The sequence below is a fragment of the Borrelia puertoricensis genome (assembly GCF_023035875.1).
In the GTDB taxonomy this organism is placed as follows: domain Bacteria; phylum Spirochaetota; class Spirochaetia; order Borreliales; family Borreliaceae; genus Borrelia; species Borrelia puertoricensis.
The window spans coordinates 692,056-749,726 of record NZ_CP075379.1 but is presented as its reverse complement, the minus strand read 5'-3'; the positions used below and the strand labels follow the sequence as shown (position 1 = coordinate 749,726).

The 57,671-nt window shown below is 29.0% G+C and carries 58 protein-coding genes, 1 tRNA gene and 1 pseudogene (2 of these 60 only partly in view); 14 read left to right on the top strand and 46 right to left on the bottom strand.

Translation table 11 applies throughout. From position 1 onward, the window contains the following. Positions 1-1,190: the 5' portion of a DUF5312 domain-containing protein gene (locus tag bpuSUM_RS03565; protein ID WP_247065893.1), read on the bottom strand. Its footprint begins 577 nt before the window's first position; 1,190 of the gene's 1,767 nt are visible here — the first part of the coding sequence; the start codon lies at positions 1,188-1,190; its stop codon lies off the left edge, out of view. Between the two features lie 125 nt (positions 1,191-1,315). Here bpuSUM_RS03565 and bpuSUM_RS03560 point away from each other — a divergent pair, with 125 nt between their 5' ends. Beyond that, positions 1,316-2,539, top strand: a complete 1,224-nt coding sequence (locus tag bpuSUM_RS03560; protein WP_247065892.1) for a CCA tRNA nucleotidyltransferase — start codon at positions 1,316-1,318, stop codon at positions 2,537-2,539. On the opposite strand, the gene rnc is transcribed toward bpuSUM_RS03560, so the two are convergent. The 15 genes from rnc to bpuSUM_RS03485 form a co-directional block, all read right to left on the bottom strand. Continuing rightward, a complete protein-coding gene (gene rnc / locus bpuSUM_RS03555) occupies positions 2,511-3,242 on the bottom strand; it encodes a ribonuclease III (RefSeq protein WP_247065890.1) in 732 nt (243 codons plus the stop codon). The genes bpuSUM_RS03560 and rnc overlap by 29 nt on opposite strands. Before the next feature lie 5 nt (positions 3,243-3,247). Beyond that, a complete protein-coding gene (acpP, locus tag bpuSUM_RS03550) occupies positions 3,248-3,490 on the bottom strand; it encodes an acyl carrier protein (protein WP_247066327.1) in 243 nt (80 codons plus the stop codon). 22 nt (positions 3,491-3,512) lie between these two features. Further along, on the bottom strand, positions 3,513-3,695 hold the full coding sequence (gene rpmF / locus bpuSUM_RS03545) for a 50S ribosomal protein L32 (protein ID WP_247065888.1): 183 nt from the start codon (positions 3,693-3,695) through the stop codon (positions 3,513-3,515). A 51-nt stretch (positions 3,696-3,746) separates the two neighbouring features. Then, on the bottom strand, positions 3,747-4,244 hold the full coding sequence (coaD, locus tag bpuSUM_RS03540) for a pantetheine-phosphate adenylyltransferase (protein WP_247065885.1): 498 nt from the start codon (positions 4,242-4,244) through the stop codon (positions 3,747-3,749). Between the two features lie 2 nt (positions 4,245-4,246). Further along, positions 4,247-4,786, bottom strand: coding sequence for a hypothetical protein (locus bpuSUM_RS03535; protein WP_247065883.1), 540 nt, complete (start codon positions 4,784-4,786; stop codon positions 4,247-4,249). A 525-nt stretch (positions 4,787-5,311) separates the two neighbouring features. Next, on the bottom strand, positions 5,312-6,142 hold the full coding sequence (locus tag bpuSUM_RS03530; RefSeq protein ID WP_247065881.1) for a hypothetical protein: 831 nt from the start codon (positions 6,140-6,142) through the stop codon (positions 5,312-5,314). Next, positions 6,120-6,482, bottom strand: a complete 363-nt coding sequence (gene rplS, locus bpuSUM_RS03525) for a 50S ribosomal protein L19 (RefSeq protein ID WP_247065879.1) — start codon at positions 6,480-6,482, stop codon at positions 6,120-6,122. Before rplS ends, bpuSUM_RS03530 begins: the two co-directional genes overlap by 23 nt. Continuing rightward, a complete protein-coding gene (gene trmD / locus bpuSUM_RS03520; RefSeq protein ID WP_247065878.1) occupies positions 6,460-7,179 on the bottom strand; it encodes a tRNA (guanosine(37)-N1)-methyltransferase TrmD in 720 nt (239 codons plus the stop codon). The genes rplS and trmD overlap by 23 nt, the downstream gene beginning before the upstream one ends. Beyond that, a complete protein-coding gene (gene rimM, locus bpuSUM_RS03515; RefSeq protein ID WP_247065875.1) occupies positions 7,176-7,676 on the bottom strand; it encodes a ribosome maturation factor RimM in 501 nt (166 codons plus the stop codon). The genes trmD and rimM overlap by 4 nt, the downstream gene beginning before the upstream one ends. A gap of 3 nt (positions 7,677-7,679) precedes the next feature. Further along, positions 7,680-7,928 (bottom strand): KH domain-containing protein, encoded by a 249-nt coding sequence (locus tag bpuSUM_RS03510; RefSeq protein WP_247065873.1) that lies wholly within the window; start codon positions 7,926-7,928, stop codon positions 7,680-7,682. A gap of 9 nt (positions 7,929-7,937) precedes the next feature. Next, on the bottom strand, positions 7,938-8,189 hold the full coding sequence (rpsP, locus tag bpuSUM_RS03505; protein ID WP_247065871.1) for a 30S ribosomal protein S16: 252 nt from the start codon (positions 8,187-8,189) through the stop codon (positions 7,938-7,940). Further along, positions 8,186-9,535 carry a signal recognition particle protein gene (ffh, locus tag bpuSUM_RS03500; protein ID WP_247065869.1) on the bottom strand — a complete coding sequence of 450 codons (1,350 nt, stop codon included), beginning with the start codon at positions 9,533-9,535 and terminating at the stop codon, positions 8,186-8,188. Before ffh ends, rpsP begins: the two co-directional genes overlap by 4 nt. 60 nt (positions 9,536-9,595) lie before the next feature. Continuing rightward, positions 9,596-10,804, bottom strand: a complete 1,209-nt coding sequence (gene badR, locus bpuSUM_RS03495; protein ID WP_247065867.1) for a host adaptation transcriptional regulator BadR — start codon at positions 10,802-10,804, stop codon at positions 9,596-9,598. A 292-nt stretch (positions 10,805-11,096) separates the two neighbouring features. Next, a complete protein-coding gene (gene fusA / locus bpuSUM_RS03490) occupies positions 11,097-13,106 on the bottom strand; it encodes an elongation factor G (protein ID WP_247065865.1) in 2,010 nt (669 codons plus the stop codon). Positions 13,107-13,245: 139 nt separating this feature from the next. Beyond that, positions 13,246-13,758: a Dps family protein gene (locus tag bpuSUM_RS03485; RefSeq protein WP_247065863.1), complete on the bottom strand. Its 513-nt coding sequence runs from the start codon at positions 13,756-13,758 to the stop codon at positions 13,246-13,248. A 69-nt stretch (positions 13,759-13,827) separates the two neighbouring features. On the opposite strand from bpuSUM_RS03485, the gene bpuSUM_RS03480 reads away from it, so the two are divergent. Continuing rightward, positions 13,828-14,271, top strand: coding sequence for a CAP domain-containing protein (locus tag bpuSUM_RS03480; RefSeq protein ID WP_247065861.1), 444 nt, complete (start codon positions 13,828-13,830; stop codon positions 14,269-14,271). A 52-nt stretch (positions 14,272-14,323) separates the two neighbouring features. Beyond that, positions 14,324-14,397: transfer RNA gene (locus tag bpuSUM_RS03475), tRNA-Val, on the top strand. Positions 14,398-14,517: 120 nt separating this feature from the next. Here the strand turns inward: bpuSUM_RS03475 and mvk are convergent. From mvk to bpuSUM_RS03445, 6 genes are read right to left on the bottom strand one after another with little or no spacing between them, the layout of a single operon-like run. Next, on the bottom strand, positions 14,518-15,411 hold the full coding sequence (gene mvk, locus bpuSUM_RS03470; RefSeq protein WP_247065859.1) for a mevalonate kinase: 894 nt from the start codon (positions 15,409-15,411) through the stop codon (positions 14,518-14,520). Next, positions 15,412-16,353 (bottom strand): phosphomevalonate kinase, encoded by a 942-nt coding sequence (locus bpuSUM_RS03465; RefSeq protein ID WP_247065856.1) that lies wholly within the window; start codon positions 16,351-16,353, stop codon positions 15,412-15,414. After that, a complete protein-coding gene (gene mvaD / locus bpuSUM_RS03460; RefSeq protein WP_247065855.1) occupies positions 16,344-17,282 on the bottom strand; it encodes a diphosphomevalonate decarboxylase in 939 nt (312 codons plus the stop codon). Before mvaD ends, bpuSUM_RS03465 begins: the two co-directional genes overlap by 10 nt. 1 nt (position 17,283) lies before the next feature. Further along, the gene (locus tag bpuSUM_RS03455; protein ID WP_247065853.1) at positions 17,284-18,534 is read right to left on the bottom strand and encodes a hydroxymethylglutaryl-CoA reductase, degradative; all 1,251 of its coding nucleotides are present in this window, start codon (positions 18,532-18,534) and stop codon (positions 17,284-17,286) included. Then, positions 18,524-19,588, bottom strand: coding sequence for a type 2 isopentenyl-diphosphate Delta-isomerase (gene fni, locus bpuSUM_RS03450; RefSeq protein WP_247066318.1), 1,065 nt, complete (start codon positions 19,586-19,588; stop codon positions 18,524-18,526). The genes bpuSUM_RS03455 and fni overlap by 11 nt, the downstream gene beginning before the upstream one ends. Beyond that, positions 19,572-20,795: a hydroxymethylglutaryl-CoA synthase gene (locus bpuSUM_RS03445; protein WP_247065851.1), complete on the bottom strand. Its 1,224-nt coding sequence runs from the start codon at positions 20,793-20,795 to the stop codon at positions 19,572-19,574. Before bpuSUM_RS03445 ends, fni begins: the two co-directional genes overlap by 17 nt. A 97-nt stretch (positions 20,796-20,892) precedes the next feature. On the opposite strand from bpuSUM_RS03445, the gene mnmA reads away from it, so the two are divergent. Continuing rightward, on the top strand, positions 20,893-21,957 hold the full coding sequence (gene mnmA / locus bpuSUM_RS03440) for a tRNA 2-thiouridine(34) synthase MnmA (RefSeq protein ID WP_247065849.1): 1,065 nt from the start codon (positions 20,893-20,895) through the stop codon (positions 21,955-21,957). Positions 21,958-22,008: 51 nt separating this feature from the next. On the opposite strand, the gene bpuSUM_RS03435 is transcribed toward mnmA, so the two are convergent. The 5 genes and pseudogenes from bpuSUM_RS03435 to bpuSUM_RS03415 all read right to left on the bottom strand — a co-directional run bounded on the left by bpuSUM_RS03435 (position 22,009) and on the right by bpuSUM_RS03415 (position 29,953). Beyond that, complete coding sequence (locus bpuSUM_RS03435) at positions 22,009-23,910, bottom strand: methyl-accepting chemotaxis protein (protein WP_247066316.1); 1,902 nt, start codon at positions 23,908-23,910, stop codon at positions 22,009-22,011. Positions 23,911-23,945: 35 nt separating this feature from the next. Then, a pseudogene (locus tag bpuSUM_RS10065) lies at positions 23,946-25,235 on the bottom strand (methyl-accepting chemotaxis protein); the annotation flags it as partial. Between the two features lie 1,087 nt (positions 25,236-26,322). Then, entirely contained in the window at positions 26,323-27,249 is a 927-nt protein-coding gene (locus bpuSUM_RS03425; protein ID WP_247065846.1) for an ABC transporter permease, read from the bottom strand. Further along, positions 27,221-28,372, bottom strand: a complete 1,152-nt coding sequence (locus bpuSUM_RS03420; protein ID WP_247065844.1) for an ABC transporter permease — start codon at positions 28,370-28,372, stop codon at positions 27,221-27,223. Before bpuSUM_RS03420 ends, bpuSUM_RS03425 begins: the two co-directional genes overlap by 29 nt. After that, the gene (locus bpuSUM_RS03415) at positions 28,373-29,953 is read right to left on the bottom strand and encodes an ABC transporter ATP-binding protein (protein ID WP_247065842.1); all 1,581 of its coding nucleotides are present in this window, start codon (positions 29,951-29,953) and stop codon (positions 28,373-28,375) included. Between the two features lie 211 nt (positions 29,954-30,164). Between bpuSUM_RS03415 and bpuSUM_RS03410 the strand changes: the two genes are divergently transcribed. Genes bpuSUM_RS03410 through bpuSUM_RS03395 form a run of 4 tightly spaced genes read left to right on the top strand, consistent with a single transcriptional unit; the run spans position 30,165 to position 33,236 of the window. After that, positions 30,165-30,827 carry an HAD family hydrolase gene (locus bpuSUM_RS03410; protein WP_247065840.1) on the top strand — a complete coding sequence of 221 codons (663 nt, stop codon included), beginning with the start codon at positions 30,165-30,167 and terminating at the stop codon, positions 30,825-30,827. Then, positions 30,824-31,687, top strand: coding sequence for a hypothetical protein (locus bpuSUM_RS03405; protein WP_247065838.1), 864 nt, complete (start codon positions 30,824-30,826; stop codon positions 31,685-31,687). The genes bpuSUM_RS03410 and bpuSUM_RS03405 overlap by 4 nt, the downstream gene beginning before the upstream one ends. Continuing rightward, a complete protein-coding gene (locus bpuSUM_RS03400) occupies positions 31,681-32,727 on the top strand; it encodes a hypothetical protein (RefSeq protein ID WP_247065837.1) in 1,047 nt (348 codons plus the stop codon). Before bpuSUM_RS03405 ends, bpuSUM_RS03400 begins: the two co-directional genes overlap by 7 nt. Next, positions 32,724-33,236 carry a hypothetical protein gene (locus bpuSUM_RS03395; protein WP_247065834.1) on the top strand — a complete coding sequence of 171 codons (513 nt, stop codon included), beginning with the start codon at positions 32,724-32,726 and terminating at the stop codon, positions 33,234-33,236. The genes bpuSUM_RS03400 and bpuSUM_RS03395 overlap by 4 nt, the downstream gene beginning before the upstream one ends. Positions 33,237-33,256: 20 nt before the next feature. On the opposite strand, the gene bpuSUM_RS03390 is transcribed toward bpuSUM_RS03395, so the two are convergent. The 8 genes from bpuSUM_RS03390 to bpuSUM_RS03355 form a co-directional block, all read right to left on the bottom strand. Continuing rightward, positions 33,257-33,697: a response regulator gene (locus tag bpuSUM_RS03390; RefSeq protein ID WP_247065833.1), complete on the bottom strand. Its 441-nt coding sequence runs from the start codon at positions 33,695-33,697 to the stop codon at positions 33,257-33,259. A gap of 48 nt (positions 33,698-33,745) precedes the next feature. After that, positions 33,746-34,231 carry a chemotaxis protein CheX gene (locus bpuSUM_RS03385; RefSeq protein WP_247065831.1) on the bottom strand — a complete coding sequence of 162 codons (486 nt, stop codon included), beginning with the start codon at positions 34,229-34,231 and terminating at the stop codon, positions 33,746-33,748. Positions 34,232-34,242: 11 nt separating this feature from the next. Beyond that, a complete protein-coding gene (locus bpuSUM_RS03380) occupies positions 34,243-35,625 on the bottom strand; it encodes a CheR family methyltransferase (protein WP_247066314.1) in 1,383 nt (460 codons plus the stop codon). A 7-nt stretch (positions 35,626-35,632) separates the two neighbouring features. Beyond that, complete coding sequence (locus bpuSUM_RS03375) at positions 35,633-38,194, bottom strand: chemotaxis protein CheA (protein WP_247065829.1); 2,562 nt, start codon at positions 38,192-38,194, stop codon at positions 35,633-35,635. Positions 38,195-38,265: 71 nt separating this feature from the next. Beyond that, complete coding sequence (locus bpuSUM_RS03370; RefSeq protein ID WP_247065827.1) at positions 38,266-39,309, bottom strand: flagellar filament outer layer protein FlaA; 1,044 nt, start codon at positions 39,307-39,309, stop codon at positions 38,266-38,268. A gap of 85 nt (positions 39,310-39,394) precedes the next feature. Then, entirely contained in the window at positions 39,395-39,907 is a 513-nt protein-coding gene (locus bpuSUM_RS03365) for a flagellar filament outsheath protein (RefSeq protein ID WP_247065825.1), read from the bottom strand. Continuing rightward, complete coding sequence (locus tag bpuSUM_RS03360) at positions 39,897-40,892, bottom strand: N-acetylmuramoyl-L-alanine amidase family protein (RefSeq protein WP_247066312.1); 996 nt, start codon at positions 40,890-40,892, stop codon at positions 39,897-39,899. Before bpuSUM_RS03360 ends, bpuSUM_RS03365 begins: the two co-directional genes overlap by 11 nt. Next, the gene (locus tag bpuSUM_RS03355; protein ID WP_247065824.1) at positions 40,885-41,844 is read right to left on the bottom strand and encodes a glycosyltransferase family protein; all 960 of its coding nucleotides are present in this window, start codon (positions 41,842-41,844) and stop codon (positions 40,885-40,887) included. The genes bpuSUM_RS03360 and bpuSUM_RS03355 overlap by 8 nt, the downstream gene beginning before the upstream one ends. Positions 41,845-41,887: 43 nt before the next feature. On the opposite strand from bpuSUM_RS03355, the gene bpuSUM_RS03350 reads away from it, so the two are divergent. Continuing rightward, positions 41,888-42,532 (top strand): hypothetical protein, encoded by a 645-nt coding sequence (locus tag bpuSUM_RS03350; RefSeq protein ID WP_247065822.1) that lies wholly within the window; start codon positions 41,888-41,890, stop codon positions 42,530-42,532. Here the strand turns inward: bpuSUM_RS03350 and bpuSUM_RS03345 are convergent, their stop codons facing one another. Genes bpuSUM_RS03345 through bpuSUM_RS03335 form a run of 3 tightly spaced genes read right to left on the bottom strand, consistent with a single transcriptional unit; the run spans position 42,533 to position 43,743 of the window. Continuing rightward, complete coding sequence (locus bpuSUM_RS03345) at positions 42,533-42,967, bottom strand: DUF192 domain-containing protein (protein ID WP_247065820.1); 435 nt, start codon at positions 42,965-42,967, stop codon at positions 42,533-42,535. Next, positions 42,964-43,371, bottom strand: a complete 408-nt coding sequence (locus bpuSUM_RS03340; RefSeq protein ID WP_247065818.1) for a hypothetical protein — start codon at positions 43,369-43,371, stop codon at positions 42,964-42,966. Before bpuSUM_RS03340 ends, bpuSUM_RS03345 begins: the two co-directional genes overlap by 4 nt. Positions 43,372-43,383: 12 nt before the next feature. Next, entirely contained in the window at positions 43,384-43,743 is a 360-nt protein-coding gene (locus bpuSUM_RS03335; protein WP_247065816.1) for a hypothetical protein, read from the bottom strand. An 88-nt stretch (positions 43,744-43,831) separates the two neighbouring features. Here bpuSUM_RS03335 and era point away from each other — a divergent pair, with 88 nt between their 5' ends. After that, on the top strand, positions 43,832-44,704 hold the full coding sequence (gene era / locus bpuSUM_RS03330) for a GTPase Era (protein ID WP_247065814.1): 873 nt from the start codon (positions 43,832-43,834) through the stop codon (positions 44,702-44,704). 87 nt (positions 44,705-44,791) lie between these two features. Beyond that, a complete protein-coding gene (gene lysS, locus bpuSUM_RS03325; protein ID WP_247065812.1) occupies positions 44,792-46,357 on the top strand; it encodes a lysine--tRNA ligase in 1,566 nt (521 codons plus the stop codon). Positions 46,358-46,444: 87 nt separating this feature from the next. Here lysS and gpmA read toward each other — a convergent pair whose 3' ends face one another. Further along, complete coding sequence (gene gpmA / locus bpuSUM_RS03320; protein WP_247065810.1) at positions 46,445-47,191, bottom strand: 2,3-diphosphoglycerate-dependent phosphoglycerate mutase; 747 nt, start codon at positions 47,189-47,191, stop codon at positions 46,445-46,447. A gap of 215 nt (positions 47,192-47,406) precedes the next feature. Between gpmA and rpiA the strand changes: the two genes are divergently transcribed. Then, a complete protein-coding gene (gene rpiA, locus bpuSUM_RS03315; protein ID WP_247065808.1) occupies positions 47,407-48,093 on the top strand; it encodes a ribose 5-phosphate isomerase A in 687 nt (228 codons plus the stop codon). Here rpiA and psgB read toward each other — a convergent pair. Further along, a complete protein-coding gene (gene psgB / locus bpuSUM_RS03310) occupies positions 48,080-49,219 on the bottom strand; it encodes a HemN-related non-iron pseudo-SAM protein PsgB (protein ID WP_247065806.1) in 1,140 nt (379 codons plus the stop codon). The two genes, rpiA and psgB, sit on opposite strands and share 14 nt — an antisense overlap. A 120-nt stretch (positions 49,220-49,339) precedes the next feature. On the opposite strand from psgB, the gene bpuSUM_RS03305 reads away from it, so the two are divergent. After that, on the top strand, positions 49,340-50,179 hold the full coding sequence (locus bpuSUM_RS03305; RefSeq protein ID WP_247065804.1) for a DnaJ domain-containing protein: 840 nt from the start codon (positions 49,340-49,342) through the stop codon (positions 50,177-50,179). 5 nt (positions 50,180-50,184) lie between these two features. On the opposite strand, the gene bpuSUM_RS03300 is transcribed toward bpuSUM_RS03305, so the two are convergent. The 6 genes from bpuSUM_RS03300 to groL all read right to left on the bottom strand — a co-directional run bounded on the left by bpuSUM_RS03300 (position 50,185) and on the right by groL (position 56,410). Further along, positions 50,185-51,336, bottom strand: a complete 1,152-nt coding sequence (locus bpuSUM_RS03300; protein ID WP_247065802.1) for a hypothetical protein — start codon at positions 51,334-51,336, stop codon at positions 50,185-50,187. A gap of 23 nt (positions 51,337-51,359) precedes the next feature. Then, positions 51,360-52,259, bottom strand: coding sequence for a protein translocase subunit SecF (gene secF / locus bpuSUM_RS03295; RefSeq protein WP_247065800.1), 900 nt, complete (start codon positions 52,257-52,259; stop codon positions 51,360-51,362). Beyond that, positions 52,243-54,006 (bottom strand): protein translocase subunit SecD, encoded by a 1,764-nt coding sequence (gene secD, locus bpuSUM_RS03290; RefSeq protein WP_247065798.1) that lies wholly within the window; start codon positions 54,004-54,006, stop codon positions 52,243-52,245. The genes secF and secD overlap by 17 nt, the downstream gene beginning before the upstream one ends. Before the next feature lie 90 nt (positions 54,007-54,096). Continuing rightward, positions 54,097-54,405, bottom strand: coding sequence for a preprotein translocase subunit YajC (yajC, locus tag bpuSUM_RS03285; protein ID WP_247065796.1), 309 nt, complete (start codon positions 54,403-54,405; stop codon positions 54,097-54,099). A 15-nt stretch (positions 54,406-54,420) separates the two neighbouring features. Further along, complete coding sequence (locus bpuSUM_RS03280; protein ID WP_247065794.1) at positions 54,421-54,717, bottom strand: hypothetical protein; 297 nt, start codon at positions 54,715-54,717, stop codon at positions 54,421-54,423. Between the two features lie 58 nt (positions 54,718-54,775). Further along, positions 54,776-56,410, bottom strand: coding sequence for a chaperonin GroEL (gene groL, locus bpuSUM_RS03275; protein ID WP_247065792.1), 1,635 nt, complete (start codon positions 56,408-56,410; stop codon positions 54,776-54,778). Positions 56,411-56,626: 216 nt separating this feature from the next. Here groL and bpuSUM_RS03270 point away from each other — a divergent pair, with 216 nt between their 5' ends. After that, on the top strand, positions 56,627-57,671 hold the 5' portion of the coding sequence (locus tag bpuSUM_RS03270; protein WP_247065790.1) for a histidine kinase. 644 nt of this gene lie beyond the right edge of the window; 1,045 of the gene's 1,689 nt are visible here — the first part of the coding sequence; the start codon lies at positions 56,627-56,629; its stop codon lies beyond the right edge, outside the window.

Genomic DNA, 57,671 nt, shown 5'->3' with positions numbered 1-57,671 from the left:
AAATTTTTAAGTTCTCTATTCACAAGTATTGTTAAAGACTTAGCATAGTTTTTAACAAGCTGCTCAGTAACATTTAAAAATAAAATATTTTCATAAAAACTTTTTACATCAAAACAAGGAACATAATTTTTAGGCTTTAAAACAGGATTTTCATAATAAATTTTAAAAACATCTAAATAAGGCAAAGTTTTTGATAAGCTAATGATTTTTGTCATAATATCCAAAATATCTTTAAACATAGAATCAATTCCTAAAAGACTCTCTTCACTTAAAATACTATTCTCATTTGATTTTATTATTAAAAAATAATTTTTAACAATAATTTTCAGAACATCTTCATTTACTTCAATATCTTTTAATGTATGCAAAATCTCAAAGAAACATTTAAAATACTTACTCACACTCTCAAAACTGGTACTAACTGTCTTATCAAGATCGAAAACATCAAAATTACCCATATCGTCTAAAGGCTCAACATTAAAAAAAGAAAAAAAAGATCTATAAGGGAAAAACGCAATACTATTTAGAACATAAAAAAATTCAAACATATCCTCTACAACTGCATAAATTTGTAGAGGAATTGAAGCAACATAATTACCAATTTTTATTTTAATAATCTCTTCTAATTCATCTTGGGTTTTATCTTTTTTCAAGAATTGTTCATACTCCTCAGGTTCCAAAAAATCTTCTACCTTACACTGAGAACTAGGAATTTTACTGTGAATAACTTCAAACATTGCTTGTTCAACAATATTTCCTTTCTCTAACATCTTAAAATACCCTTTAAGCTTAACTAAATAGCAATAAAGTTCAAAAAACATTTCTACAAACCCTATACGTAGATATCCTTTTTTAAAATCTATCACAGTATTTTTATACATATTATTAACATGATCTTCTAATCTTTTTAGAAGATACATTTTATAAATATCCTCTTTAGTCTTATCTTTTTGAAAAAATTTTAAGATATATACCCATATTTTCACCCAAAATGACTCTTCCATGAATTTTTCAGACAAAAAATCATCAATTCGCATAGCAACATCTGAATATAAATAATTAGAATTGTTTTCAGACAACACTGAAGAATTTAGGCTTAGATTCTTTTTAATCTCTCTTATCAATTTAGCCCTTGAATCCTTTGAAAGCTTATCAATAGAATCATATATACTAACATTACTCTTGTTCATAAAACCCCATTTATAAATATTTAAATGTACATCAAATAAATATTATTTTATGATATTTTAAGAATAAACTAAAATTATATTTTCACCTTAGAAAAAATAATATTTCAACTATAATATATTTCTATATGAATCTAGGAATTAATACTAAAGACATAATAAAAATTAGTAAAATCTTCAATAATCATAATTATGAATTCTTCCTAGTAGGAGGTGCTTTAAGGGATTTAATTCTTAAAAAAATACCTTATGATTTTGACTTTGCAACAAATGCAACTCCAGAAGAAATAATGCAACTATTTCCAAACAATCTGCAAACAGGAATAAAACATGGTACAATAAGCATAATTTTTAATAAAAAAATTTTTGAAGTCACAACTTACAGAATAGACATAGACTATGAAAACAAAAGAGCCCCTAAAAACATAAAATTTACAAAAAACTTAAATGAAGATCTTCAAAGAAGAGATTTTACAATAAACTCAATCGCAATGAATATACTTAACTATGCAATAATAGATTGTTATAACGGAAAACAAGACCTTAACAAAAAAATAATAAGATGCATAGGGGACCCAAACAAAAGATTTGAAGAAGATGCTCTCAGAATACTCAGAGCTGCAAGATTTGCATCCACACTTGATTTCACAATCGATAAAAATACATTAATTTCCATGAAATATAAAAAAGCAAACATCCTATTCCTATCAAAAGAAAGAATAAACAATGAACTTATTAAACTTCTAAAAGGAAAAAATCCAATAAAAGGAATCAATTATCTACAAAAAATAGATTTCTTCAAATACTTTTTTAACATAGAAGTGAACAAAAAATTAAAAAATAAAATTACTCTTTTAAACAAAAATAAATTTTATTTAAAAGCAATGGTTATTCTTACAATAAAAAAAGATATATCATCTTTAATAAAAAATTTAAAATCACTTCGATTTTCAAATAAAGACATTAAATTAATACTAATATATAAAACCGTCATTAATGAAATCAACACTCTAAAAATTAAAAAATTACATGATATAAGAACCTTTTTAAGCAAAGCTACCAGAGAAAATTATAAGGAAATACTCGACATATATAAAGCTCTTAAAGGAAAAGATCAAAAAATTAAATTTATAATAAATAAAATAAGAAGCAAAAAACTACTAAAAGATCCCTTATCCTTAAAAGAACTAAAAATAAATGGTAACGATATCAAAAACCTTAAATTAACAGAAAACAAAAATATTGGAAAAATTCTTGACTACCTATTAAGAGAAGTATTAACCAATCCCAAATTAAACAAAAAAGAGATTTTAATCAAAAAAATTACAGAGCAATATTTGCAATATTTTTAAGTGCCATCTCAGCTGCTATCATCTCAGCCTCTTTTTTAGACTTTCCCTTACCATTAGATATAAATTTATCATTAACATAAAGTTCAACACAAAAAATCTTATTATGATCAGGACCTAATTCTTTAGCCAACTTATAAGTGGGAGAAATTTTATATTTCTTTTGAACATATTCTTGCAAAAGACTTTTATAATCTTTAAAATCACCACGATTAAACATCAACCTTATGTGAACCTCAAAAAGCTCTATAACAAAATTCAAAGCCTTTAAAAACCCACCATCAAGATAAAGTGCACCAACAAAAGCCTCAATAGCATCTGCAAGAATACCCTTCTTATTGCGTCCATCATTATTCTCTTCGCCCCTACCAAGCAAAATATAGCTACCAAGGTTAAGTTCTCGAGCGATACTAGATAGAGATTCTTCACTAACAATATAAGATCTGGCTTTACTAAGTTCACCTTCACTCTTTTCAGGATAAAATCTATATAAATAATCTGTAATAATAAGATTAAGAACAGAATCTCCTAAAAACTCTAATCTTTCATTATTAGCATATTTTTGGTCAAATTCATTTGCATATGACGAATGACTTAAAGACATATTTAGCAAATTAATATCATTAAAATCAATATGCAAACCCATTAAAAACGCATCTAATTTTTTTCTTCGATCTGTATCCAACTTCATTACAGCAGAACTCATGATATCTAATCCTTTTTTTTCTCAATAAAGGCAACAACATCTCCTACAGTCTCAAATTCACTAGCCTCATTTTCTGGAATTTTATCATCAAATGCTTCCTCAAGTAAATATAAAAGTTCATAAATATCAAGACTGTCTGCACCGAGATCCTCAACAAACCTAGATTCCATAGTAATTTCATCCTCTTTTTTATCAAGCTGCTCGGATATGATAGACCTAACTTTTTTAAAAATCTCACTTTGCTCCATAAATAAACATTCCTCGTTCAAACTACAATCCTAATTCTAAATATTGACTATTTCTATAATAACCACACTTCACACATACTCTGTGTCTTAATGCAAGATTACCACAATTTGAACACTCTTGAAATTGAGGTATTTTTTTCCTCATATTTATACTACGCCTCGTCCTACTTCTAGACTTTGAAGGCTTAAATTTTGGAACAGCCATCTCTTTGTCTCCTTAAACATAAACAAACATATCTTAATAATATATATATTATTAAGATAATTTGTCAATAAATTTAGATTTCAACTTTTTTTGCACTAAATCCGGAATAAAACTTGAGAGATCAAAATTCTTATTCTTTATCAATTCTTTAACAAGATCTGACCTTACAAACAGATATTTATCACTACTTGGTAAAAATACTATGTCTATTGAAGGACTAAGCTTGTTACTAACAACATATCTTTCAAATTCATATTCAAAATCATGAAAAGCCCTAACACCCCTAACAATAAAACCAATATCATTTTTTAAAGCATAATCCAAAATAATTCCATCATACTTATCTACAAAAATTTTTGACCATCCTAAAGATGCAATAACATCAAAAGTAAGTTCATATCTCTCAATATCACTAAGCAAATAACTCTTAGCACTATTATTAGCAACAAGAACAATAACCTTATCAAAAATTAATGATGCTCTTTTCACTAAATCAATATGTCCCCAAGTAATAGGATCAAATGACCCAGGAAATAATGCTACCCTCATAATTAATAAAATTTAAATCCTTTATTCATATCTTGAAGAATTTTTTTTCGCCAACTAGGACAACTCTCTAAATTTTCAAAATCAATTTCCCTGACTATCTTAAAAGCCAAACTGTTTCCTCTAACAGACTTATCAATAACAAAAAATTTACCAACACCCCTATACAATAAACTTTCATTCTTAAAAAGCTCATTCTCAGACTTCAATTTATCAATAGCACATTCAAAATGTATAGGTTTATCTTCACCACTCAACTTCATAGATATACAAGAAAGAATATCCCTGATAGGTTTTTCACAAATAGGACATACTTCTTTAAACCTTATACGCAATCTTCGATCTTTACCAAAACATTTTTGTTTATTACCCTTATAATTCTTTTGGTTATTAGAGTTAGTATCCACAGATTTATTATCATTAGCATTCAAATCCACAGCATTTTGTTTCTTAAGCTCAGATTTTACTTTTCTTACTTTCCAATAAGGAACCTTCTTTACCTTTCTAAAATAATTACCATAAGCTTTATTTTGATCAGACTTCAATGCTATCTCCCTAAACTATATAAGACAAATAAGTAATCTCTTAAAATTAAACACAATGTCAAAAAAACATTACAAATGACCTCAAATCACTAAATGTGATATACCCTAATACTGTACTTACCATACTTGTCATTTTTTCCATTAATTGAATATCCTAAATTTTTAATGGATAAACATTTCAAGATTTTACCTCTATAAAATAAAAATTATTAAGATTTTCAAGCAAATATTTCTAAGTACCCCCCACGATTTCCAATTTGTCTACTATTCATAATTTCTCACTCTTCAATTTATAAACAACAGATAAAACATATGCAATTACTTTAAAATATTTAGAATCAATAAAATCACCCTCATTAACTAAAAACAAGCTCTCAGATAAATATTTATCCTCTACAATAGGAATACCCTCTCACTTCGCAAGCTCCTTTATACGTAAAACCTTCTCTCCCCTGGCCTTAGCCAAAATAAAAGGCGCTGGAAATTTAGTATCATATTTAACCAATAAAGCTAATTTTTCTCCACTCATATCTTATAATCAATACTTTTAGCTACTATTACTTCACAATCAAAATCTTCAAATTCTTGAATTGAATCTAATATTTTTATATCAGTTATATTATAACAAAAAAGAAAACTTCTCAGCTCTCTAACAATATTTTTGAAATCAAAATCTGCATATATTCTTAATTTAAAATCAGATCCGAAATGATTAACCTCACAAATAATTTTTTCTTGTTCATTAAAAAAATAAACAAAACTCCACTTATAAACCATTTCTAAATCTTTATAAGAAAATAAAAATAACAAACCACTACCTTCCATAAATTTAAAGGGAATTGAAATAATAAAATTATTATCGTTTTCAATAAAAATTGGCAGTTTATTATCATGTTCTCTTATTCTTAATTTATTACCAAAATAATTATAAATTTGCATAAAATCCTGTTCTGTTATAATTTGATCATACAAAGTTAAAAGAAACTTTAAAACAAACTCATCTTTTATATCAGCAAAAATATTCCTAAACAATTTTTTAGTGTTTTGATCTAAAGAATTACCTCTTAGTTTAAATACAAACTTATCATTAATTTCAAATAAATCTAAATCTCTAAATATAGATGCATAATTAACATGAATCAAAAAATTACCCGAAGTACTAACCATCTTAGCAAAATACTTAAAACCAACTTTTAATGGCAAACTACTCTCTACTTCAAAATAATTGCCTAAAAAAGATACAAGCCATTTATTAACACCAAGGAACTTAATAATTTCCAATTTTCCATTTAAAGGAAACTTTTTGTTTAAAGTAATTTTAGATACTTGAATATTATTTAAGCTTCTTAATATCAAGACGCTCTTTCACCTTCATAGCGGCTTTACCAATTCTATCTCTCATATAGTAAAGTTTTGCTCGCCTTACCTTACCTCGCTTTAACACTTGAACCTTTTCTATAATAGGTGAATGCATAGGAAAAATTTTCTCAACTCCAATTCCTGAAGAAATTTTTCTAACTAAAAAAGTTTGTCCAATACCTTTATTTTGAATAGATATAACAAGACCCTCAAAATTTTGAATTCTCTCGTTAGTGCCTTCAATTATTTTATAACTAACACGTATAGTATCTCCTACCCTAAAATCAAAACTTTCTGCTCTCTTTCCTTTAGCCTCAATTTTTCTTATTAAATCCATCATTTTCTCCTCTCATTTCCAAATATTTAAGGTACAAATCATATCTATTTTTCTTTGTTTTTTCAATAGACTTCATAAATCGCCATTTTCTTATTTCCTCGTGATGACCTGAAAGAAGCACATTAGGAACTTCTAATCCCTTAAATTCATAAGGTCTAGTATAGTGAGGATACTCAAGCAAGCCACACTCACAACTGAAAGATTCCTCAAGCAAGGAATTCGGATTTATTACACCCTCTAACAATCTATATACACTATCTATTATGACAAGAGCAGCAACCTCACCTGAAGATAATACATAATCTCCAACTGAAATTTCAAAATCAACATACAAATCAATTATACGTTGATCAAGCCCTTCGTATCTCCCACAAATTATAACAAGTTCATTCTTCTTTGACAAGTCATAAGCCAATTTTTGATTATATTTCAACCCAGACGGACTTACAAATATCGTGGTTTTTGCTCTTGCATTTACATAATCAAGAGCAGCAGAGATAGGCTGAGCTTTTAAAACCATACCCACACCCCCACCATAAGGAATATCATCGCACCTTTTATGTTTATCATCAGAAAAATCACGAATAGATATGACTTCACAACTGATGATGCCTTTAGTTATAACTTTTTTCATTATTGAATTTTCAAAAAATGGAGTAATGATTGAAGGAAATAAAGAGAGAATAGTGATTTTCATTTTAAGAGATCTAAGACCTTAAGCTCAATAGTTTTCAATTCTTGATCAATATCTCCAAGATAAATATTTAAAAAGGGAACAAAAAATAATTTACTTCCAACTTTAACTTCAAGAAGAATTGACGCAACACACTCAAAAAAAGATACAACAACTCCCAATTCTTTTCCATTATTAACAAGCTTATAACCAATAAGATCACCAAAGTAATACTCATCCTCTTCCAATTTAGATGCAAATTCATCATTGACCCATAACTCGAAGCCGATTAAATCTTTGATAGGCTCAGGAGTACTAAATTCTTCAAATTTCAATAATAATGAATGATTCATTAAAGATACATCTTCAACTTTAACCTCAATTGAAGAGCAACATTCCTTTTTTAAAACTAATTTATTACCCTTTAAATCAAAAAAATCATCAAAACCATTGGATATGCTCTTGATTTTAGCATATCCATTAATTCCATAAGATGACAATATTATGCCTTTTACAAACATAAATTAGTCCAAAATTTCTAGTTGAACTCTCCTATTTGTTTTTGCAGCACAAGCACTAAGAAGTGTCCTAATAGCCCTTGCAATGCGTCCTCTCCTCCCAATTATTTTTCCAACATCATTCGCAGAAACTCTTAATTCTAAAATAGTCGACTTCTCACCTTCAACTATATTTAACTTAACCTCATCTCTTTTATCTACAAGAGATTTGACTACAAATTCTATAAGCTCAATTTCATTACCGTACTCTTTCATTAAGTCCTCCTAACTCTCAACTTTAAAATTATTTTTATTCAAAATTTTTTTAACCGTATCACTTGGAATAGCTCCTTTGCCTATCCAATCTCTAAACTTATTCTCATTGATTTTGACTTGACTTTGCTTTTCAACAGGATGATAATACCCAAGCTCTTCAATGGCTCGTCCATCTCTAGGCGAAGCAGAATCTATGACCACAATTCGATAATAAGGCCTCTTTTTTGCCCCCATCCTCTTTAATCTTATCCTAACACTCAATTTACCATTCCTCCTTTATCTCCAAAAAGAGATGCTATCTTACTTTGAAAACTCTTATTTTTCATTTTTTTCATCATCAAAACAGACTGACTAAATTTTTTCATAAACTTGTTTACCTCAAAAATTGTTGTTCCACTTCCCAAAGCTATTCTTTTCTTTCTTGAAGGATTATTTAAAATCACAGGATTTAGCCTCTCTTTTTTAGTCATAGACAAAATGATTGCCTCTTCCCTTTTAAGTTCTCTTTCATCAATACTACCATTTAACATTTCTAATGAAACACCCGGAAACATCCCTATCAAACTAGAAATTCCACCCATATTACGCATATATTTAAACTGATTTAAATAATCCTCAAAATTAAAGTTGGCTTTCCTAAATTTTTCTTCAAGTCGTAAGGCCTCTTCTTTATCTATAACACTTTGAGCCTTTTCAACAAGACTAACAACATCTCCCATACCAAGAATTCGTGAAGCAACTCTATCTGGATAAAAAACATCAAGATCCTCAGGTTTTTCTCCAACTCCAACAAATTTAATAGGTGCTCCACAAATAGTCTTAAGTGATAATATAGCACCACCTCTAGCATCAGAATCAAATTTTGTAAAAATTACACCCGTAATCCCAACACTATCATTAAATTCTTTAGCAATATTTACAGCACTCTGACCCGTCATTGCATCTGCAACTAATATTGTCTCCGTAGGAGACACAATATCCCTTATCTCTATTATCTCTCTTAATAATAAATCTTCAACCTCAAGACGCCCTCTAGTATCTATTATTACAGTATCAAAAAGCTCTATTTTAGCATATTCAATGGATTTTTTCACAACTTTAATAGGATCACTCTCACCCTCAAGAGAAAACACAGAAACACCAACTTGCATACCCAAAATCTTTAACTGATTAATCGCCGCCGCTCTAAAAGTATCTGCAGCTACAAGAAGAACTTTCCGATTCTCTGATTTAAGTCGTATTGCAAGTTTTGCACATGTTGTAGTTTTCCCAGAACCCTGAAGGCCAAGCATAAGAATACATGATAATTTGTTAACAGGACCTAAAACGAGCTCAGAATGCTTATCGCCCAAGAAATTTATAAGTTTATCATTAACAATCTTAATAAACTGAGACTTAGGATCAATATTTCTTAAAACTTTAATCCCCTTTGCATCTTCGACTACAGAATTTATAAAACGTCTTACAACTCTTAAATTAACATCAGCTTCAATTAAGGCCCTCTTAATAGTGTCAACGGCTGCTTCAATATTTTTCTCATTTATCACAGATTTTCCAGAGATATACTTTACAAAATCTCTAAAACCCGTACCTAAATTCTCAAACACTAAAAATCACCTTCATTTGTAAAAAATCCCACAAAATATACAATACAAAAAAAGGAAATATTAATCAATATCTCCTCCAGTCAAATAGAATTTATTGAATATAACACTAGAAGCAGGTCCAACAACAGATACTTCAGTATCTAGAGAACTAAGCTTTAATATTATGCTCTCTTTATTCAACCTTTTTATCTCTTTTTTTAATAAATCAAAAAAACTCTTAAGTTTAAAACTTTGTCCATAAAGCACTAAATAATTAAAATCAAGAACCCTTTGAATATTAATAATAACTATTGCCAAGTATTTTACCGTATTTTCCATTATTCTATGTATAAACTCATATTTATCATGAAGAGCAAAAATGTCATATATCGTAACTTTTTTAAGCCTACTCTCATACTTGTCATAAAGCTCAGGAATTTCTCCATTCATAAACTCTTTTGAAATCAAACGCTGAAGTGCAAAATTAGATATCAACATATTAACACACCCCTTATTTCCACATGTAGGACAATTTTTCTCTCCTCCATAATCAATTACCATATGACTAACCATACCAGATTTATTATTAAATCCAGCATAAACATTACCACCAGACCAAATAGAAAGCTCAGCGGTATCTGTATAATCGAAAAACATGATGTTATCTACATTCTTACCCATAAATTCAGCAAGAGAAAGATTTTTAACATAACTCTCAAGATACACTGTAAGCGAAAAATATTCTTCTAATATAGCCTTAACAGGCACATCTTTCTCAATCCATGCACCATGACTATCATTAACAATGCCAGATTCCTTATCCTTAATTATACCAGTAATACTAAATCCCAACCCAATAAATTTATCCCTTGAAAAATTATGTTTCCAGATAATTTCAATCATATGATCTTTAATTTTTTCCAAGATCTCATAAGCGCTAACTGGTGGTTCAAAAGAATAAGTCTCACTTATTAAAACCTCACATTTAAGGTTTGCAATTCCTATTTGAAAATAATTACTTGAAATAATTACTCCCATCGAATATGCAAAATCTTTATTAATATCAAGAAGTATTTCTTTTCGTCCATGCTTTTTGATTCCTGATTCCTTTGAACCAACTTCAACTAAAATATTCTCCTTGATCATATGATTAGTAAGAATCGTCACAGCCGCATTTGTCAATGATAATTTACGTGCCAAATCTGTCCTTGAATATTGCATATTCTTTAAGCTAAGGAGTATTTTTTTTCTATTACCACCTCTAATTGAAACCATGTTCTCACCCTGCATAACAAAACCTCCTTTATTTTTAAAATAAAAAAATATTAATAATAAGACATAATATCAAAAAATTACCATAATATTCTAGTAGCACTTACAAGACAAAAAAAATATTTTTTAATAATTGAAATAATTCAACAAAATATTAAAATACAAATTTTAAAGCTCATAAAAAAAAGACATAACTGCTAAAACTTCAAAAAAAATAGAAAAAAATAAAATATCAAACAAACATGTACCTTATAATTTAAAGACATAAACTTGTGCATAAATTGACTTACAAATATTTAAAGAAAAATGATCACTCACATTTTTCTTTAAAGTATGAAAATTCCATGGTAAAAACCCCTCTGCCTTTAGTAGCACTTCTTAAAATAGAAGTATACCCAAAAAGTTTTTCAAAAGCCGCTTCGGCTTTAATTATCTCATAATCCTCAATGTTACTAATAGAATGAATCATTCCACCAATAAAATTCAATGTAGAAATAACCTCTCCAGTATACTCAATAGGAGTTCTAATGTCTAACATCATTACTGGCTCAAGCTTAATAGGATTTGCCCTTTTAAAAAATTCATTAAAAGCAAAACCCGATACTGACTCAATGACAGACTCATTAACCTTGGACTTATCATAATCCAATGAAATAATCTTAATTCCCGCATCAATAATAGGATATCCAATAATGCCACTTGAAAAGGAAGAAGTTATACCCCTTAATATCGCAGCCTTAAACAAAGGCTCAATATCGCACTCAAATTCTATTTTATTTCCTTCACCTCGTACCAAAGGACTAACAATCATCCCAATTTTCAAATTCAGTTCCTTACCTGCAAATATATTAACAAACTCAAATATATCATTAACTGTCGAACTTAAACTCTCCCTATAGCTTACTTGGGGTTTACCTGTATAAACATTAAGCTTAAAATCATCTCTAATTCTCATAATAATAATCTCAAGATGTAGTTCTCCCATTCCAGACACCAATAATTGTCCTGTTTCTTTGCTCTCTTTATAACTAAAAGTAGGATCTTCTTTAGCAATAATTTCAAGAGCTTCTTTAAGCCTAACATCATCAGATGCTTTCTCTGGCTCAATAGATATTAAGACAACTGGTTCTGGAAATACTAAAGGCTCAAGCACAACCTCATTACCTTCCTCAACAAGAGTATCTCCCGTTGTAGAATATTTAAGCCCAATAATTGCACCAATATCTCCTGCTTTGACTTCATCAATTTGCTCATTTTTATTTGAAAAAACCCGAAAAATCCTTGTAAATTTTTCACGTTTATTTTTAGCAATATTAACAACCCTTTTAGACGAATTAAGTGCTCCTGAATATACCCTAATAAAATAAAGATGTGCAGCAATTGCACTACAATATTGAACCTTAAACACAAGTGCAGATAACCTTTTTTCATCTCTAGGATCAATTAATACACTTCTATCTGTTTTTAAAGAATAAGAACTAATTTTTTTTTCAAAAGGACTTGGAAGATAATCCACAACTGCATCTATTAAAGGTTCTATACCAATATTTTTAAGACTAGTTCCCATCAAAACAGGAATAATAAAACCACTAATAGTGCATCTTCTAATCTCTTCAATTATAAGTGAATCATCAATAACAGAATTTTCAAGAAAAAGTTTAGTAATTTTGTCACTAAAATTACTAATAGAATCTATTAAATTTTTCCTGAAAATTTTAACATTTTCAATAAATTCTTCACGAACCACACTCTCAAGCACAATAGGTTTGCCATCCCTAAGTTCAAAATACAATTCTTTATTGCGAATAATATCTATGATTCCTTCAAAATTATTCTCACTCCCAATTGGAATTTGTAAAACTATCGGAACTATGCCAAATTTATTTTTGATGTCCTCAACTACTTTAAAAAAATTCGCTCCTACACGATCCATCTTGTTAACGTAAGCAAGTCTTGGAATATCATACTTTGATGCCTGTTTCCAAACCGTTTCGGTTTGTGCCTGAATTCCATCAACAGCACTAAAAACAACAATCCCTCCATCAAGAACACGAAGGGATCTTTCAACCTCAGCTGTAAAATCCACATGCCCAGGAGTATCAATAATATTTATCTGATGATTCTTCCAATAGCAAGTAATAGCAGCAGAGCTAATTGTAATACCCCTATCTTGTTCTTGTGCCATCCAATCAGTAATAGTATTGCCAGAATCAACATCACCTATCTTATGAGTTCTACCAGTATAATATATAATTCTTTCTGTAGTAGTAGTTTTACCAGCATCAATATGTGCCATAATCCCAATATTTCTAATTTCCATAAAGCCCTCAAACACTATAAAAGCTATAGATCATAGCTATAGCTTTCTTCAATTAAATCATAATTATATTTAATTAAGACATACAAAACAAATATTAAAAAGTATTTTTTACATCAAAGCACAAGATTAATGTTTTTCACTACACCAACCCTTTATCATGACATGAAGACTCACAATCACATAACAAAGATCTGTACATCCATAAATACTTTTCAAAAGAAACAATAATATCATCCAAAATATTAGCCGTTCCATAATCAGATGTGCTATCAACAAAACACCTTATCTTAGACATATTTTTAAGAATGTCATTAAGATTACAAACAATACTTCTAATTGAAGGTTCAAAACTTGAAGTGATATCTAAACTAATTTCATTAATGAATGATTTTTTAATGAATTCAGAACATCTAAACTCAGAATCATACCCAAGTGCTCTAGTTCGCTCAGCTAGAATATCGATAACCTCTGCAACATAATCATAAAGTTTTTCGGTTTTTTTATGAATTACAAAAAAATTAACATCTTTTATGTTCCAATGAATACCTCTCAAATTAGCATAAAAAACATGGAGTCCTGCTAATAATTCTTGAAGTTTTAAATTTATTTTATCTAAATCATCCGCCTTCAAATAATTTAAATGATTTGACATATCATTCTCCTACTTAAAATAATTAAATATATGTTATAATGATACTATTTTAGTATAAGTAGGCTTATTATGCAAAAAAATTTTATTTCTATTATTTTAATTTTTACAAGTCAATTTACACTCTTAGGTATAAATGAAGACTTAGAATTTCTTTATTCATCAATTCACCAATTAAGAAATGATCTACACTTAGAAAAGCTAGAAATAGATAAAACTCTTGAAATAGTGGCAAAAGAATATGCAATAAATCTTAATGAAAATAAAGTATTAACTCATACACTCTTTGGCACAACTCCAATGCAAAGAGTCAAAAAATATGATAAATACTTTTGTAGAATAATAGAAATTTTAGCAGCAGGGATGGATGTCAAAGATGTAACTGGAGCCTGGCTTACAAGCAAAAAACACAAAGAAGCTCTTTTAAATAAAAACACAAGTAAAATAGGAGGATATGTATTACGAACAAAAGATAAAAAAAACATATTTGTAGTTCTTTTCGGAGAAAAATTCTGAATAAATTGACATAAATCAAACTTATTTTATATAATGTCTTTCAGTATCAAAAGGGTTCATAGCTCAGATGGTCAGAGCGCCTGCCTTACAAGCAGGATGTCGGGGGTTCGAATCCCTCTGAACCCAAAATTACTTTATTAAATTGGGTTTAAAACATGCTGTTTTCTATAAAGCTACTAAAAAAACACCACACAGCATGTAATTTATTAGCTTATCAAAACGTTTTTCGTATATGCCTTTATATATTTAACACTTGAATATTCTAAGTGGAAAAATCAAGTTAATATTATTCTTATCTAAATCTTTACTTAACTCCTCCAAGCATAAGCTAGCATCATTTTTATCCTGAAAAAGCAAAATAAAAGCCCCACCTCTGCCAGCACCACTCAATTTGCCAGAAAGAGCCTTAAATTGTCTACCTTTTTCTATTACATAATCAAGCGTACCTGAAGATAAACCCAAAGAATTTAAATAATTATTCGCAATATCAATATTATTCGTCAATAAAAGAATATCACGTTTATTAAAAGCAACATAAGAATTCTTAACAATACAACCAAGCTTTTCAATAATTTCAAATTGACTATTATCAAGAGAAATTCTGTAATTCAAATCAGATATGATTTTATTTGTTGTACATTCCCTTCTGATTGCTCCAATCAAAAAATAAAAATTACAAAATGCTATTCTTCGATAACTGAAAGACCCATTTTTTCTCTCTAAATAAAAAGTTCCATCTAACTCAACAAGCAAAACATCCATCCCAGAAGATCTTCCATGAAAAATATTTTCAATTTCCCTTGCCAACAAAATTTTATCATAAGTACGATATTCATCATGACTTACAATATATTCAGCAAAACATAAACTAAGACTAGCAGAAGAACCAAAACCCAATCCAACTGGAATCTGGGAAAATATTAAAAATTCAATAGGTCGAACTTTATTAAACCTCTTATTAATAAAATGTATTACCTCGTCTATTTTTAAAGAAGGAACTCCCAAATATTTCCAAGAATCAGAAAACGTATAAACCAAGTACATATAAAAAGGTATCGTAGCACCAATCACTGGAAAACCATATACAGCACTATGTTCTCCTAAAAATAGTATTTTAGAAGGCTTTTTTATTATAAACATTTACTGAAATTTAACACCATCTAAATCTAGCTCTATTGGTTCAATATTAAATTGTTCAAAAACTTCAAAATTTGGCTCATATACTAAAAAAGTCTCATTTCCAGCACCCAAAGCCTTAATTAAAGTACATTCATTTTCAAGATAAGCAAGATTTAAAGGCAAATTAGCAGAAATGCCTATCTTTTCCCCAATGTCTAATCCTATATTTTTTGCCAATTTCAAACCAGATAATAAACAATCAGAAGAATTGTTAATATTAAGAATAATTTTTTTCATTACAATATTAATATCTTTTATAAAACTCATTAAAGAATTTTTATGTTCATAATACTTAATAATCGAACTAGTAGTTTTAACTGGACTAGGACCTCGCATTAAATAAAAATTATTAAAACATATATTCTCTAAACGCTCATACGAAGGAAGATCTCCGCCCTTAAACTGAATAACCCCACCAAAAAGACTAGTAGCAATATCATATCCACTACCCATACATCCTTGAGCATACCTATAAGATTCTAGACAATACATAAAAATTTTATCTTTAACAAAATAATTATCATTATTCAAAATCAAAAAAATTCCACATACAATCCCAACAGCAACAACAGCACTCGAACCAAATCCTTTCTTTACACCACTATTTAAAAAAAAATTACTTGTATCAATATAAACATTAAAGGAAAAATCTTCTAAATTAGTAAAATATTTCTGTTTTAAATACCTAAACATCCTAAAAACAAAATCATCATTATTTTCTATTAAAGTAAAATCATCAATTTTGGTTTTTTTAGCAAAAAAACGCCAAGTATCACTTCGTTTAAAAGAAAAATAAGCTCTTTCTTTTATTGCAACTGCAAGACCAAAACCATCTTCTTCCAAAATAAAATATTCACCCATCAAAAGTAAATTACCAGGTACTGAAAAACTAATTATATCCATTCTAAACCATTTCCAATTTTTGAAACAACAAAATTAACATCTCTAAAATTGCTAGTAAGTTTAGTCAAAATTAATTCCAAATCTTTCTTTAAACACAACACCTTAACCTGCGGCCCAGCATCCATTGTTTCAAAAACAGGAATACCTTTACTTCTAAGATCGGCAATATACTTGATTAATTCTATAGTATTACTCTTAAAATAAATAATGGAAGATGATAACATTAAAGCAAACATACACTGATAACTCTTTACAATTTTAAGGCCAAATCCATTAAAATCTCCTTTTAAAAGGAAATACAAAGCTTCCTTAAATATATTCCGACTTGATTCAATCCACGCATTCCAATAAAATTTTTCTTGCTTGCAAATCTCCATGGCAACCCTTGAAGAAATCTCTTTTTTCCTGCTATCAACTATAGCAAATATTATGCATAAATCACTAAAACAATTAAAACTATCCAACTGAAATGCACTCCTTGCACCTTCCTTTAAAAAGGTAAATCCACCATAAATAGCTCTTGATGCTGATGCTGAACCTATTCTTGCAAGCTGTGAAGCTTTTTGATGAGAATATTGATTAAAATATCTTAAAATACAAGCAGCAATAGATGCAAAACCAGAGCTTGAACTTGCAAGTCCTGCGGCTGTTGGAAAATTATTTTCACTAATTACCCTAAACCCAACATTTGGCTTATTTAAGATTTTTCTTGCATAGTTAAAAAAATTTATTTCTCTCTCTCTCAACACAACAGCCCGTGAATTTAAAATTATTTCATCCTTACATGACAATTCAAGTTCACTTATTGAATAAAATTTATCAACACTTATAGCAATGCTTGAAGTAGCTGGAATATTTAAAAATTTATCTCTTTTTCCCCAATACTTAATTAATGCCAGACTAGGATTTACCTTACATCTAATCTTCACACTATGCTCTCAAATCCTCTAAAATTTTAAGAGCAAAATCAAGGGAATAAATTCCACTCTCACTCATTTTAAATAATATTTTTTCTCTCTCATCACTAGAAATAGTATAATCTCTTTCAAGAAAATATAAAATCTTATTAACATGCAACTTCATATGTCCTCGCTGAATTCCATCAAAAGCAAGTGCTCTTAGAGCCGCAAAATTACTTGCAAGACCAATACAAGAGAGAACACCCATAAACTCTTTTTTGCAATCAATACCCATAATCTTAAAGCTCAATATAGCCGCTTTATGAGAACCAGCCGAACCTCCTTTAATACCAACCTGTAAAGGCAATTCAATCTCTCCAATCAAATTTTCATCAGAAATATAAAATTTACTAAGAGGCAAATATATACCACTTTTTGAAGCAAATTTATGTATGCATGCCTCAAGAGCCCTTGTATCATTAAGTGTAGCAACACATAAACCTGTTATGCCATTCATAATACCTTTGTTATTAGTAACAGCACGTTCTTCTTCAAAAAACCCTATCTTAGAAATAAGTGAAATATTTTTAGCCAAAACTAAAGATTCTTCATTATCTTTAAGCAAATCATTAACATTTAATTTAAAATTAGCTTTTATAGCAAAATCATTCGAATCATTACTTAAAATTTTTAAAATACACTCATACCCAAACTCTAGAGTAATATGATGAGCCACTCTCTCAGCTATTGAATTTAGCAAATTTGAACCCATAACATCACAAACATCTACATAGATATTTAATTTCTGAATACCAATTTCCTTAATAAACTTAGTTGAAAGTTTTCTAAATCCACCGCCTCTACGTTCCATATTATGCAAAAGAGGCTTAGACCAAAAATCAATCTTTTCAAAAAGACCAAAAAACATATCACTTAAATCTTTATCTGTTTTTATATAAATTTGAGCAATTCCTAACACCTCACCCACAGAATAACTTAAATTAGCATGCTCAAGAATCTTAGCTGACAAATTTAATGCAGCAATAACTGAGGGTTCTTCTGTAGCAATAGGTACAGTATAATACTTGCCATTTACCTTTAAATTCTTTACAATGCCAATGGGCAAAGATAAATAACCAACATAATTCTCTATCATGTGACAAAGAAAATCTTCATCAGCAGAATCATAAAAAAAATCACAAAGATTCAATTTCAAAAGACTCTTTATCTCTCGTTTTTTATCTAAAATACTTTTACTTCTAAAATTCTCACTAAGTCTCATAAAAATCTTTAAAGCTCTTAACATTAAACGGCAACGGATAACTTAAAAAATATTTATTTAACCTAAACTGTGCCAAATCCTTACTATTACTTAAAAGCATAGACATCTTTAAAACATATTCATAACCTTTTAAAAGGTTATATAAAGCACTCTCCCCTCCCGAATAAAAAGCCCTTAGAATAGATGCTGCAATACCTACCAATTTAGCCCCAAGCGCAATGCCCTTGGCAATATCCATTCCAGTCTCATATCCTCCTGATGCAAAAACTCTATCTTTAAAAAAATCCTTAATACTAAGTAATGTTAAAACCGACGATATGCCCCAGTTAGCAAAACAAGACGCAACATCCAAATTTTCTTCTTTAATTCCTTCAACCAAAACCCAATTAGTTCCACCACTACCAGCAAGATCAACATAAGAAACTCCAAGATCTAGCAAACTGATAACAGAATCGGGAGAAATCCCAAAGCCAGTCTCTTTAACAATAACTGGAATATTTGATACAGAGCAAAGGCTAGCAATTGAGTCTTTAATTCCTCTAAAATTTCTCTCGCCTCTTAAATTCATTAATTCTTGACCTGAATTCAAATGTACAATTATGGCATCAACCTCAAATCTCTTATTCATTTCAACTATTTCAAAAATCCCAAATTCTCTTAACTGAGTAGCACCAATATTTGAAAATAAAGGAATATTATGAGCATACTTCCTTAAAGAAAAATCTTTAATATATTCAGGATATTTAAATACAAGCTTAAAGGATCCCAAACTCATTGGAATTCTTAAATCATTTGCAATCTTAACAAGAGACTTATTCAGATTATTACCCTCTTTAACGCCTCCTGTCATTGATGAGATAAAAATAGGCATGGCAATATCATAACCAAATATACTCTCTCTTGTATTTATCTCACAAAAATCAAGCTCACTAAGTGCATCATGCTTTAAATTAACAAAATTTAAAAGATTATCACTTTTATTAACATCCTCTTTATTTAAACAAATTTCAATTTGTCGTTTTTTATTATTTAATATATTAGGTTCGATACCCATAAACCCGGTATCCATCTTCTCTAATTTCCTTTAAATAAAACCCTTGGGATTCACCTGGAACGATCCTATTTTCAAAAAAATCTCTATACTCATCAAAATTTGCATCATGTCTCACTGAAAACATTTTATCAATATCCCAAGTCCTAACAACACGATGAGCATTCTCTTCAACTGTAAGCTCATAAATAACCATAATATTACCAGATCCATAAGAACAAAAAAGTATTCTCTCACCACTAATATCCTTTTTTGCAAATACTCGCTTCAAATAAGACATTAAAGATAAAAATATTGATCCTGTATATAAATTTCCTACCTCCTTAGAAGCCTCAACAGAATCATAAAAGTCTATTGATTCTAAATAAGCATTCCTCTCAAATTCATCTTCACTATAATATTTCTTTAAAACATAATGCATTGAGTCTATAGGCATTTGTGCAAAAGGTACATGTAAAATAAACCTATATTTAGAAAATAAATCCTTAATACTCATATTTTTCTTATATGCAAAATTTGCTAAAGCCTCTTCATTTGCCTTATTATAACATTCAATAGAATAACGTCCCTTTACCTTAGCCTCAAGACTGCCAAATGGTCTAAAAAAATCATCAACATCATCAGTATAAACCCCAAACTCAGACAAATTAATAGATAAAACTTTTGGATTTTGCTCAATAAGGACTGCTGTTGCTCCAGCCCCTTGAGTAATCTCTGCTGTAGTAAGATTACTATAATGTGCAATATCACTAGAAAATACTATTCCATATTCAGATTTATCTGAATGACTTAAAATACTTGCAGTACTGTGCAAAGACAGTACAGAAGCTGCACATGCATGTTGAACCTGAAAAGTTAAGAAATTATTTGATAAATTAATACCAGCTAACTTCAAAGCTCCATAGACATAAGATGAAATTGACTTTGAATAATCTACACCCGTCTCAGTGCCACCTAAAAATACTCTCATTTTATCTAAATCAAGATTATTATTATCAAAAATTAGCTTAACAGCGGAGCTTGCCATTGTAACACTGTCTTCATTAGGACTTGTAAATCTAAACGCTTTCTGAAGGGTTGCATCAATTGCTCTATTAAATTTCTTAAAAAAATTTTCATCAGAATTATATAAAGAATTGTTTAAAAGAACATGTAAGTTTAAACAATTTAAAGGCAAAAAAACTCTAATATCACTAATACCCACTTTCATCAATTACCCCCGATTAAAAAAATAATTACCAAGTAATATACTATAGATCATAAAAACATCAAAGTTCAATATGCTATGATGAAAGGAGAAACAAATTATGCAAATAGCAGTACTTCTATCCGGTGGAGTAGACAGCTCTGTGGCTCTTTACACAATGATACAAAAAGGATATAAAAATATAAAGTGTTATTATCTAAAAATTTGGCTTGAAGACGAACTTTTCTACATAGGAGAATGCCCTTGGAAAGAAGATATCAATTATGTAGAGGCTGTGTGTAAAAAATTTAACGTACCATATGAAATCATCAGCTTACAAGACGAGTATTACAAGAGAGTAGTAACTTATGCTATCGAAGAATTAAAAATTGGTAATACCCCAAGTCCAGATATATTTTGTAATCAAAGAATAAAATTTGGTGCATTCTTTGATAAGATAAACGAACATTATGATTTAATTGTCACAGGACACTATGCTAAAATAGAAAACAAAAATGATCACTACATACTTAAACAAGCCAAAGATAAAATAAAAGATCAAAGCTATTTTCTGTCTCACCTCTCTAGAGAACAAATATCAAAACTTCATTTCCCATTAGGAAACCTATTTAAAACTGAAATAAGACAAATAGCACAAACAATAGATTTGCCCAATAAAAACAGAAAAGACAGTCAGGGAATCTGTTTTCTTGGCAAAATCAAATATAATGAATTTATAAAATATCATTTAGGAGAACTTAAAGGTAATATCATCGAACAAGAAACAGGCAAAATACTTGGAACACATAATGGATATTGGTTCTTTACAATTGGACAAAGAAAAGGTATCAAACTCAGCCATGGCCCATGGTTTGTCACAGAAAAGGATATTCAAAATAACATCATTTACATCTCAAATAGTACAAATTACCTAAAACAAGGAAAGCAACAATTTTTAGTTCACAAAACAAACTGGATAAAAAAGCCATTAAACAATAGTGACTTAAGTGCCAAAATAAGACATGGAGAGAAAAAAATAAAATGCAAAATAGAAATATTAAAAAATGATATTATAAAAGTTGATCTAGAAGAAAAAGATTATGGAATTTCACCGGGACAATTTTGCATATTTTATCAAGAAGACGAATGCTTAGGAGGAGCTAAAATCCTTAAAACACTAATATAATATATTTTTAAAATCATTATTTATAGGGATAATTTAAATTATCCCTATAAATTACTTATCAATCTTAAAGTAATCTACTGATTCCTTCAAATGTTTAACGCTATCTAACATTCTCTCAGACATTGCTGAGAGTTCCTCACTACTTGATGCTGTTGTTTGAACCAATTGACTAACTTGTTCTATTGCATTCTTAAATTGTTCAATTTGATTACTTTGGTTATAACTTTCACGAGTAATATTCTTAACAAGTCCAGCCGTTTTTTCCATTCCAGGAACAATCTGCTCAAAATTATTACCTGCTTTACTTGCAACAGTAAAACTTTTATTTGCAATATCAATAATTTCTCTAGCAGACTCCTTGCTTTGATCAGCAAGCTTTCTAACCTCAGCAGCAACAACTTCAAATCCCTTACCCTTATCCCCTACTCTAGCAGCTTCAATAGAAGCATTTAGAGCAAGCAAATTAGTTTGCCTTGTTATCTCATCAATAACACCTATTTTATCTGTAATAACCTCCATCGCCTCAATGGCTTTAGTAACAGATTCATGTCCCTCCCTGGTCTTCTCATTAGTGTTAACAGCAATACTCTCAGTAGTAGAAGCATTATCGGTATTCTCAGTAACACCTTGAGATATCTGCTCAATATTTGCTGTCATTTCTTCTAATGTAGACGCTTGTTCAACTGCTCCAGAACTTAAATTTTGACTCGCATTTGCTATCTGAATTGCATTTTCATAAAGGTAATCAAGGTTTTCAATAACTCCTCTGACAACAGATGAAAAATTAGACCTTAAACGCTCCAAATCTTCATATAACCCATGAAGTTCTAACGTTTCCCATTCTAAAGAATAACTTGAAACAGTAAAATCTCCAGAAGCAAGTCTCCCAGAATAACTCAAAATTCCATTTAAAACAGCACTGAGTTTACCTACAAGATAAATAGTAACTAATCCAAGAATAACTAAAGTCACTACAAAACTTATTCCCAAAATAAAAGTAGTAAGTCTAGTCATATAATAAAAATCATTAACATTAGCTCTGAGATATACCATAAACGAAAAATTAGACAAATTACATGTTACTCTCTGAGCAAACCCAACAAATTTTTGCCCATGAGGGTCAACATAAGTCCTAAAGCTAATTTCTTGATTTTTCTGAATTAAATCCTCAGAAATACTCTTAACGACACTACTATAATAAGAATTAACATCAACTAAGTTATCCCCAGGCAACCAAGTATGGTGAATGAGAAATGATCCCGTTTGGTCAAATACCATAACACGACCGCTACCCAATGCTCCAAAACTAATACCTTTAAATGAATTATAAAGATAATCGATAGCATAAAAGATCATAAAATAACCAAAAACATCACCAGTATCATGATCTCTTAAAGGAACACCTATTAACAAATAAGGAATTTGTCCTGATTGATTCCTAATCTTAGAAATATCCCTCATCAAAACTTCTTCAACAGACCCAGAATCTGCCAAAAGCACAGAAGAGTTATAAATAGAACTAGTGCCCCTTAACTTAAGAAAGTATTCTTTATCTGCAACAGAAATGCCATAATCACTATTATCTTTGACAGCAGTAGTAAATATTATTTCACCTTTTCTATTGGTTATCATAAGGTTATTACCTCTGCCTGTTTTAACCAAGATCTCAATTTGATCTAAAATAGCTTCTATTCTCTTAGGCTTACTTCTAGCAATGGATTCAAATACAGATGAAGAGTCTAAATACATTGAATTAATTTTCACCCTCTCTTCCATTGAAGAAAGATAAATGGTTAAAGAATTTTTGACATTTCTAATAAGATTTTGCATAAGATCTAACTGCTGAGCTACTAAATTAGAATTAATCAAAACACCAAATACGAAAAACAATATAGAAATAAAGATTGCTATAAGAATACTAACAATAAGTAATATCCTAACTTTCAGCTTCAGTTTCATACGCTAACTACCTCTTACAAAAATAAATTCTAAAAATCTGAAAAGTCCTCATCAAAATCCAAATCTTTATCAACAACATCAATGGCTTTCGTAGGATCTACCCTCTTATTAACAGACTCATAACTTACCTTTGAATCACCATGTATATCATCTTGACTATCTCCTAAAGATGACTTACTCTCCATATTCAAAGAAGTAAGATTTTCAGTCATCAAAACATCATCACCAGCATTAAGTTTATCACAAGCATCAACCTCAAAATCTTTAACTTTGAAAAAAGATATCACTTGTCTAAGCTCTTTAGCCTTTTCAAGCATCCTATCAGCCATACTTGAAAGCTCTTCACTGCTTGATGCTGAAGCTTGAACTACTTCTCCAACCTGATCAAGAGCTTCTTTAAACTGTATAATTTGATCATTCTGCTTATAGCTTCCCTCAAAAATCTTCTTCACAAGATTGGTAGTCTTTTCTATTTCAGGTAACATATCCTTAAATATCAACCCAGCTTCCGTTGCCAATCTAGAATTCTCTTCAACTAATTCACCAATTTCAAGTGCAGACTCTTTGCTAAGATCAGCAAGTTTTCTAATTTCACTTGCTACAACAGCAAAACCCTTGCCTTCATCACCAGCTCTTGCAGCCTCAATAGCCGCATTTAAAGCAAGCAAATTAGTTTTTCTAGCTATCTCTTCAATAACACTGACTTTCTCAACAATAGACTGCATAGCCACAACAGATTCTTCAACAGCCTTACCCCCTATTTGAGCATTCTCATTAGTAATTAAGGCAATTTGCTCTGTTTCTCGGGAATTATTCACACTCATCTCAACTCCAGATGATATCTGTTCAATATTAGCTGACATCTCTTCAAGTGTTGAAGCTTGCTGCAACGCACTAGAACTTAAATTTTGACTTGAATCAGCAACTTCAACACTTGCCTTATTAACATAACTAATGTTTTTAAGAACACTTGCAATAGCATCCGAAATAGCATCTCTCATTTTAACAATTTGTAAGCCCAATGAACCAAGCTCATCAGAATAATTATCATTAATAACATAATCTTTATCTAAATTTCCTTGGACTATTTCCTTTACCAAATTTCTAACCAAATTTAATCTAAAGCTAATAATTGACTCTAACATCACTGAGAGAATAACAACCAATATAATAATGCCTAAAATAGCACATACAATAAATTTAAAAGCCAAACTGTAAATAACCCCATAAATATCTTCATAAGGAATTCTGGCAACAAGAATTCCACTATTATCTCCAAGCTCACTGCTAATAGGCAATATGGCATAATAATTATACAACTTCATCTCAGGAAAATACGCTCTTTCAATCTGATAAATTGGTATCTGGCCTGGTACAATAGGTTTCATAGGGGCTTTGGACAATACATCCTTTAAAACACTAATAAATTTAGCACTAACTTTAGAGCTCTCATTATATTCCATTAAAGGATTAACAAGATTATTATATGGGTCTAAATAAAATAAATTTCCTCTGTTATAAAAACCAAATCTAGATCTATCTAACTTATCTCTTATCACATCGTCAAGTAAATAACCTACCAAATAACCAAGAAACACTTTATCTTCTGCTGAATATACAGGAACAACTATGGCAGAAGTTTTTTTATCTTTATAGTGAGATCGAATAGCAACCTCTCCTGCTATCCCTTCAGTAAGACCAGGATACCAACCAATAAAATTTAATTCACTTTTTTTATATTCTTCTACAGATTTTTTAAAATACTCAGTATTTGACTCAGACTGACCAAAATCTATATTATTGGCATGTCTTGTAGAAACAATTATTTTACCTTCCAAATCAAGAAATGCAAATTCTTCATAAAAAGTATCAAGTTTTAAATTGAACAATATCTCATATACCCGATTTCGATATTTTCTATTACCCTTTACAGCATCAAGAACTATTTTAGAATTTTCCCTAAATCTGTCTAATTCAACCTCTGAAAAAATATGACCACCATTCTTAATAAACGAATATTCACTCATAGTCTCAAGAGCTAAATTAGAACTTGCACCATCAATTATGATATAAAATGTATCTAACAAAGCCTGCACAGCAAAAGCAGCTCGTCTTACTTGAGCTCTTGTAAGTTGTTTATAATAACGTTCTAAATAACTACCCAACATAAACTTAAAAATTAAAGAAAAAAACAATACAGTTATCAACAAACATAAAAATAAAAAACCAATAAACCTGTGCTTAATTTTTAACATAAACCTACCTCGTAAATTAATCACTCACTTAATTAATTTAACAAACATAAGAATTAAGTAGATACTTTTCATAACTTTATATCAAAAAATATAATTCTCAAATAAACCCTAAATAATTCCACCTGTATATTAAAAGAAATAAACATAAAAATCAATCTTTTTTATAAGGTAAACCTAAAGCTTTAGGGGCATAATTCCTTTTTGAAAAAAACAAAAGACTCAAAATCACTACAACATAAGGTAAAATGATTAATATTTTAAGAGGAACTATGAAAGACAAAAAAGAAACTTGAGACATCATAACAACTAAAGTTCTTATAAAAGAAAACAAAAAGCTACCCATCAAAATTCCAAAAGGTTGCCAATTCCCAAAAATCACCATAACGATGGCAATAAAACCTTGCCCACCAATAATTCCTTGCATATAACTTGAAGCAATCACAGTAGAGAGAACTGCTCCAGCAATTCCCGCAAATAAGCCACTTAGCAGGACACAAAAAAACCTAATCATAAATACATTAACTCCAAGAGATTCTAAAACTTCTGGTTCCTCACCACTAGCTTTAATCCTAAGTCCAATTTTAGTATATTTAAACATAACATGAAAAAGCACAACACATGTTATTGCAATATAGAGTGAATATCTCTTACCAAAAATCTGAAATACAAGAGACTTTTTATCCAAAACTCCGTCAAAAAGTATGGGCAGCTTAATATCTATTGGGGGAGTTGAAGCAGAACCAAAAATAAAAGTTCCAAACAACATCGCTACAGATGGTCCTAAAAAATTAATAGCAATCCCAGTTATTATCTGATCTGATTTAAGAAAAACAGTAAAAATAGCATGAAGAATTGAAAGAACAAGTCCTGAAAGCCCCCCCGCAATAATTGCAAATAACGGACTACCATAACAATATGCAACTGTAGCACCAACAAATGCCCCAAGAGCCATTGTGCCCTCAAGACCAATATTGATTATTCCACATCTCTCACTTATAAGTCCTCCAAGACCAGCCAAAATTAAGGTCTGAGAATTTATGAGCGTTTCACTAATTAGAAATATTAGTGCGTTTGACACTTTTTATACTCCTCAAAAACATCTTATTTAAGAAATGACTAGCAGAAATCATAATCACCACTATCCCTATCATCAAAGACACTATTGAAGATGACAACCCCATTAAACTTTGCACTCTGCTACTACCATAAAACAAAATTGAGAATAAAATACTTGAAAATATTATTCCTATTGGAGAATTATTTCCTATCAAAGCAACAGCTATACCATTAAGACCTGTTCCTTCCATATAAGTAAGCTTAAATATTGCCTTATTAACACCCATAACCTGTATAGCACCTGCAAGTCCCGCAAGTGCACCTGCAATAAACATAGTAAACATCAAAATCTTTTTAATATCAATTCCAACACGATAAGAAGCGACAATATTACGTCCAACAGAGCTTATCTTAAACCCAAGCATCGTCTTATTCAATAAAACCCACATTAAAATAGCAATAATAATCCCAACAATTATCCCAAAATTAAGAGGGGCCTTTAATAAATCATTAATAAATGGATTTTTTGCTCTATAAGCAAGTCCCTCAGATGAAAGTTTCCAAGAACCAAAAAAATCAATAAAAGCGCTTTCTCGAATAGACTTAGATAAATCACTATTATCCTTTTTAATAGTGGGCAAATCTATGATTATATTATTCAAATGAAATAAAATCCAATTAAACATTATCCCTGAAATTACTTCATTTATGTTAAATTTAATCTTTAAATATCCAATGAAAACACTTAAAATTCCTGACGCTAAAGATGCAAAAAGGAAAATGCAAATTACGTGTAATACAGGGGGGAAATCCAAAAAAATTCCAGCTATTAAAGCTGAAATCGAACCAAGCATAAATTGACTCTCAACACCAATATTAAAAAGTCCCACTCTTAAAGCGATGCCAATCGAAAGGCCTGTAAAAATCAATGGCGTGGCATAGCTTACAATATACGCAAAATGTTTAGGAGAAGAAAATACAACCTCTATCATTATATAGTACATTCTCAAAGGAGAATACCCAAGAATTAATACTATTAACCCAAGAATTAAAATCCCTAAAAAAAATGCAAAAAAATTAATAAATATCGATGAATTTAAAAAAACTGCAATTGTCTCTTTATATTTATAATTATCAACTTTCATTTAAACTATACCCATCATCATTTTTCCAATAACAACAGAATCAAAATTATGCTCTAAAATACCTACAATTCCACCATTGTACATTACAGCTATTCTATCACAAACACTCACAAGCTCATCAAGTTCAAGAGACACAAGAAGAACTGTCATACCCTCATCTCTTTGCTCTAAAAATTTTTTATAAATATTTTCAATAGCACCCACATCAAGTCCCCTTGTAGGTTGAACTGCCAAGAGAACCTCAGGTTTCAAATTAATTTCACGTGCAACAACGACCTTTTGTTGATTACCTCCAGATAGATTTTTAACTTTGCTCAAAATATCTCTTGGTATAATATCAAATGAAGCTGCAAGTTGTTCGCTTATTTCCTTAAGAAGAGTTAAATTAAAATTAACAAACTGTTTTTTAACAGTATTTAAAAAATTAACCTTTAATTTACCATTACATATACCACTACTCTTCATTTTTAAATAATTCACATCATCAAAACTTTTAATTCCAATATTTTGCAAAATATTAAAGTCTAAAATAAGACCATGCTTTTGTCTATCAGATGGAATATGGCCTATTTTCCTATCTATTATTTGTTTAACACTAAGACCCTTGATTGATTCAAATTTGCCATCAACTCTCTTAACTATATCTCCGCTAAAGATATCTCTAACCCCAAGAATTGCTTCAACTAATTCTTCTTGACCACTACCTTCAACTCCAGCTATCCCAAAAATTTCACCTTCTCTAAGATTTAAACTAATATTCTTAACTTTAAAAACACCCCGCTCATCTTTAACACTTAAATCCTTAATCTCAAGAACATTTGTGTGATTAACAATCCGTCTCTTAGAAATATCAAGAGAAGTTTCTTTGCCTATCATTAATTTAGTAAGCATTCCCTCATCAGTCTTAGTAATATCAAAAGTCCCAACTACTTTCCCAAGACGCATAATTGTACATCTTTGTGCCACAGACTTTATTTCTTTTATTTTATGTGTAATAAGTATTACAGTATGCTCCTCTACAGCCAATATTTTTAAAACATTCATAAATTCATCAATCTCATTAGGCGTAAGTACCGCTGTAGGTTCATCAAAAATAATAATATCTGCATTTCTATAGAGAACTTTGAGTATTTCTACTTTTTGTCCCATCCCAACACTTAAATCCTCAATTGGCTTATCAGTATCTATTTTTAAACCATATCTTTCAGAAAGTTTAAGTATCCTCCTCTTTGCATGATCATAATTAATAAATCCAAATTTTGAATCTTCATATCCTAAAATAATATTTTGTACAGCCGTAAATTTTGGAATTAACATAAAATGTTGAAAAACCATCCCAATACCACTTCGAATAGATTCGCTTGAATCTTTAAATTTTAGTTCATTTCCTCTTAAAAAAATCTGCCCGCTATCGGGCTTGTGAATTCCATAAATAGTTTTCATTAAAGTGGTTTTGCCAGCACCATTTTCACCAAGAATTGCATGTATTTCTCCCTTTTTAAATCTTATACAAATATTATCATTAGCAATAAAATCACCATATCGCTTAGTAACTTTATCTAAAACTAATATGTCTTGCATTAAAGATAACCTGAAATTTAACAAAGGTAAATAACATTTATTTATACCCTAACCAGGTATGTTAAAACTAAAAACAAATATTTTCAAGAGATTTTCAGAAAAAAAATCAAAAACAATGTAAAATATCAAAAATCATGCAATAAATTTAATAAAAGGCAAAAAATAATGATAAAATGAAGGCACATTATGATAATGACAAAAGGATTAAAATATGAGAATTAAAGCCTGCATTTTCGATATGGATGGAACTTTAATAAACAGCATCATGGATATTGCATTTTCAATGAACTTGGCACTAAAAAATTTAGGATACACAAAAATTAAAACAGATGAATTTAACACTCTTGTTGGCAGAGGATATTCCAAATTAGTAGAGAACACTTTAAAGCATCTTAACGTAAAATTAAACAATAAACAAATCAAAGATAATCTTTATCAAGAATTTGTACAAGCATACAATCAAAATCTTTCTTCCCTAACAAGAGCATACGATGGTATACCAGAACTTTTAAGAAAACTCAATTCACTTAACATTCCTGTTGGAATCTTAAGCAATAAAAACCATGAAGAACTATTAATAATATCACAAAATATATTCAAAGACATAAACTTTTTTGAAGTGAGGGGCTACTCACCAAGATTTGAAGCAAAACCAGATCCTGCAAATGCACTTGACATGATAATAGAATTAAATCTCATGCCAAAGGAAATAGCATACATCGGAGACAGCGATGTTGATATGCTCACTGCTCAGAATGCAGGATTTTTACCTATAGGGGTTGCATGGGGATTTAGAACAATAAAAGAATTAAAAGAAAGCGGAGCAAAATACATTTTAAGTAGTCCATCCGAACTTTTAGACATAATCAAATGAATTCAAAAGTATATTTTCCACATCTGTATCATTATTTATTTAATCATGAAAACATAAAGGGATTATCAATTTTTGAAAAAGAAATTGAAATAATCAAATATCTAGAAGAAAATAAAAAAACCATTTCAACATTTATAGACGAAAATTTTAAATCTGATACTGACTTACTTATTCAATACGTTAAAGAAAAAACTGACATAATAATTACTCCTATTGTTTTATCAAACATCGAATCTATTGATCTAAATATTGTAAAAGACCTCTTTAACAAAGAGCTTAATAAAAATAACCTAGAATTAATATTTAGTTCTATTAAAGCAAATCCTTACTTAAGAAAAGAATTTTTATACGATTTCAATGCTATAAGTAACGGACATATAACATTTTATATAAACAAACTTTTTGAAGACAAAAATTCTTACACAATACATCTAATCAAAAAAGAAAATGACATGCTAGATTCTTCAAAAATTGTAAAAAACTACATAAAAATTCTACTCTTATTAAGAGTATTAATAATTAAGTTTTATTTAGAAAAAGAAATAAAATTAATTCCAAGAAATATTGAAAATATAGCAAAATTAATTAGCAGAGAAATTGAATTTTTAGATAACAATACAGTTAGCCTGATAACTCAAAGTCTCTTTAAGTATGAAAATCTAAGTAACATATCGCCAATTGCAACATTAATATCCATTTTTTCAAACAGAACCAGAATACCAAATATTAAAAACAATAGAATAAAGGGATTTATAGGTTATGACGAGAGCTGGTTTTCTATAAAACAATTAAGCTCAAAGGAACATGATCCAAGAATTATTAAAGAACTTCTAGAAATAGCTAGGAAAAATAAATGGTAAAAATACTTTCAAATTTTTTTAAGGCCACTTTAATCGCATCAATACTTGCATTCCTAATAGAAGAATTATCAATAATACTTTTTTTGCCATACAAGATCCGATTTGCCCTAATATTCATTGGATTTTTATTCGATGCAATATTGATATTGATTTTTTTATACAAAATTTCAAAAGCTTATTTTTCACAAAAACTACAAATATATATAAGAAATAATTTATTTTTTGATCTAATTCATTGCCTAATTCCCTTAATATTTTATAGCTCTCATCAAATCCAAAATATAATTAATCCTCACGAAACAATTCTAAGTCCAATTGTACTTTCACTTTTCAAATTAAGATTCTTAAGACTCCTTAGATTTAACGACTTAATGATTGAAATTTATTATAATCCAAAAGAAAAAAATCTAATCTTAGTTGCATTTGCAAGAACATTTTCAATAAGTTTACTAATTCCATTCATATTTTTTATAATATTTTCAAGTTCAGGTTTTGCAAATACAATCCCAGAAAAGCAAGAATTCAATATCATAAAAAACATTTCAATAACAACTGAAAAAAACTATATCAAAGAAAAATATCCTTTTATACTAATAATTAAAGATACAAATAAAACGATATATTCTAAATCTGATGATATATTTTTCTACTATAGTCCCAGCGAATACAAAATTATAGAAATAGATCAAACAAAATTTTATATAGATAAGTATCTGCAAAGAAAAAATGATTCTGTAATTGGGATATTTTTATTTACACTTTTTATATCTTTTGCACTGTTTTTAACAAATTTTTATAAATTTTTTAAAGCAAGTTTCCTAAATCCAATTATACTAATGCAAAAAGTATTACAAAACCCAATTGAGTATAGAAAAATTCAAATTCCATCCCATTTTAGCGAAGAAAAAGTATATGAAATGGCAAAAACATTTAATAATGTTTTATTAAAAGACAAACTAAACGCAAAAAGAAGAAGCAAACTTCCCTTAGAAATTGAAAAAGTGAAAAGAATAATAAATAGCAATAAGGAACATGTATGATAAAAAAAATATTTTTGTTATTAATTATTAACACATCAATTCACTCAAGATTAATAACAACTTCAATTGAAAAACGATCATCAGAAGCAACTAAAAAATATTCTGCTTTTAATTTAATAATAGAAGAAGAATATTATACCAAACATCCAAAAGACACACATGAAATGCAAATATATGAATTAACAGAAAATTTTATAAAGAGCATTTTAAAAGATAAAATTAATTATACAGCACTAACTCCAACCTATAAAGGAGCAAACAAATATTTACTACAAAGCGAAATTATTGACAAAGATTTTTCAAAATATAAAATATTTAAAATCAAAGCCATAAATTCAATTTTTAAAAGTTCAGCATTAATATATACCAAAAAGGGCTTTTATAAGCTAGAGTTACATATAGGCAACAATAACAAAAATAAACTAGAAATTTTCAATCTTAACATGTCATATTTCACAAAACAACTAAATGAAATAAATAATGCAATGATTTTTTACAAAAAATACTAAGCTACTAAGCATATACTATTTCATTTAACAAATACAGACATCACTCTTTGAAGAACCTTAGCTCTATCAAGAGGCTTCACAATAAATGTCTTTGCACCTTTAATTAAACAATCCTTAACCAACTGTTCTTTTCCTAAAGCAGAAATCATTATTACTTTAGCATTTTTATCAAATTCCATAATATTAGAAAGACAAGTTATCCCGTCCATCTTGGGCATAGTAATATCAAGAGTAACAACATCAATATTAGGATAATGGTTTTTATATTTAATCACAGCTTCCTCACCATCACCAGCAGTATCAATAATATTGAATCCTTCAGAAGTAAAAATTTGTGTAAGTTGTTTTACAGTAAAAACTGAATCATCCACAATCAAAACATTAAAAGGAACTCCAGTGTCATAATTGATCCCCTTTGGTTTATTTGAAGAATCCACAGCAATTGTAGTTTTCTGGATCATATTAAACCCTCTTCTTTCATGATAAGTACTTTCAACTTCATAATCATATCAAACCCTCTCTCTTATTGCAATATTAACTTCTATAATTTTACCATCTGGTAAAGTAAAGGGCACTATTAATGCTTCAGAACCCTTATTACTTATTTTCATATTTTCTCCATAAATAAAAGCTGGTGGGGTTATATCAAACACAAAACCCTTAGCATGCAAAGTAGTAACAAAATTGCCAGCAATAATATTACCAACTTCCGTAAGAGTTGCTGCTACCATCTCTCTAGTCTCTTCATCATCAAAATCAACATACTCCTCAAAATTCAACTTCGAAGCAACAAAAAGCGCGGTATCAATATCCATATCAATAATAATACTACCTTCAACAGAACCTGCAAGTCCTACAATTACAGACACACCTCTTATTTTTTGATTTATCGACTTAAGCCCAGGACTGCCCATCTGAATATCTTCAACAAGCAACATATCCCTTAAAACTGAAGAAGCAGCATCTAAAAATGGCTCTATATAATCTATTCTCATTAATTTCTCCTTTAGATCCTTTTATACAAATTAAAACATTTTACAGATCTATCTTTCACAAAAATATCATTGTTTTTAAGTTCTTCATTATCTCCTAAAATTAAAAGAGCACCACTAACAGATTTTTCTGCAATCGCATCCAGAATTAAATTCTGCCAATCATCATTCAAGAAACATAAAATATCCCTTAAAAAAACAATTCCCAAATTTTCTGGAAACTCTGATAAAATAGCATCTGAATATTCAAATAAAATATTATTCATAATCTCTGGCTTGAATTTATAAACCCCTGGACTCTGCTCAAAGGAATTCTTTCTATAAATCTCGCTTAAATTAACATCAGACTCTGAGAAAATCAAATTAGAAGTACTAATTACTTTAACTAAATCATTGTCAATAGCTGTTACCCTAAAAGGATTTTTATAAGACTCATATAAAACATTCACAAAAGACATTGTCTCCTTTCCATCACCACATCCAATCTCAAAAACATTTAAAACAGTACCAACACCACTTATATCATTAACATATGGCTTAACAATTTCATCCTGAAATTCTTTTAAATATCTATCATCCCATAAGCGTCCTGATGATTTTGAATAAAATTCACCTAAAAAATTATCATAAGACAAATCATTAATATTTACAATATCTAATTGCATACCAATTTTCTTTAAAAATTCATCATTTACTAAAGATGCATTGAAAGAATATTTAAAAAGATTTTCTTTAATAACCTTTAAATCATCTAAAATACCCTCAGATGATGTTGTAAGATCACTAACAGATGATTCTAACAATTCTAAAAAATTATTGCTATAAGAAAATGACTTATCCTCATTCCCAGAAGCATCTATCTTATCATCATTTCTGCTATCTTCCAATGAAATTTCTTCTTCCCTATCATAATCAAAAATTCTATCAACATCAAGAAGAATATACAATTTTTCACCATACTCAACTACTCCGCTTATGTAACGTATAAGTGCTTCTTGGGACAGAACAGGATGAGGATCTTGAATTAAAGAAGAATCAATTGAAAAAACATTATTAACCTTATCAACAATAACTCCTATTAATAAATCACCATTCCTAAGAACCATAATATCTTCAAGATCTCTCTTAAGGACTTCCAAATTAAACATTATTCTCAAATCAATAATAGAGATTATTTCTCCTCTTAAATTATCAAGACCAACCACATATTTTTTAGCATTTGGGACATATGTAAAATTACTAGATTTCCTAATCTCCTTAACTTGCATAATATCTACAAGATAATTATCATTTCCAATATTAAAAGAAACCACTTTAAAATCTAAATTAATAGGAATAGGTCCTTTAATCTGATTACTTACATTATGATCACCTAAACATATCTCTTTTATTTCCATCATAAGACTATCCTTTCATATCTCTCAAGTCAAAAAGCCTAAACACATCAATAATTAAAACAACTTTGCCATTCCCAAGTGTAGTAGCTCCAACTATTCCAGGACTTGAAGCATACTTATCTTTTATAGGTTTTACAACAAAATCTTCTTCTCCAAGAATAGAATCCACAACTATCCCAGCCTTTTTATCATTAACGCTAATAACTATTAAAAACTTCTCATACAGATTTTGATCGTTCTTTATATTAAAAAGCTCATCAAGTCTAAGGACAGATATAACTTCTTCCCTTAAATTATACACTTCATGATCATTTTCAAGAAGCTTAATATTTTCTTCACTAACTCTATGTGTTTCAAGAACACTATTTAAAGGAACAACATAAATCTCACTGCCTGACTTTACAAGAAGACCTTGCACAATCACTAATGTTAAAGGAAGCTTTATTTTAAAAGTAGTACCAATATTAACTTTTGAATCTATAACAATAGTTCCATTTAATTTCTTAATATTATTTTTAACAACATCAAGTCCTACGCCTCTGCCAGAAACATCTGTAATCTGACTAGCTGTTGAAAATCCTGGTTCAAAAATTAAGTTCAAAATCTCACTCTCAGATAAAACCGTATCTTCTTTTATTAAACCTTTCTCAATTGATTTCTGCCTAATAATATCTGGATCTATACCTCTTCCATCATCCTCAATCTCAATTGATATCACATTACCTTCATTCTTGGCACGCAAAATTATATGACCAGCTTTATCTTTACCCTTGCTAAGTCTCTCATCAGCAGTTTCAAGACCATGATCAATAGAATTTCTAACACAATGAATTAAAGGATCTACAAGATCATCTATAACAGATTTATCAACTTCCGTATCTTCCCCTTCAGTACTAAGCTCTACAATCTTGCCTAGCTTCTTTGAAAGGTCTCTTATAACTCTTGCAAATCTTGAAAAGATACTAGACACCGGTAACATTCTTGTCTTTAAAACACTCTCATGCAAATCAGTAATTATCCTAGAGAGTCTATTAGAGGCAAATCTAGAATCTTGAAGAATTTTAAATAATAAATCTCTTAAACCTACCATATCTTGTAAACTTCTATCAAGCTTATGCTCCACCAAATTTGCTATTTGCTCCTCAAGAGAACTTTCCAATTCTAAACCCATATCCTTAAAAATCATCTTTAAATCTACCAAAAAACTATTGCGAAAATTTTCTTGATAATCATAAAAATAATTAAAATTATAGAGAAAAGATATCATATCAGAATTTATTTGATTATAAGTTGACTTACTTATAACGGCTTCACTCACAAGGTTTAATATGGAATCTATTCTTTTACTATCAATTCTAATCAAATTGACATTTACAGCCGTCTTCTTAGATTCCTTAGAAGAGGCATAACTACCAACTTCGATATTTAAATTTACATCTTTAATATTTTTTAAATCAATTTCGTTAATATCAAAACTAACAACAACATCTGACAAATTCACCTTTTTAGAAATACTATCAACTGAGGTATCTGATATTAAATAATATACAATAAAATCAAAAAACTTATCAGCTAATAAATCTTCAGGAATAGATTTATAAACTTCCCCTAAACTTTTTAACGCCTGCAACATCTGAAGTCCAGAAATTGTTGACATAGGATTATCTTTATTGAAATTTAACTTTACCTCAAATAACTTAGCATCACCAATACGCTCTCTTAAACTTATAAGCTCATCATTAGAAAGTCGAACTTTTCCTTCAGACAAAATATCATGAACAACAAAATTTCTCTCACTTGATTCTGTTTTTGCCAACTCATTATCAATATCAAATTCATCAATTGCATAACTCAAAGCAACACCAGACAACTTGATTTTTTCCTCAATATTATTATTATTTAAAGAAATTAAATAATAATCTACTCTTCTTAAAAACTTATCTGCAATAAGCTGTTCATAATTAGGAACCGTATACAAAATTGGTCCTAAATCTTTTAAAGCTTGAAACATCTGTATACCAGCAATTGTAGCCATAGGATTATCTTTATCAAAATAAATACTCACCTTTAAAACTTTTTGCCCAAGTCCAACAACTTCACGCATATCACTAAGGTCATAGGAAGAAAGCAAAAATTCATCATCTATATTCTCTAAAGATATCTCGGGAACTGTCTGATGATCATTCCCTAAAAACCTTCTTAATTTATTTTTAAGATCGCTTACATCTTTTAAATAAACATCTCCATTAAGACGTGCATCAAGCATGTCTTTTATTACATCAAGTGCATTTAAAAGTAAATCAACAAGGTCATTACATATCTTTAATTTATTATCTCTAATAGCATCAAATACATCCTCAACAACATGGGTAAAACCTGAAAGTTCCATCATATCAACAGAAGCTGAACCGCCCTTAAGAGTATGTGCAGCCCTAAATATCTCATCAATAGTTTCTGAATTATTAGGGTCATCCTCTAATGACAGAATATTCTCTTCAAGAGTATCTACAAGATTCTGAGCTTCCTCAAAAAAAATCTCTAAAAGCTCTTTGTTTTCTGAATCTAGCATTAGCTTATTTTTCCTACTTTATCTTAATAGAGGCTAAATCTTAAAGATTCAGCCCTATTAACGAATTAAATTTATTGTTCTTTAGTACGTGGTGCTCCAGATTCATCATTACTACCCTTTTCTAAGAAATCTTGAAAAGACTCATCTGGCATTGACACATTTTCTTTAATCTTTAAAACTTTCTTAAGAGCTTCCTGTGCTTTTAATTTTCGAAGTGATTCTGCACCACGTGTTTCATAAATCTTAAATACAGATTCATTATCAATATCAGAATCCAAAGAAACACTTAACTTATCATAAATAACTCTTACATCTTTAACATAAAAAATCAAATTCTGATCTTTTGAGCTATGAGACTTTGAAACTCTAAACGCCTTAAATCTCATCTTACTTGAAGGAAGAGGATAGTTAGGAATATTATCTTTACCTGTTATAGCACTTATACCTGGAAGATAATTAGGATTTGACCACACCAAATCTGCCCAACCTTTAAATCTTAAGGTACCCAAAGGATAAACATATTCCATCCCACTCATATCTTCAAACAAAACTTCAAGATCAACTTCATGACCCAAACTGTAAACAGTAACCTTAACTTCTCTCATAGTCTTAACATTGTCAATTAAACCTTTACCTAAAAATTGATTGCCGTCTTCTCCAGAATAAAAAGGAATCTTAAATGGAGGTAAAATCATTGCAGAAGATTGAGAATGACTTGGAAATAATACTCTCACACCTAAGATTGTATCTCCTGCATATCTTTTAGATTCACCCTTAACAACAGCTGGAGCAACAACAGAATTTTTTACATAAGCCTGCATTCTAGATGAAGGGGTTAAAAGAACATTCCAATTACTTATTCCAAGATCTAAGACCATATCTTCTGCCTTCACAATATTTGAAGCCCCAGAATACACAAGTTCAACATAATCTGTAAGATCAAGTTTAGTTGGGCTTGGATCTCTTGCAAGTTCCGCAAAATCAAGAACCAACTCACCAGGCTCATTTTTAACAGCATTATCACCTGATAATGCTCCAGGTACTTCTTGTCCAAAAAGAGAAGTTAAGAAAAGAAGAAAAAATAAAACAAAAACAATATTTTTTACTTTAGACATAAAATCAACTCCTTCTATAAAATAATTTATAGCTTTTTATTTTTAATTTTTACTTACAGTATACCCGAGATTGCCTAAAAATGCCTTAAACATTTAAAACATAACCCTCAATAAAAATAACAACTTTTCTAACATTTCCAGGATAATTAAAATCAATCGTTTCTTTTAAAGATTTAACAAACAAATTTACTTTCAGTTTACCAGAGTCATTATAACCACCATTTTCAAAAGAATTATAAAACTCTTTTGAAAGATTTATAAAATAAACATCATTACTTATAAAAGAATACAAAAATTTTACATTTCTTGTGCCAAATTGCAAAGAAAAACCCCTACTATTACCCAATAGAAAATCTTTAACTAAAAAATCCAAATTCTCTTTAAGGGTTTTCTTCTCCTTTAAATATCTTAAATCAGCAATCAATTCATTTTCACAATAAAAATAGAAAACTTTCCTAAAGAAGATATTCTCATAATTTAAAAAAATCATACATAAAGAAAATAGAAAACTTAACAATAAAAGTGCAATTAATATCTCAAATGAATATTTTGCCCCATTACGACTAAAAAAACTATAATAAATAGAATTATTTTTCATAAAATTCAATAAACCTAATTAAAGATTTAAGCACTAATATACTTATCTTACTCATATAATTGTAATCCAAAATTAACATAGCATCAGCAATGTTAGATAAAAACCCAATTTCAATTAACACAGCAGGCATACTACTATTTTTAATCACAAACCACTGCTCTTCTCTAATTGATCGAATTTTGGTCTCACATAAAACATCAATAAAAGTCTCATATAAAATCTCAGCTAATTTTTTTGACTCATACTTATACTTAATATCTAGTATATCATTAAGCTCCCTCAAGTATCTATTACCTCTAATATCATATCCTTTAAAATTTCTTACAACTTCTCTTTTAGAATCTTGGGGAAGATACCAAAATTCAATTCCCCTAGCTTCAGGATTTGGCGCATTATTCACATGTATTGATAAAAATATAACATTATGTGGAAAATCTGGCTTAATTGCATTCGCAAGCTCAGACCTATCTTGCAATGGCACAAAAACATCATCTACACGTGTTAATAAAATGTTCCTGTCTAAAAAATAATTACTCAAGATTTTATATACATGCATAGAATAAGTTAAAGCAAAATCTTTTTCTAAAAGGGTAATATCATGTTCATTGATTTTATGAGTTACAACAGCTCCTCTATCATGTCCGCCATGACCAGGATCAATTACTATCGACGTTATTCGTGGTTTACTATAACTTTGCAAAGCTCTAAAATGATTTTCAATCTGCATCAAAGCCCTCTTGGTTATCAAAATCTCTCCATTCTTTAAAAGGATAGGATCTACATAAAGATAATAACCAACAGATGAGAGACCATATTCAAAACCTACTTTAAGCTTAAGATGTCCCTTCTCATGTTCAATTGTAAGAATATCATTTGCAATATTAAAGTTAAACTTAAAAAATTTACTATCAAGTGAATCCAGAATGTTAACGTAATCAACTTCCTGAGCCTCTAAAAACAGATAAACAGAGATTAAATTAATCAATAATATTATTTTCCCAAAGTTCAATTGCACTCTTTAAGTCACCTTTAAACCTTAAACTATTTTTAGTAATTTCATGTTTGATTTCTTTAAATTCTCTGCCAAATTTAAAAGGGTTAATGCCATATCTTAAGCATAGTTTCAAAAATCTAAAGAACGAAAATTTTATTCCATTTCCAACAAAAATAGGAACATAATTTTTAAGCAAAAAGATCAAAAAACTTCTATTTTTTGTCAAATCTTCTGGAACATTTAAAGCGGTATATTGTATGCGAAGTTTCCTATAGATATGGACACTTTCCCCGAAATAAATAGCCCTAAGTCCAAAATCCAGTCTTTGAAAATATTCATTTTTAATTCTTCTATCAAACCCCCCTAGTTGAACAAATCTCTCTTTAGAGTAAAGACCACAATAATCCATAGTAATTAAACTTTTCTCATAATCCCTCTCAGAATTTATCAAAATTACCTTCAATTTCCACTGTTCATCAATAGTGGGAATAAAAACTGATGGAACAACTTCCTCTTCTTTGTCAAAAAACTCTCCACCAACAAGAAGCACATTCTTTTTAACTATTTCATCAAATATATTAGGAATCCAAAAAGGATTTAACAAATACATATCACTTTGCAACACAAAAACAAAACTACAAATGGATTCTTTCATAGCTAAGTTGACCTTTTCGCCAGAATTCAAATCATCAGAAAGTAAAATAAACTTCAATTTATCATAACTCTCTGAAATAAATTGAAGAGAACTTCTATTACTTTGCTTTTCAATAGAAATAATTTCTCTGATAAAATCAAAATTAGAGAGAGAGCCAAATAAATCTTCTCTAAAAATTTTTGTACCCCTATTTAAAATTACAAAAGAGATTCCAAAAGTTGACCTTTGCACATAATTATTTTTAGACTGAATAACTGTATAAGAATAATCATTACTCTTAAAATACATAAACTTACTTCAAAAATCCTTATAATTAAACTATAATAACTACATGATAAGTACTAAAATGTTAAAAATAAGTATTTTAAACATCGATCAATTAAAATATAGCATAGTTATTGTCGTTTTAATACTCATAACATTGATAAGTTGCAAAGATAAAAACGTAAACTACGATAAAAAAATAAAAAAAATACTTGACAATAACAAAATTGAATACAGAATAGACAAAGAAAATGATTTTATTGTATCAAAAATCATCAATGACACAAAAATAGAAATAATAGTCAGATCAAAACTAAATTCATATCAAAATTCAAAAACAAGAGAAATATTTGGAATTGTAGAAATATTCGATGTCAATTCAAACAAAATTCAAGAAATATCAGAATCTCTAATGAGTGACAGCTACAATAACCGAGTTTTAGGATCATGGGAAATCATTCATGATCCTGAAAGGGGCAATAATTCTTTAGTATATATTATCAAAGCTGAAGAAAATGCAAAAGAAACTTTTCTACTCGATGCCCTTGAAGAAGTCGCAGCAACAATATCCATCTTTAAAAAGGTAATAAAGGATAATGACATAGAAGTCAATAAAACTACATATAATGAAATTGATAATGATACCTTACACAATGAAGAAAAAATGAAAGACCATGCAGAAGAAGAACTTCAAAAAATAAAAGCCGAGTAACTATTCTACATTTAAAGAATTAACATCAAAATTAAATTTCACTCTGTCACCTACCTTAATTTTAAATTTAGAAAAAGAACCTTCCGGAACCTCAAGAGCATACTTGACCTTATACCTAGAATTTATAACCCTTTGTGAAAAAGGAACTAAACTATAAATTTCCTTAATAACACCTACAGAATTAATATAAGCAATTTCAAGTGATACAGAGGTATCTTTCATCCAAAAAGATAAATTCTTCTCTTCTTTAAAAACAAAAAGCATACCATTACTTTCATTTATACTCTCAGTTCCCATATACCCTTTAGATCTAGTAACTTCATCAAGAGCAAGCTTAACAAAAAATTTAGTATCATTAATAATAATCTCTTTATCATATACATGATTGGCACACGATATATAAAAAATTAATGCAAAAAGAGCTCTCAAGATCAACGATCCTTATTAACATAAGACTTTAATGTCATCCTTAAAATATTACTATTCAAAGCAATAATAGAATCACCAACATCCCAAATATAATTGAAAGGAGTTACAACCGTAGCATCGCCAAATTTTTCTCTGACACTAAGAACAATAGAGTATTGAGAAATCAACTTTCTATCAAAAACAAAAGTATATGAATAAAGCCTATCGTTATCAAAACTAAAGTAAGCATACCTTATAGGAACCTTACCTTTAAATTTTAAAATTTGTGTTTTAGCATAAGGAAATTCAACTTCTTCAATATCAGAATAGAAAATAGAGGCTTGACGAACATTATCCTCAACAAATTTAACATTCTCTCCAAGCTTAAAAGATAAAAAAACAGAAAACAAATAAAAAACTGTAATTCCCATATGACTTCATCCTTAGAAAAAAAGAATGTAAACAAAAAGCAAAACTAGCAAAAAACTCACAAATAAATAAAGCATGACACTAACATTAAATCCAAAACAAAATCTCGACTTTAAAAAATCATTATTAGTTCTAGCTCCCTTAAATCTTGCTCTCTGTCTCATTCTAAAAATACGCTCTTGAGACTGTTCCTCGAAAGGACTATAATTACATTTTGGACAACCATTCTCAAATGCAGAAACAATTCCTACATATCCACAATTTGGACATTCAAGATCACCTAATTTAGAGTGACAATTTAAACACACAGACTTATTAAGCTCAACCTTTCCCCCACAATGTTCACAAAAAACCTCAAAATTGACTTTTTTCAAACTATAATCCTTTAAACACAATACTTAAACATTTTATATATTAATTATCATATAAAATATATTAATATATTTAAATAGGAAGACTAAAATGAAATCAGGATTTGTATCAATAATAGGTAGACCTTCAACAGGGAAATCTACACTTCTAAATTCAATATGTGAACACCAAATATCAATCATTTCCTCCATACCACAAACAACTAGAAACAAAATAAAAGGAATATTTACAGATAAAAGGGGTCAAATTATTTTCATAGATACACCGGGATTTCACCTAAGTAAAAAGCAATTCAATATAGCACTGATGCATAACGTACATTCTGCAATAAAAGAAACAGAATTAATTCTTTATGTAATTGATATTCAAGATGAACCTGGTATTGAAGAGAATGAAATATTAACAATTATCAGTAAATCCAAAATTAATTTCTTAGTAGTCATCAATAAAATTGATATTCAAAAAACAAAAGAAAGAGAAATAATGATATTTTTAGAAAAAAAAGGAATAAAAAAAGACAATATTATAAAAATCTCTGCTGAACAAAAAATCAATATTGAAGAAATCAAAGATAAGATTTATGAAAATCTCCAAGAAGGACCTCTTTATTATCCAGAAGAATATTATACAGATCAAGAAATGAACTTAAGAATTAGTGAAATAATTAGAGGCATGACGATTAAAAAACTCAAAGAAGAACTACCATATTCCTTATATATAGAGATCGAAATCTTAGAAGATAGAAAAAACAAACTTTTTATTAAAGCAAATATTATTGTAGCCGTAGAGAGTCAAAAAGGCATAATAGTCGGCAAAGGAGGCAAAGGAATAAAAACAATTGGAGAAGAAGCAAGAAAGATAATATCAGAAATATTTGAAAAAAAATGTGATTTATTCTTACAAGTAAAATTAAGAAAAAATTGGAACAAAAACCCTAAACTAATTAAAAATTTAATCAATTAACACAACAACATCTTAAAACACCTCTTTAAAATCTTGAAACAAAAAACATAGAATGCTACAATCAAGTTTTAAATAGGGGTAATATTTATGAAAACAGCACACTGGGCAGATTTTTATGCAAAAAAAATCATAGAAGAAAAAGGTGAAAAGGAAAAATATACAGTCGCATCAGGCATTACTCCATCAGGCACTGTGCATATTGGAAACTTTAGAGAAGTAATTTCCGTTGACCTTGTAGCAAGAGCATTAAAAGATGCAAACAAAAATGTAAGATTTATATACTCATGGGATAACTATGATGTATTTAGAAAAGTACCTAAGAACATGCCTGATCAAGAATTACTGACCACTCATTTAAGACAAGCAATCACAAGGGTTCCTGACACCAAAACCAATCAATCAAGCTATGCAAGAGCAAACGAAGTGGAATTCGAAAAATATCTACCTATTGTAGGTATTAAGCCAGAATTTATAAATCAAAGTCTAAAATACATGTCAAGTGATTACTCAAAGCAAATTAAGTTTGCACTAGATCATAAAGATGAAATAGCAAAAGTCCTTAATCAACATAGAACAACAAAACTAGCTGACAACTGGTACCCTATTAGCATTTTTTGCACCAAATGCAACAAAGATACTACAACAGTAAAAAATTATAATCATTGCTATTCTATTGAATACCATTGCGAATGCGGTAATAAGGAATCACTCGATTTAAGAAAAACATGGGCTGCAAAACTTCCATGGAGAATCGACTGGCCAATGCGATGGAAATACGAAAACGTTGATTTTGAACCTGCTGGAAAAGATCATCATAGTAGTGGAGGAAGTTTTGACACTTCAATAGAAATTGTAAAAATTTTTGGAGGAACTCCGCCCATAACATTTCAGTATGATTTCATATCAATCAAAGGACGTGGTGGAAAAATATCTTCATCATCTGGAGATGTCGTGTCATTAAAAGATGTCCTTGAAATATACACTCCTGAAGTTACAAGATTCTTATTTGCATCAACAAAACCCAACACAGAATTTTCAATATCATTTGATCTTGATGTAATAAAAATTTATGAAGATTACGACAAATTTGAAAGAGTATATTATGGAATTGACGATATTAAAGAAAACAAAAAAGAAGCTTTTAAAAGAATTTATGAACTCTCTCAACCAAAAGCACCAGATAAAGAAATTCCATATCAAATTGGTTTTAGACATTTAAGTGTAATTTGTCAAATTTTTGAAGGGGACAAAGACAAAATTTTTAAACTTCTAAATGATGTAAAAGAAAACCAAAAAGAAAAACTTATAAACAAAATTGAATGTTGCATTAACTGGATCAAAAAATTTGCACCTGAAGAATTTAAATTTTCACTAAGAACCACATTCGATAACACTGAATCCTTAAAGGATAGCAACAAACAAGGAGTAACACAATTACTAAATTTTTTAAAAAAAGATTTCAACAATATCACTGAAAAAGAAATTCAAGATGAAATTTATAATATCGCAAGAAGCAATAACATTGAACCCCCATTATTCTTTAAACAAATTTACAACATATTAATTAATAAAGACAAAGGACCGAAATTAGCAGGATTTATTAAAGCAATTGGTATTCAAAAATTTGAAGAAATTGCAAAACACTATATTTAGCTTCAATAATAAATGACTTACAAATAAAATAAAAAGAGATTATTAATTTAAACAATCTCTTTTTATCAATGGTTTTTTATAACTTCCTTATTTTTTCTTTCCTTGATTAGCAACAGATTCCATGGCCGCTTTAATCTTATCCTCATCACCTAAATAGTAATGTTTAATAGGTTTTAAATCAATATCAAGCTCATAAACTAAAGGAATACCAGTAGGAATATTAAGCTTTAAAATATCATCATCACTCATATTATCAAGATATTTAATAAGAGCTCTTAAAGAATTTCCATGAGCAGCAATAATAACCTTTTTTCCCTCAATAATAGCTCTAGCAATTCTATCTGTCCAATACGGTATAACTCTTGCAACAGTATCCTTTAAACATTCTGTTGAAGGAAGTTCACTTTTAGGAATGCCTCTATATCTTAAGTCATGAATTGGATGACGTTTATCAGATTCTTCTAAAGGCATAGGAGGGATATCGTAACTACGTCTCCACATTAAAACCTTATCCTCTCCATATTTTTCAGCTGTTTCAGCCTTATTTAACCCTTGCAAAGCGCCATAATGCCTCTCATTGAGTCGCCAAGATTTCTCTACATCAATATAAGATTGACCTAACTCACGCAAAATAATATTTAAAGTATCATTAGCTCTTACCAATACCGAACTAAAAGCAATATCAAAAGAATAGTTTTCTTGTTTAAGAACTCTACCGCCCTCTAAAGCCTCAGAAATACCCTTCTCAGAAAGCTTAACATCAGTCCAGCCTGTAAAAAGATTTTCTTTATTCCATTCACTCTCACCATGACGCACTAAAACTAATTTATACATAAAATCTCCTAAGAAATGTTTTTATTACTTTAATAACACTTTATCAATTATAAATTAACACAAAACCTAACTAATGTTAATACTCAAAAATTCCCTCACAGATATAAATACAATCAGCTATCACAAAATTTTAATAAATAACACTATTGATTATTTATTCTTAATGATATAATTGTACCCTATAAGTAAATCTATATGATTAAGGATAATACATAATGGAAGAACAAAAAAAATTAGTTTCACAATACGCAATTGATCATTATGTAAAAAGCGACATGCACCTTGGAATTGGAACAGGAACAACGGTCTTTTATGCAATTAAATATTTAAGCGAAAAAATAAAATCTGGAGACTTAAAAAACCTAAAACTTTACCCAACAAGTAGTGATACAAAATATTTACTTGCAAGAGAAAATATTACATATGAGTCCAAATTTACAAAACTCAGCAAAAATATAGACATAACAATCGACGGAGCTGATGAAATTTTATTAGAAACAAAAGCCCTAATAAAGGGTGGTGGAGCAGCTCATCTAATGGAAAAAATAGTGGCATACAATTCTCATCAATTATTGATTATTGCAGATGAAACAAAAATTGTACAAACTTTAGGAACAAGAGCATCTATACCAATTGAAATTATTCCAGAGGCTCTTGCATTTATTACAGCAAACTTAGAAAACATGAACTTTAATCCTGTTTTAAGAACTTGCAAGTCTAAAGCAGGACCAATAATCACTGATAATAATAACTACATCTTAGATGTAAAAATGAATATCACAAACCCTAAAGGGGCTGAAAAATACTTTAAATTATTCCCAGGAATACTTGAAATTGGTATTTTTAACCATCAAAACACTAAGATCATATACTATCAAAATGGACAGATTAAAGAAACTTAAAATTCACTTTAAAAGAATTGCTAACTAAATATTCTCTAATCAACCGAAGATAAAAATCCAATTTAAATCTCTCATGTCCATTCAAGTAAAGAATATCATTACTAAAAACAACTCCTTTACTTAATCTCAAAAGATAATTAATAAAATTACAAAAATCTTCCTGATTATATACAAACCTATGCTTCAAAACAGAAACCTCAAGCCCCTTCTTAGTCCCAAGATTTGTAATAAAATGACAAATAAAAAAATCTAAATCACTTAAAATCTCAAAAGCTGATGTAAATTTCTCACCACCTAAAAATTTATCATCCATCTTAATTATAGCCTGAAGACCATCACCTTTGGAAATAACAAGCAAACTAACAGAATTTAATCCAAAACCTAAATATGGTTTAAGCTCCCAATATCTCAAATTATGTTTACTCTCATGCCCCCTTAAGGCAAAATTTGAAATCTCATAATTCATATAGCCATTAGATTCCAAAAAATCAAAAGCATAAAACCAAAAATCTTCAGCCTTAGCAGCATTATAATTGAAAGAAACATCCTTAAAAAGATCAATAATACAATTTTCCTCATCAACTAGAATTTCTGAAAGACAAATATGTTCAGGAGCACATGCAACTAACTTTATTAAATCATTCCTAAGATGTCTTTTTTCTTGATAAGGAATATTAACATTTAAGTCAATATTCAAATCAAAATCAAATTTACGAATATCATTTACTGCGTTATTTATTTCAGCTACAGATATCTCATAAACACCCATCACTTTTAAAAAGTTTGAAGAAAAACTCTTTATATTAAGACTAATTCTACTAACAGAAAAATCATTTAAAATCGCTAACAGTGAAGGTGTAATCTCTAAAGGATGTAATTCAAAGGTAACTTCATCCAATGTAACGAAATCAAAATTTTGAGATAGAGAAGTTAAAAAAGATTCTAAATCAAAATCATCACCAAGCTCTGAAGTTTCATATTTAATATAAAGAGTCTTAATTTGTGGAGAACCCAAAACCTTTAAATAATAAGACAATTCATGCAATATTTTATCAAAAAAAACATAATTAAAACACTTGGTGAGATCAATATAAATACTTAAATCCGTTAAATGCAAAAAATTCACTACTTTATAAACAACCTTTAAAAAATTTAAGTTTAATTATAATATATATAATGATAACATCAATTATAATGAATTTAAATAACTTCAATATAACACGAAAAATAAAAACAAGAGGTTTGAATGTCTAAAGACTATTACAACATACTTGGAATACACAAAAACGCTACAACAGAAGAAATCAAAAAAGCCTATAAAAAACTAGCTATAAAATATCACCCTGACAAAAATAAAGGAAACAAATTTGCCGAAGAAAAATTTAAAGAAATAAATGAGGCTTATGAAATTCTTTCATCTCCTCAAAAAAAAGCCAATTATGATAATTTTGGAAGTGCAAATTTTAATAATAATTTCAACACAGAGGGGTTTAGTAAAGGATTTAAGAATACTGACTTTCATAATTTTGAAAGCTTCGATTTATTCTCTGATATTTTTGGAGGAACTACAAGAGGCACACTTAAAGATACAGAGATAACTATTAAAATTTCACTATATGACGCTTATATGGGGGGTAAAAAATCAATATTAATAAACAACGAAAAAATTGACATTAATATTCCAAAGGGAACAATTGAGACTACTAAATTAAAGTTTAATGGCAAGGGAAAGATAAATCCAATTTCTGGGAAAAGAAGTAACTTAATTATCAAATTTGAAATATCAAGTTATAAAAATTTTACTTTAAAGGAACGAAATTTAGAAACAAAAATTAATGTATATCCATGGGAAATGGCTTTGGGTAGTGAAAAAGTCTTTGAAACAATTGAAGGTAAAAAAATAAAGATAAAAATTCCAAAAGATACAAAAAATGAAGAGATACTAAGTTTAAAAGGTCTTGGCATGCCTGCACTTGGAAATACAAATAAAGGGGACCTCAGAGTCAAACTAATAGTATATGTTCCTAAAATCATTAACGATGAAGTAAAAAAAATATATGAACGACTAAAAGAAATATATAATTAGAAATTTTAAACAAATAAATGCTCAAAATTTTTCAAGCTTTTCTCCCAGTCAAGCTTAAAATCATTAAGCCTGTTTATTTTAAGTTCATATTCCTTAATTCCATCTTCAATATTATTAAAACTTTTATTAATATCTACTGCAAATTGAATAATATCACCTTGACGAGGAGAAAGACTAAAGAAAGTAAACTTCCAACCTCCAGAATTTATAATAGATATTATCCTTTTCTGAAAAACACAATCTGATACTAAAACAAGTTTCTGAAACTCTTTTCTACGCAAATAAATAAACTCATTCCACTCATTAAAAATAGCACCTGGTAACTCATCTAGACCAATCTCAATAATATTACTTATAGACAAAAGGATATTAAGAGTCTCTAATAAATTCAAATAATAACTCTCAAAACACTGAATAGTAATATCTAATAAAGAAATTTTAACAAGCAACTTAGATACATCAAGACTATGATCTTTCATAATTTTTGATATTCTTTCTTTTGCATACTCTATAACAAATTTTTTATGTGTATCTTTAATATATTCGCTTACCTTAACCTGCTCCACCTTTTCACAATACTCATCAATCTCCTTATTGATCAAATCTAGACTATTATTATTAGCCTCATTAGAAAAGAAATCAATAGTATTTGCCAATCTTCCCAAAAACTCTTCTTTAATAAAAAAAGTGGCAATTTTTATGCAAGAGTATGGGGTTTTATTTTTTTTATCAAATTCTTCAATCTTCTTCTTAAGATCTACCCTAAAATTTAAATATCTAAGTTTATCTAAAAATTTATTAAAAACATCTTCATTACTTAAAAGTACATCACACTCTAAATTTAAAAATTCTGATGACGGATAATATTTTTTTATCAAATTTTTAATAGTGACCAAAGCATCACAAAATATTTTTTTATTAAGATTTAAATTATCATTTAATCTTGAAGAAGTACTAACAACTTTAGCAATATCTTTATGAACCTTATCTAAAAAGATAATCTTACTTTTAAGCAAATCGGCATCATTAATAAGACTTGACTGTTCCTTATAAGAATAATAGTTTATTAAACTATATCTAAAAATACTAAAATTTAAATGTTTTTGAAAATCAAAAAACCTATAAAACCCTAATGAACCAAAATCAAGAAACTTCATATCATAATACTATAACAAAACATCTATTTAAATTTTTTATAACAACTTAAAAGAATAGGAGAAGCTATAAAAATTGAAGAATAAGTACCAACAACAACACCTACCATAAATATTAGAGAAAAATCTTTAATAGCTCCCTCAGTAAACACATAAATAGATAGTACAGCAACAAATGTAGTCATAGATGTCAAAATAGTCCTTGATAAAGTTTGCTTAATACTTACATTTAAAATATTTAAAAATAAAGTATCTGTCATACCCCTAAAATTTTCCCTAATTCTATCAAAAATAATTATCGTGTCATTTAAAGAATACCCAATAATTGTCAATATAGAAACGATTATTGAACTATTTATTTCTATCCTAAATATCCCTAAAAAAGCAATTACAAAAAGTATATCATGTATCGTTGCAAATATTGATGCAACAGCATAACTCAACCTAAATCTCAACGCCACATAAAATAAAATAAGCGTAAATGTTAAACAAACCAATAACATTGATTTCATCCTTAAAATAGATGAAAAATTTGAATCAATAAAATAAGAATCAAGAATTTCAACATTAGCACCAAATTCGGTATTCAATTTATCAATTAATGTACTATGAATCTCTCTTTTTAAAGCATAATCAGTAACATCTGACTTCACTATAATAGAGAACTGACTCTTAGACTCATCACTTGAAATGATTTTATTAACATCAAATGTTTTATAAACCGAAGAAAGTATTCTTTGTATATCATAATCTTTAATACCTGATTTATCTATTACAAAATTAATATTAACTCCTGAAGAAAAGTCTATTCCCCAATTATAACCACCATGACACATAAAAGTATAAATAAAGCCTGATAAAATCATACAAAAACTAACTATAATAACTTTATTTCCATATTTTAAAAAATTAAACCCCTTTTGCATAATTTGAACTCCAAGAGATACTTAAACATTTGCTTTTACTAAAAGACATAATAAATTCCAAAATAAACCTTGAAAAGATTAAACTACTAAAAAGTGATGCTACAATCCCTATAGACAAAGTCCAAGCAAAACCTTGAATAGTTCCGGTTCCAAGAAGAGTTAAAAAAAACACAGCAATAAATGTTGTAATATTTGAATCCATTATTGCCCAAAAAGCTCTTTTAAATCCATCATCAAATGCTCTCTCAAATTTTCGACCATTTCTAATCTCTTCCTTAATCCGCTCATAAATAATTATGTTAATATCAACAGCCATACCCATAGTTAATACAAGACCTGCAATACTTGTAAGAGTCAAAGTAAAGTTAAATGCTGATAAAATTGCCAATATTAAAAATAGATTATAAATAACCAATGAAAAACCCGCTACAAAACCACTTATCTTGTAATATACCAACATAAATAAGAAAACTAAAACAAGCGCAAGAAGAGATGCTTTTATTCCAAGTTTAACTGTTTTCTCTCCAATAGTAGGTCCAATAACTCTTAAATCATCTATCTTTATTTCAACTGGAAAAGCTGCTGTTTTAAAAACAAGTGCAAGCTCATTAGCTTCGCGCTTATCAAAAGAATCCCCCTGAATTGAAACACTTCCACCAGCAATAGCATGACTAATATTAGCCACTGATTTAATTTTTCCTTCCATAACTACAGCTAAAGCCTTACCAATATTTTTTTTGGTAAATTCAAAAAATTTTTCACTTCCCTCATTATCCAGATTAAATGTAACCATATCTCTACCTGTTTTGTAATCGTTTAACACACCAGCATCACTAATATGGAATCCATCAAATGAATTTTCAACACTAGAATCAACAACATAATAACGAACTGTAGATTCATCATCAATACCATAAGAATCCTTAACATACCAAGGAAAAATTTTCTTATTATCTCCAAGTCCCATGCTATTTTTAATATCAGAAATTGAGTAAAGAGGTCCGGCTTCTAGTATTTTAGTATTAAGAACAGAAGTAGCCTCATTATCAACCACATAAAAGATCAAATTTCCTCTACCACTTAAGAGAGAATCAACACGCTTCTCATCCCTTTCTCCTGGAACATCTAAGAAAATCTTATTTCCACTTGCTTCCCTCGTAATCTTAGGTTCTGTAAGTCCAAAGGTGTCTACTCTCTCTTTAAGTATTTGCATTGTACGTTCAAAAGCTTCTTCCTTTTCTTGAAAACTCAAAGTTCTTCCCAATTTTTGTTCAAGACTTGAATAATCAAGAGAAATAGTAACACTCATTCCTCCAGACAAATCAAGCCCAAGTTGTATTATTCTGTTCTTATTCCTCTTTATCTCTTCATAATACCTATAAATTTCAAGACTAAGTTCTTCAATATCAGCATCTGTTAAAAACCCATCTCTTAAGACTTTGACATTATCAAAAAATTTGGGAAACTCTTTTCCATAAATTTTATAGTTATTTTGAGCAATTGGAATTAAATACTTCAAATCATCTGGAATTTGAGCATTAGGATTATTTTGATACAACTTTTTAAGTTCAATAAGTGAACTCAATGCCTTATTTTTAGAATAATCCCTTAAAGCCTCTTTTGAATATGAACTAATTTTTTTATCCTCATCGTTAGTAAAAAAATACCACTTTAGAGTAGGAAATATTAAAAGATAAGCAAATGACGTAACACATAGTATTAATATAAATTTAGAGACTTTATTCATAAATAACACCCTTATTACACTAATTTAACTTAAATATCATGTTAAATGAATATTCAAATTAATATTATATATTAAACCGCTTCTAACGCCTTAATTTTTATCTTTAACTTCGTCAAGAATAACTCTTTCAACTGAATTTTTTATAAACCTTACCTCTGAAGTTGGACTAAGTTCAAGCACAACTTCAGAATCATTAACCTTTTTAACAATCCCAAAAATTCCACCTATAGTTAAGACCTTATCACCCTTTTTAAGGTTTTTGATCATATCCTTTTTTTTCTTCTCTTCTTTACGCTGAGGCGATATTACCAAAAACCAAAATATAGCAATTACAGGAATAAAAACCAATAAACTCCTAAAAAAACTACTGCTATGACTAAAATCTTGCAATAAAAACATAAACTTTCCTAACTTTTAAACATAAGTAACTTTTATACTAGAAATATTATCTGGATAAATTACCCCAAAGAGGAGCTCAAGCTCCTCTCTCTTACTATAACTAGATTTGCTAATATTATTATACTTGTCAATTAAATACCCAATAAGAGTATCATCATTTTTATAAAGAGCCTTGCTAAAAGCACTTCTATAAAACCCAAGCTCGAAAAGCTCCTCGACACTCTTATTTTTATGCTGACTTAAAAGCTCTTTATCTACTATTGCCTTAGAACCATCATAACCTATACAAAAGACAAATTCATTTTCACTCAAATCTAGATCCTTACTGCAATAAACATCCTAATCAAGGAGAAATTTGTGTAAAATTAACTTACATCATTCCCATGCCAGGATCCATAGGATACCCACCACCAGCATTACTCTTCTCCTCTTTAACTTCAGTAATAGCACACTCTGTTGTCAAAAGCAATCCTGCAATTGAAGCCGCATTTTGAAGAGCACTTCTTGTAACCTTAGCAGGGTCAATTATACCACTCTCAATCATATTCACCCATTTAAAACTCGCTGCATCAAAACCAAGTCCTTTTTTGTCAGTTTTAATCTGATGAATATAAATAGAACTCTCAAATCCAGCATTAGCAATTATTTGTCTCATTGGTTCTTCAAGACTTCTCTTCACAATCTCAAAACCTTGCTTCTCCTCATAGCTAAGTTTACTTGTATCAACTGTATCAAGATACATAGCAACTTCAATAAGAGTTGATCCACCACCAGGAACAACACCTTCTTCAACAGCAGCACGAGTTGCAGATAAAGCATCCTCAACCCTATGTTTTTTCTCTTTAAGTTCTAACTCAGTAACAGCACCAACATTAATAACAGCAACTCCACCAACAAGTTTTGCAAGACGTTCTTGGAGTTTTTCTTTATCATATTCAGAGCTTGTCTCTTCAATTTGTTTTTTAATAAGCTCTGCACGCTCTTTGATTTGCTCTTTATTTCCAGTATTAATAATTGTAGTATTATCTTTATCAACTTTTACTGATTTAGCCTGACCAAGCTGCTCAAGTTCAACATTCTCAAGAGTAAGTCCCAATTCTTCACTAACAAATACTCCTCCAGTAAGTATTGCAATGTCTTCAAGCATTGCCTTACGTCTGTCACCAAATCCAGGAGCTTTAATTGCACAAACCTTCAAAGCTCCACGAACACTATTTAGAACAAGTGCAGCAAGAGCATCTCCCTCAATATCTTCAGCTATAATTAACAAAGGTTTATTTGTATTTAAAACTTTTTCTAGCACTGGCAAAAGTTCTTTAATCGTACTAATCTTCTTCTCACATATTAAGATATAGGCATCATCAAAGCTTACACTCATATTTTCTTTATTTGTAGAAAAATAAGGAGATAAATATCCTCTATCAAATTGCATGCCCTCAACATAAGAGATTGTAGTATCAAAAGTCTTTGACTCCTCAACAGTAATAACCCCATCTTTTCCAACTCTATCCATTGCTTCAGCAATTTTTTCACCTATAGAAGTATCATTGTTTGCAGAAATAGATGCTACCTGTGCAATTTCTTCCTTAGTAGTGATTTTTTTAGCTGATTTACGAATTTTCTCAGAAGCTAAAACCACAGCATGCTCTATACCTTTTTTTATTCCAATTGGATTAATCCCAGAAGAAACATTCTTAAGTCCCTCTCTTGCAATTGCATAAGCAAGTACAGTAGCAGTTGTAGTTCCATCACCAGCTAGATCATTTGTTTTAATTGCAACTTCTTTTAAAAGTTGTGCTCCCATATTTTCAAGCGCATTATCAAGCTCAATCTCACGAGCAACACTCACTCCATCTTTTGTAACAGTAGGAGAACCAAATTTTTTATCAATTAAAACATTTCTCCCCTTAGGACCAAGGGTTACTTTTACAGCATTTGATAATTTCTCAATACCGCTTAGTAGACTTTTTCTAGCATCTTCATTAAAATATATGTCCTTAGCCATAAATTTGACTCCTTTTAAGTATAAAATTTAAAATTAAATATCACATTATAAAGTTAGTATGAACTTCATACATATTACTATAAAAATATAAATTTTTTTTACTCATTAATCAAGACAAAATAACATAAAAATCAAGAAACCTCTTTGCAGCAATTTACTGTAAAATCAATACCAGTTATACTAATCTAATATATACTTATGTAAAGATTTTTTATGATGTTTAGAAAATTTAGAAATTCAAGAACTTACATTGTTATCATTTCAATAACTGCATTTGCTGAGAATAAATTATATTCCATTTTATCAAACACCAAATATTTAATTGAAAACAAAAATCTCAGTTATAAGATACATTGGACATTTCCAACATATTTTTTTGAAATTTTAAAATTAAATCCAGAATTAAATGAATGGTTCTTTAATAGACTTAAAAATAATGAAGATATTTATATTCCAAGTACATACAGCGGCAGTCCCCATGAATACATGTTACATGATGAAATACACGTAGATCTATACTGGGCTTTAAAAAACCCATTTAAAAGTGGATATAAAGACTTATTTAAGGATAATCCACATACATTTTACGTATACAACATGGAAAAATTAAGAAAGAGAGTACTTGAACTATATAGAAAGCTTAATTTTAACTATATAGAAGGAATAAGAATTGCAAAAAATAATAAAAAGTATTTAGTTTTCTATAAAAATAACTGTCAATTTTTATCAGAAATTAAAGAACCCGAAACACAAAAACAAAATATTGATACGCTTATTTACTTTCATGAAATTAAAGACATCTATAACAATCAAGAATTAAAAAACTTTTTACTATCTTTAAAAGAACTAGATGCAAATTTTTACAGTATTAAAATACAAAATTTAGAAGGCAAAAAAATAACCACAGAGCTTTTAGAAATCCCAGAATTTAATTCATTAAAAGAACAAGCAATAATACTACAATTTCAAAACAAAAGATTAAAAGAATATCAAATAAATGAAATTTCTTTAAAAGAATTTTTAGTTAATAAAAATTTTGAATATAATTCGACCAATCTAGAACCTATTACAAGTAAAAATATTGAATATAACATGGAAGGCAATTTTACACTATCGCATGAAAAATACCATGTAAAGTTTGAAGAAGGCAAACTAAATAAAATCAAATATAAAGAGAGAAAAGCTGAATTTTTAGATTCTTGCAGAACTTACATTAAGATCTTATCACAAAAAGAGATAATTATAGAACCAACTATTGAAA

Coding starts and splice junctions, on each gene's coding strand:
- bpuSUM_RS03415 (WP_247065842.1), bottom strand. CDS start 29,953: ATGCAAGACATATTAGTTTTAGATAAAGTTACTAAGCGATATGGTGAT.
- bpuSUM_RS03400 (WP_247065837.1), top strand. CDS start 31,681: ATGGTAAAAATACTTTCAAATTTTTTTAAGGCCACTTTAATCGCATCA.
- acpP (WP_247066327.1), bottom strand. CDS start 3,490: ATGGAGCAAAGTGAGATTTTTAAAAAAGTTAGGTCTATCATATCCGAG.
- fni (WP_247066318.1), bottom strand. CDS start 19,588: ATGGGTATCGAACCTAATATATTAAATAATAAAAAACGACAAATTGAA.
- badR (WP_247065867.1), bottom strand. CDS start 10,804: ATGCAGGGTGAGAACATGGTTTCAATTAGAGGTGGTAATAGAAAAAAA.
- secD (WP_247065798.1), bottom strand. CDS start 54,006: ATGAATAAAGTCTCTAAATTTATATTAATACTATGTGTTACGTCATTT.
- groL (WP_247065792.1), bottom strand. CDS start 56,410: ATGGCTAAGGACATATATTTTAATGAAGATGCTAGAAAAAGTCTACTA.
- bpuSUM_RS03445 (WP_247065851.1), bottom strand. CDS start 20,795: ATGAAAGTGGGTATTAGTGATATTAGAGTTTTTTTGCCTTTAAATTGT.
- yajC (WP_247065796.1), bottom strand. CDS start 54,405: ATGTTTTTATTGCAAGATTTTAGTCATAGCAGTAGTTTTTTTAGGAGT.
- coaD (WP_247065885.1), bottom strand. CDS start 4,244: ATGAGGGTAGCATTATTTCCTGGGTCATTTGATCCTATTACTTGGGGA.
- bpuSUM_RS03420 (WP_247065844.1), bottom strand. CDS start 28,372: ATGAAAGTTGATAATTATAAATATAAAGAGACAATTGCAGTTTTTTTA.
- rimM (WP_247065875.1), bottom strand. CDS start 7,676: ATGTTTGTAAAAGGCATAATATTGTCATCTTATGGAATTAATGGATAT.
- bpuSUM_RS03455 (WP_247065853.1), bottom strand. CDS start 18,534: ATGAGACTTAGTGAGAATTTTAGAAGTAAAAGTATTTTAGATAAAAAA.
- bpuSUM_RS03375 (WP_247065829.1), bottom strand. CDS start 38,194: ATGCTAGATTCAGAAAACAAAGAGCTTTTAGAGATTTTTTTTGAGGAA.
- lysS (WP_247065812.1), top strand. CDS start 44,792: ATGAAAACAGCACACTGGGCAGATTTTTATGCAAAAAAAATCATAGAA.
- mnmA (WP_247065849.1), top strand. CDS start 20,893: ATGCAAATAGCAGTACTTCTATCCGGTGGAGTAGACAGCTCTGTGGCT.
- rplS (WP_247065879.1), bottom strand. CDS start 6,482: ATGGATTTAATAAGAAAAATTGAGGCTAAAGGAAAGAGAGCAGAAAGT.
- rpiA (WP_247065808.1), top strand. CDS start 47,407: ATGGAAGAACAAAAAAAATTAGTTTCACAATACGCAATTGATCATTAT.
- bpuSUM_RS03300 (WP_247065802.1), bottom strand. CDS start 51,336: ATGAAGTTTCTTGATTTTGGTTCATTAGGGTTTTATAGGTTTTTTGAT.
- bpuSUM_RS03365 (WP_247065825.1), bottom strand. CDS start 39,907: ATGAAAAATAATTCTATTTATTATAGTTTTTTTAGTCGTAATGGGGCA.
- bpuSUM_RS03385 (WP_247065831.1), bottom strand. CDS start 34,231: ATGAGAATAGATTATATAGAGCCATTTTTAGATGCTGCTTCTTCAGTT.
- rpmF (WP_247065888.1), bottom strand. CDS start 3,695: ATGGCTGTTCCAAAATTTAAGCCTTCAAAGTCTAGAAGTAGGACGAGG.
- bpuSUM_RS03350 (WP_247065822.1), top strand. CDS start 41,888: ATGATAAGTACTAAAATGTTAAAAATAAGTATTTTAAACATCGATCAA.
- bpuSUM_RS03480 (WP_247065861.1), top strand. CDS start 13,828: ATGCAAAAAAATTTTATTTCTATTATTTTAATTTTTACAAGTCAATTT.
- bpuSUM_RS03410 (WP_247065840.1), top strand. CDS start 30,165: ATGAGAATTAAAGCCTGCATTTTCGATATGGATGGAACTTTAATAAAC.
- secF (WP_247065800.1), bottom strand. CDS start 52,259: ATGCAAAAGGGGTTTAATTTTTTAAAATATGGAAATAAAGTTATTATA.
- trmD (WP_247065878.1), bottom strand. CDS start 7,179: ATGAAAATCACTATTCTCTCTTTATTTCCTTCAATCATTACTCCATTT.
- bpuSUM_RS03560 (WP_247065892.1), top strand. CDS start 1,316: ATGAATCTAGGAATTAATACTAAAGACATAATAAAAATTAGTAAAATC.
- bpuSUM_RS03405 (WP_247065838.1), top strand. CDS start 30,824: ATGAATTCAAAAGTATATTTTCCACATCTGTATCATTATTTATTTAAT.
- mvk (WP_247065859.1), bottom strand. CDS start 15,411: ATGTTTATAATAAAAAAGCCTTCTAAAATACTATTTTTAGGAGAACAT.
- bpuSUM_RS03485 (WP_247065863.1), bottom strand. CDS start 13,758: ATGTCAAATCATTTAAATTATTTGAAGGCGGATGATTTAGATAAAATA.
- fusA (WP_247065865.1), bottom strand. CDS start 13,106: ATGGAAATTAGAAATATTGGGATTATGGCACATATTGATGCTGGTAAA.
- bpuSUM_RS03510 (WP_247065873.1), bottom strand. CDS start 7,928: ATGAAAGAGTACGGTAATGAAATTGAGCTTATAGAATTTGTAGTCAAA.
- bpuSUM_RS03370 (WP_247065827.1), bottom strand. CDS start 39,309: ATGTCTAAAGTAAAAAATATTGTTTTTGTTTTATTTTTTCTTCTTTTC.
- bpuSUM_RS03390 (WP_247065833.1), bottom strand. CDS start 33,697: ATGATCCAGAAAACTACAATTGCTGTGGATTCTTCAAATAAACCAAAG.
- bpuSUM_RS03355 (WP_247065824.1), bottom strand. CDS start 41,844: ATGTATTTTAAGAGTAATGATTATTCTTATACAGTTATTCAGTCTAAA.
- bpuSUM_RS03305 (WP_247065804.1), top strand. CDS start 49,340: ATGTCTAAAGACTATTACAACATACTTGGAATACACAAAAACGCTACA.
- bpuSUM_RS03380 (WP_247066314.1), bottom strand. CDS start 35,625: ATGGAAATAAAAGAGATATGTTTAGGTGATCATAATGTAAGTAATCAG.
- bpuSUM_RS03340 (WP_247065818.1), bottom strand. CDS start 43,371: ATGGGAATTACAGTTTTTTATTTGTTTTCTGTTTTTTTATCTTTTAAG.
- rnc (WP_247065890.1), bottom strand. CDS start 3,242: ATGAGTTCTGCTGTAATGAAGTTGGATACAGATCGAAGAAAAAAATTA.
- gpmA (WP_247065810.1), bottom strand. CDS start 47,191: ATGTATAAATTAGTTTTAGTGCGTCATGGTGAGAGTGAATGGAATAAA.
- era (WP_247065814.1), top strand. CDS start 43,832: ATGAAATCAGGATTTGTATCAATAATAGGTAGACCTTCAACAGGGAAA.
- bpuSUM_RS03465 (WP_247065856.1), bottom strand. CDS start 16,353: ATGGATATAATTAGTTTTTCAGTACCTGGTAATTTACTTTTGATGGGT.
- bpuSUM_RS03395 (WP_247065834.1), top strand. CDS start 32,724: ATGATAAAAAAAATATTTTTGTTATTAATTATTAACACATCAATTCAC.